Consider the following 57671-nt stretch of genomic DNA (forward strand, 5'->3'; position numbering starts at 1 on the left):
CTGGAACTCGGAGTTGCGGGCGAGCTTGGCGGTGCCGAGCGCCGAGTCGCCCTCGACGATGAACAGCTCGCTGCGGTCGTCGGCGGTACGGCAGTCGACGAGTTTGGCGGGCAGCGCCGAGTTCTCCAGGGCGTTCTTGCGCCGCTGGTTGTCACGCTGGGTGCGGGCGGCGATGCGGGTCTTGGCCGCGCCGACGATCTTCTCCAGCACGGCCCGCAGCGGCTGCTTCTGCCCGCGCGACGGGTTCTCGAAGATCGCGCGCAGCTCGTGCATGACGACCTGGGAGACGATGCGGGTGGCCGCGGACGTGCCGAGGACCTCCTTGGTCTGGCCCTCGAACTGCGGCTCGGGCAGCCGGACCGTCACCACCGCGGTGAGGCCCTCCAGGACGTCCTCCTTGATGACGTCCTCGTCGCCGTTCTTCAGCAGCTTCGTCGCGCGGAGCTGCTCGTTGATCACCTTGAGCACGGCGCGGTCGAAGCCGCGCACGTGGGTGCCGCCCTTCGGGGTGGCGATCACGTTGACGAACGACTTGGTGATCGTGTCGTAGCCGGTGCCCCAGCGCAGCGCGATGTCGACCTCGAGGTCGCGTTCGACGTCGGTGGGCGTCAGATGGCCCTGATCGTCCAGGACGGGGACGGTCTCGGTGAAGTGGCCCCGGCCCCGCAGCCGCAGCACGTCGATGAGCGGGACGTCCTTGGCGAGGTAGGTGCAGAACTCGCCGATGCCGCCGTCGAAGCGGAACGTCTCGTCGACGATCTCCTCGCCGCGCTCGTCGCGGACGTCGATGGTGAGGCCGGGGATGAGGAACGCGGTCTGCCGCATCCGGTCGAGGACGAGGGCCTGGTCGACCGTGGCGTCCTTCAGGAAGATCTGCAGGTCGGGCCAGAAGCGGACACGGGTACCGGTGGCCTTCCCGGCGACCTTGCGGATCTGCCGCAGACCCGACCTCTTGCGGAACCGCGCGTTGGGGCGCCCCTCGTCGGCGAACTCGCCGGGCAGCCCGCGCCGGAAGCTGATCGCATGGGTGTACCCGTCGCGGTCGACCTCGACGTCCAGCCGCGCGGACAGCGCGTTGACCACGGACGCCCCCACGCCGTGGAGACCGCCGGACGCGGTGTAGGAGACGCCGCCGAACTTGCCGCCCGCGTGCAGCCGCGTCATGACCAGTTCGACCCCGGGAAGGCCGGTCTTGGGCTCCAGGTCGACGGGGATGCCGCGGCCGTTGTCACCCACCTCGAAGGACCCGTCGGCATGGAGCGTCACGCTGATGTGGGTGCAGTGGCCGGCCAGGGCCTCGTCGACGCAGTTGTCGACGATCTCCCACAGGCAGTGGGCGAGCCCCCGGCTGTCGGTCGACCCGACGTACATCCCGGGTCGTTTCCGGACGGCCTCCAGCCCCTCCAGCACCGACAGGTGCCGGGCGGAGTAGCCGTGCGGGTCTTCGGTTGTCGCTTCGGCGGTCACGGCGGTCAACGTGCGTGCGCTCCTCGGGGGTAGGACGGTCGGCAGAAGGGTACTCCCGGCCGCCGACAATGCGCCGAAAGGCTCGCCGCCGCCGACGTTCCGCTTGTCCGCGGGCGGCGCGGTCCGGCACGCCAGGCTACCGGGACCCCCGACTTCCCGACTTTAACGCCCACCTTCAGGTGGGTGTGCAAGTCTGCTTCGCCCCCTAATGTCCCCGGCATGGTGCAAACGATCGAGGTTTCGGGTCTCCGTAAACGCTATGGGGACGTCCAGGCCGTGGACGGGGTGACGTTCGGCGTCGAGGAGGGCGAGTTCTTCGGCATCCTCGGCCCGAACGGCGCGGGCAAGACGACGACCCTGGAGATCATCGAAGGGCTGCGCAAGGCCGACGAGGGCGAGGTCTCGGTACTCGGGCTGTCCCCGTGGCCGCGCAACCCCGGGCTGTTGCCGAGGATCGGCGTCCAGTTGCAGGCTTCGTCGTTCTTCGAGCGGCTGACCACGCGTGAGCAGTTGCGGACGTTCGGCTCCCTCTACGGCGTCCCGGTCAAGAAGGCCGACGCGATGATGGAGCTGGTGGGGCTGGAAGGCAAGGCGGACGTCCGGGTGGAGAAGCTGTCGGGCGGCCAGGCGCAGCGCCTGTCCATCGCATGCGCGCTCGTCCACGACCCCGAACTCCTGTTCCTGGACGAGCCCACCGCCGCACTGGACCCCCAGGGCCGCCGCAACCTGTGGGACGTGCTGCGGCAGATCAACACGCAGGGCCGCACGGTCGTCCTGACCACGCACCACATGGACGAGGCGGAAATCCTCTGCGACCGCGTCGCCATTATGGACGCGGGCAAGATCCTGCGGCTCGGTCCACCGGCCGTCCTGGTGCGCGGCCTGGACGTCCCCGCCCGGATCAGCGTCGCGAGCGGCGTCCTGGCCGTGGCGGACGCACGGCTGCTGCCGGGTGCCGACGAGGCCGCCGACGACGGCATCTCGCTGACCATCACCACCCGTGACCCATCGGCCGTGGTCGCGGCCATGGCGGCGAAGGACGCGCTGACCGGCGTCCAGATCCATGGCGCCACCCTTGAGGACGTCTTTCTGGAGCTCACCGGACGGGAGTACAGGGCATGAGCACGTTCGGAAGCTTCAAGAGCCTGTCACGGGCCATGTTCCTCGGGTTCGGGCGAGACCGGGCCGCCCTGTTCTTCACCGTCCTGTTCCCCCTGATGTTCCTGGTGCTCTTCGGCGGGATCTTCGGTCATCAGACGACGTCCAAGGTGAACGTGCTGGAGGTGGGCCGGGCCGCGATCCTGGATCAGGCCGTCGCGGGCGGAGGCGGGGAGCTCGGCAAGGTCATGAAGGTCACCAGGACGCCGAACCGTGCCGGTGCCCTGCGCAAGCTGGAGAAGGGCGACGCGGACGCGGTCGTCGAGCAGAGCGGCAACGAGCTGGTGGTCCACTACTCGGCCGCCGACCAGGTGAAGTCGGGGACGGTGCGGGGGCTGATGAACTCGATCGTCCAGTCGGCCAACCAGTCGGCCACCGGCAAGCCGCCCGCCTACTCGATGACGACCCGGCAGGTGGAGGACGGCTCCCTCAAGGCCATCCAGTTCTTCACCCCCAGTCTGCTGGGTTGGGCGCTGGCCTCGGCGGGGGTCTTCGGGGCCTCGCAGACGCTGGTGACGTGGCGGACCAAGGGCATCCTGCGCCGGCTCCAGCTCTCCCCTGCCCCGCTCCCCACCGTGTTCGCCGCGCGCGTCGCGGTCAGCCTCGCCATCGCGCTCGTGCAGTTCGCGTTGTTCGTGCTGGTGGCGCAGCTACCGATGTTCGGGCTGCGGCTCAGCGGCGCCTGGTGGATGGCGATCCCGATGGTGATCGCGGGGGTGCTGGCCTTCCTGTCGATCGGGATGCTGATCGGTGCCTGGGCCAAGACCCAGGAGACCGCGCAGGCCATGACCCAGCTCGTCGTCCTGCCCATGGCGTTCCTGGGCGGCTCCTTCTTCCCCCTGGACGCGGCACCGGGCTGGTTGAGGACGGTGTCCTACATCTTCCCGTTGCGATATCTGAACGAAGGAATGCTCAACGTGATGGGACGCGGGCTCGGGCCGATGTCCGCCCTGCCCCAAATCGGCGTCCTGATGGGCGTTGCGGTGGTCGGCGCGATGATCGCCATGCGCCTGTTCCGATGGGACGCCGTCTAATGTGACCTCGGTCACCAATTGGGCCATTCTGCTGTGGGCGTACGAGGAACCAGGTTGGGAACGTCAACGTCGGGTTAGATGTTGTCCTAAGTACCGACCCCGAGCATGAGGAAGGTGCCGTGACTGGAGCCCTTGCCCCAACCAAGCCGCTGACCGTCGCCGACCGATGCGACCGCTGCGGCGCTCAGGCCTACGTCCGTGCAGTCCTTGTAGGCGGCGGCGACCTTCTGTTCTGTGCCCACCACGGGCGCAAGTACACGGAGGCCCTCCGCGCCAACGGGGCCGACATTCAAGACGAGACCGACCGGCTCACCGAAACCCCGGCCGTCGCCCCTGACGACGAGCGGTAGATCTCCACATAGAAACCCCAGGACGGCGGTCATCGGAGACGATGGCCGTCGTTCGCATTCCGTCCGCTTCCGCCCACCGCCGAGGCAATGAGACGTCACTTCGCAGCGTGATTAGGTGATCACAAAAAGCGATCACGGAGCCCGTATTCGTGATGCGGATCACGAAGCGCACGAGGTTCTCACCTTGCAGTGACATTCTTCACTCGGTAGTGGTCGCATCTTCCGTCACCGTTTTCGGGGGGATCGTGCACATCCTGCTGCCGCCGTCGGAGAAGAAGACCGCCGGCGGGGACGGTCCGCCCCTCGACCTGGCGTCGCTGAGCTTCCCCACGCTGAACCCGGTGCGCAAGCGCGTCCTCTCGGCCCTGGTCAAGGCATCCCGGCGGGCCGACGCGCAAGACGTCCTGGGCCTGCCGCCCGGCCAGGCGGACGACGCCCTGACCCGCAACAAGGCGCTACGGAAGGCGGCCACGCTTCCCGTCGCGAGGCTCTACACCGGCGTCCTCTACGACAATCTCAATCTCCCCGAGCTGGACCAGGACGCCGCGGCCGAGCAGGTCATCGTCTTCTCGGGCCTGTGGGGCGCGCTGAGGCTCACCGACCGCGTCCCGCCCTATCGGCTGGCCATGGGGGTGTCGTTGCCGCCCGTGGGCCGCCTGGGGACGCTCTGGCGCCCGGCGATGCGCGAGGCTCTCCGGCTGGACGGCGGCCTGATCGTCGACATGCGGTCGGGGCCGTACGCGTCCGCATGGAGGGCGCCCCAGCCGGCCGTCGCGGTCCGCGTGTTCCGGGAACGGCTCGCCGGCGGCGTCCCCGAGCGGACGGTCGTCAGCCACATGGCCAAGGCCACCCGCGGCCGGATCGCCCACGACCTCCTCAAAACCGGCGCCGCGCCGCGCACCCCGGAGGAACTCCAGAAGACCGTCGCCGACCTGGGGCACACGGCCGAGCTGAACGGCTCCAACCTCGACATCATCCTGCACGGCTGATGAGCCCGGCGCCGTCCGGGGGAACCGAAGCCGGGGCAACGCCGGCACAAAGCAGGACCCCGGGCAAAGGCCCGGGGTCCTGTTTCTCGTAGGTCAGTCCAGGTAGTCGCGCAGAACCTGGGAGCGGGACGGGTGGCGCAGCTTCGACATGGTCTTGGACTCGATCTGCCGGATGCGCTCCCGGGTCACCCCGTACACCTTGCCGATCTCGTCCAGGGTCTTCGGCTGGCCGTCGGTGAGGCCGAACCGCATGGACACCACGCCGGCCTCGCGCTCGCTGAGCGTGTCCAGGACGGAGTGGAGCTGCTCCTGCAGCAGCGTGAAGCTGACCGCGTCGGCCGGGACGATGGCCTCGGAGTCCTCGATGAGGTCACCGAACTCGCTGTCGCCGTCCTCACCGAGCGGGGTGTGCAGCGAGATGGGCTCGCGGCCGTACTTCTGGACCTCGACGACCTTCTCCGGGGTCATGTCGAGTTCCTTGGCCAGCTCCTCCGGGGTGGGCTCGCGGCCCAGGTCCTGGAGCATCTGCCGCTGCACGCGGGCCAGCTTGTTGATGACCTCGACCATGTGCACCGGGATGCGGATGGTGCGGGCCTGGTCGGCCATCGCGCGGGTGATCGCCTGCCGGATCCACCAGGTGGCGTACGTGGAGAACTTGTAGCCCTTGGTGTAGTCGAACTTCTCGACGGCGCGGATCAGGCCGAGGTTGCCCTCCTGGATCAGGTCCAGGAACAGCATCCCGCGCCCGGTGTAGCGCTTGGCGAGCGAGACCACCAGGCGGAGGTTGGCCTCCAGGAGGTGGTTCTTGGCGCGGCGGCCGTCCTCGGCGATCCACTCGAAGTCCTCGAGGTCCTCCTCGGACATCGCGGCACCGGCCGCGGCGAGCCGCTCCTCGGCGAAGAGCCCGGCCTCGATGCGCTTGGCGAGCTCCACCTCCTGCTCGGCGTTGAGCAGCGGGACCTTGCCGATCTGCTTGAGGTAGTCCTTGACGGGGTCGGCGGTGGCGCCGGCCGCCGCGATCTGCTGCGCGGGCGCGTCCTCGTCGTCGTCGCCGAGGGTGAAGCCCTCCTCCTCGGCCGGAGCACCGTCGGCGGCCTGCTTGCCGCTGGGGGCGGCCTTGGCGGTGGGCGCGGCCGGCGCGTCCTCCTCGTCGGTGTCGGGCTCCTCGACCTCCGCCGTGTCGTCCTCGACGAGCTCGACGTCGAGCTCGGCCAGGTCGTCGTCGAGATCGACGTCCACCTCGTCGTCGACGTCCGGCTCGGCGGCCTTCTTGGCCGGCGCGGCCTTCACGGCCTGCGCCGCGGGCTTCTTGGCGGGCGCGGGCTTCTTCGCCTTGGCGCCCTTGGCAGGTGCGGCCTTCTTGGACGCGGTCTTCCTGGGCGCGGGCTTGGCGGCCGGGCGCTGCTCGGCGGCCTCCTCCGGCGCGTCGTCGCCGACGACGGCGGTCACCGTGTCGGGCTGCTCCTTGGCCGCGGCGGCGGTCTTGGGCCTGCGCGCCGGCGGCGTCGCGCGCTTGCGCGGACGCTTGGGCGCCGCGGAGTCGGCAGCGCTCACCATGACGGTCACACCCTCCTTGCTGAGGCTCCGCAGAATGCTGGAGGCCTTCGACACGGGGATGTCGGCCTCCTCGAACGTACGGCGTACGTCGTCGGCTTCGAGGTAACCCTGGGACCGTCCACGCTCGATCAGTTGCGCGATGACATGATCGTGCAGATCCGACGCTTTCGAGGTCGAGCTAGCAGGCGACACAAATACCTCTCGAACGAACGTGTGGCTGGTTGACCCAAGTGCCCTGACGGGCCCGGCCTCACACTGGGTGGGACCACACACGGAGTGGACCCCCGGTGCGGGACCGCAGCGTACCCGCTCTGCCTGGGTCAAGCATTCTGGCACTGCTGCGCATTCCGCCCTGAAGTCCTACCCGGTAACTCTCCACCTTAGAGGGCGCGGGACGGTCCTTCGAACCGGCTACTCGGTCTTCGCCCGGTTCCAGGCGGGTGTCACGCGGGCTCTGGCGGGACGTGCAGGGCGAGCACGGTCACATCGTCCACCTGCTCATATCCGGCAAGCATCCGATCGACCAGGAAGTCGACGAGTCTTTCGGGATCTCCTACCACTTCAGGTGGGGCGTCCTCGGCCACGGCGACGAGCTCGTCCAGCCCTGCGTCCACCCCACGCCTACGGTTCTCCACAAGTCCATCGGAATAGAAGACCACAGTGTTGCCGATTTCGATGGAAAAACTTGTCTGCTGCCGCTGGCTCGGCCAGCCGAGCGGCGTGCCCGGCTCCCGCGTGCTCACGCGCGCGGGCGTGTCGGGCGAGATCAGCAGGGGTGGCGGGTGGCCCGCGTTGCTGAACTCCCCCTGCCCGGTCTCGGGGTCGATGACCGCGTACGCGACCGTGGTGAACTGCTCCTCGTCCTCGGTGGCGCTGAACAGCCGGTCGAGTCCGGCCAGGACGGCGGCGGGCCGCGGGTCGTTCAGCGCGAGCGCGCGCAGGGCGTTGCGGACGCGGCCCATTCCGGCCGCGGCGAGGACGCCCTTGCCCATGACGTCGCCCACGGCCACCGCGAGCCGGCGGTCCGGGAGGTGGAACACGTCGTACCAGTCACCGCCGACCTGGACGTGACGCGTCGCGGGGTTGTAGCGGGCGGCCAGCACCATGCTGGGAAGCTGCGGAAGGTCGCTCGGCAGGAGGCTTCTCTGGAGTTCCTCGGCGGTCCGGTGCTCGCGTTCGAACAGCAGGGCCCGCTCCACGGCGAGGGCGCACTGGCCGGCGAGTGCCTCCAGGAAGACCCGTTCCTCCTCAGTGATCTCCCTGGGCCGGGTGAAGGAGAAACGGAGTGCGCCTATCGGGGCGCCGGCGGCGAGTAGCGGCAGCCCCACCCAGGCGCGTTCCTCGGTGTGCTGGGCGAACAGGTCACGCTCGCCATGGCCGAGTTGCAGGCGCAGGCTGTCGGGATGCTCGGCCAGGAACGGCCGGCTCTCGCGCACCGCCACCGACATCACGGTCTGGTCACTGACCTTGATGTCGTCGCGGGAGGCGGGACTGGCCTCGCCCTCGGCACCCGGCTGGGACGGCGCCACGATGCTCAGCCGCAGCTTGTCGTCGTCCAGCAGCGCCACGGCGGAGTAGTCGGCGCCTATGGCGGACCGTCCGACCTCGGTGATGACCAGGACCACCTGGGAGACGGTCAGGGCCTCGGCGAGCATCGAGGTGGCCTGCTGGAGGCGCGCGGTGCGCAGCGCCGCCGCGGACAGCTGCTCGGTCAGCCGGCCGCGCATCTCCTCGGCCTCGCGCTGCCCGGTGACGTCGGTGTTGGCGCCGACCCACTCGATCACCGCGTCGCCCTGCCAGATGGGCACGGCCCGGACGTCGAAATGCCGGTAGGTGCCGCTCTTGGTGCGGATGCGGTAGTTGGTCTCGAAGACCCGGTTCTCCGCGACGCACTCGTCCCAGGCGGCCTCGATGCGAGGACGGTCCTCGGGGTGGACGGCCGCCAGCCAGCCGCCGACCGCGTAGTCGTCGGGCGTCTGCCCGGTGATCGTGCGCCACTCGGGCGCGTCGTCGATCACGCCGCCGTCCGGGGCGGCGACCCACACCACCTGGGCGCTGGCCTCCACAAGCGAGCGGTAGCGCTGCTCCTTGCGGCGGATGACCTCCTCGGCCCGGCGCCGCTCGGTCACCTCCAGCGCGGTCAGGACGACGCCCAGGAGCTCGCCGTCGGCGCCCCTGGCGGGCAGCCACGTGCACGCCAGGATGCGCTCCTCGACGGCCGTGGCGACACCGGGCACGTCCCCGGTGTCGTCGCCGGGCGCCGCGGGCTCGCCGGCCGGGACGACCAGGTCGAGGTCGCTGACCGGGCGGTCCTCGGCGATCACCTTCCGCAGCGCCGTCTCGAACGCCGCCGCCGGCGCCTCGGGCAGCACCTCGGAGGGCCTGCGCTGCTGCAGATCGCGCACGGGCACCCCGAGCAGCGCGGCGAGCGCGTCGTTGACCCTGCGGCAGCACAGATCGCGATCGAAGAACGCCAGCCCGCCGGGCGCTTCCTTCAGCAAGGTCGCGTACAGCGCGGCGTCGGACGCATCCATGGGCTGCCCCTCCACCCCTGAGACGCGGGGATGCGGGACGGACATCTCGGTGCTCATGGGCAACACCTCCGCCCCAGAGGGTCCCGTACCGCGCGGCAAGTTTTCATCACTATGAGTGAATGGGAGCAGGCTAGCGCTCCCGCCTCCATCACAACACCGGTCGGAGTCAGGTATTCATCATCCCGATGGTTCGCCGCGTACGGAACCCCTGATGAACATCCTTGTCCCTTCGGCCCCGGACGAACGCGTCGGATTTGAGCACCATCGCGGGAGGACGCGGGACCGGGCCCGCCCGGACGGTGAGGAGACGATGTTACGACGCTCCGGCGTCACGGCGCGTCAACCCTCCAGGTCCGGGTGTGTCTCCGGCCGCACCGCCCCAGGCTCGTGCGCTCCAGGTCTTAGGGCGGCTCCAGGATCTGTCAGGAGTCTTACGTGCGTCGCGGAGCCCTGGAATGGTTCAAAGCCACGATGCTCAAATGAAGAGGTGAGCGAAGAGGAACGGGCGGAGGGCAGTCCCGTCGGACGGCGGGTCGTGCTGGGGATGCTCGGCCTCGGTGTCGCGGGGGTCGCCGTGGGAGCGTCCGTCCAGGACAAGGTGAGCAGGACCCTGGCGCCGGTGGGGCCGATCGGAGACGTCCTCCCGGCGGCCGGCGGGTTCCGGTACTACTCCGTGACCGACAGCGTGAAGCGGCACAGCGTCGCAACCCACCGGGTGACCGTCAGCGGCCTCGTCGACAGGCCCCGGGCGTTCCGGATGGCCGACCTCGCGCGGCTTCCCCAGACGGTCCTCGATCGTGACTTCCAGTGCGTGACGGGCTGGCGGGTGCCGGCCGTGCGTTGGGTCGGCGTCGCCCTGCCCGACCTGCTGGACGCGGTCGGTGTATCGCCGCAGGCCCGAGCCGTGCGGTTCACCTCGTTCGACGGCGTCTACACAGAGTCGCTGACGCTGGAGCAGGCGCGCCGCAGGGACGTCCTGGTCGCGACCCAGATGGACGGTAAGCCGGTCACTCATGACCACGGTGGGCCTACACGGCTCTATGTGGCGCCCATGTACGGCTACAAGTCGCTCAAGTGGCTCAGCGGTATCGAGCTGACCGACAAGGGGGAACCCGGTTACTGGGAGAACCTCGGATATGACGTGGACGCCTGGGTCGGGCGGTCGAACGGGCGTGACGATGTCCCCACATGAGACGCGCCCGGATAAGACACACCGAGGTGACGGGCCTGAGTGGCTGGTGCGGTTCACGCGGGCGGAGCGGGCGGTCCACCATGTGACCGCTCTGCTGATGCTGACCTGCCTGCTGACTGCGGCGCTGCTCTATCTGCCGATGCTGTCGACCCTGGTGGGACGCCGGGAGATGGTCAAAACCGCCCACGTGTGGTGCGGGTTCGCTCTGCCCGTGCCGATTGCGCTGGGTCTGGTGTCCCGTGCGTTCAGGGCCGACCTCCGGCGGCTGAACAGATTCGCTCCGCACGACTGGGAGTGGCTCAAGCGCAGCGACCGCAGGGCCGTGCAAGGTGGACGCGGGGTCCTGCCCGTGGGCAAGTTCAACGCCGGGCAGAAGCTCAATGCGGCGTTCACGACCGGCGCGATCCTCGTCATGCTCGGCACCGGCGAGATCATGACGTTCCCGGACCCGTGGGGCGACCGGTGGCGGACGGGCGCCACGTTCGTCCACGACTGGCTCTTCCTCGTCATCGTCGTGGTGACGGCGGGGCACCTGTGGGAGGCGCTGCGCGACCGTGACGCGCTCACCGGGATGCTCACCGGGCGTGTCGACCGGGAGTGGGCGGCGCGGCATCACGCGGGATGGGCCGGCACCGAACGGACTTCTGAAACCGGTTCGGAATTTGCCGGTTCAGAATTTGTCAAAGGACGCCCCGGCACGTCTTGGCTCTCCCCGCGAAAACGCTGAAATGGGACATCGAGGCAGGGTCCACACGGAAGCTCCCATCCGGGTCGAGCCGTGCCGCCGTCCGGGCGGGCGTCCGGCGGAGGGGCGGCCGGCCGAGCGGCCCGCCGGGCCGGGCGCGGATCTTCGGCCGTCCTGCACATCGCCCGCGCGGGATCTGAGAGGGTGGGAGGGTGAGTCCGCGCAGCCGCACCCCCTCCTCCGGAGACCCGGCCCGGGACGGACACACACCCCCGGACGAGGTCTCGGCGATCTTCGACGGGATGCTGCGGCACGCCCGCGAACTGCTCGCCGTGCGCAGCCCCTTGGACGCCGAGCTCATCGTCAGCGAGATCCTCGGGTCCTGGTGGGGGCACCGGATACCCGGCGGCGACGTCGAGGAGATCATCGGCGAGGCCCTGGTGGACCACGCCGCGGCGGCGCGGACACCGGCCGCGCTGGCCCTGCTCACGGGGATGGCCTACCTGGGCACCCCGCGGCAGGCGGCCAAGGCCGAACGCGCGGCCTTGGAGCTGATGGCCGACGGCGTCGCCAGGCCGGGCTGGGCCGACCGTGTGGGGATGGTCGAGCCCGAGGGGTGCTTCGTCTCCAGGGACGTCTACGGCGACCAGGACTCCATCGTCTGTACCTACACCTATGGAGGCACCGAACGGCACGCCCTGGTCATCCTGGTCGACCGCACCAAGGCGGGGGCCGTCCAGCCGTCCGGTGACCCGTTCGCCCCGGCCGCACGGGCGGGAGGGCCGCCGGCGAGCGGGCTGGTCAGGGACGCGTGGGTCTCCTCCAAGGTCGACACCCTTCTCGACCAGTGCCGGCGGGAAGGCCGCGAGAATCCGCTGACGCGGTTCGAAGAACTCGACCCGCGCGACGCCAAGGCGATGTTGCGGAGCGCCCTCGACCTCACCGACGACATCGACGACCCCCCGGTGAGCGAGAATTTCGGCTCGTACCACGCGTTCGTCCGCGCGCGCGTGGACATCCTTCCGCCCGGTGGGCGGATGCCCCAGCCGCCGGTGTACGGACGGGACAGGCGTGCGACGATCGCGGCCCGGTTCCTCGCCTCGGACGAGGCGGAGGGACTGTCCGATCTTTCGGCCGCGAGCCGGTGCGTGGACCGGATCATCGACTACGGCTGCACCCACGACTTCGGACGGCCGCTGCGGGTCTCGCCGGTCAAGTGCGAGATGTTCCTCCTCGACTGGCTCCCGAGAAAGATTCTGCTGTCCCCGACGGAACAAGAAGCGGTCCCCCACGTGCTGGCCGCCTGGGTCCGGTGGGCGGGCAGGCGCACCGGCCTTCCGGAGGAGGGCATCAGGGCCACCCTGGATGCCCTCTGGGACGCTACGGCGAAGTTCGCCGACGCCTACCGCGATCCGTCCGCATTCGGCCTCGACCGTGCCGTGGTCGACCGGCTGCTACCCGACGGCGACCTGGAGGCACTCCCCCGGCGCGCGTTCGCCCTGCCCTTCCTGTCGGGCACCCACCGGCAGTCAGGGCGGCACGGGTTCATCAACCTGTCGAAACTGGATCCGGCCGACCCCGACGACCGCCGCGTCCTCCTGGAGTTCGAGCACCCCGGCGCCGGCGAAGCGCACCTCGACGCGCACGAACGCCTCACGGAGATGCTGTGGGACGGCCGCCCGCCCCAGCTGTGGGAAACCGCCCAATCACTCCTGGACGTGGGCTACGAACGTCACGAGGTCCTGCACAAACTCATCGACGTCCTGGATCGCTCTGGGGACGATCCGGAGGCACTCCGCACGGCCCTGCGTATGCTTCGTCACGAACCCCCGCCCGAGTGAACTCCCGGTTTGCGCGCGGCGTCCCCTGCGACAATCATCGGGACCCGGGCATCGTCTCGCGGGGTCTCGGGGAGCCGGGGGCCGGCCCCCTGCCGTAGGGAGTGATCTTGTTGGAGTGGTCCGAGTTCGCCCGGCGGCTGGGACGTGAGCTGGCGGGGCTCGAACGCGACACGATCCTCATCGTGCGCGAGCGTGATGAGAGCCGTCACTACGTCCAGGCCATGCGCGAGCCCGACCGGCTCTACGCCGAGGCCGTCAGCAACAACTTCCTGGACGGGCCGCTGCTCCTCACGGCGGCGGACGAGGAGGTCATGAGCGACGCGGGCTGGCGTCCGCCCGCCGACCCCGCACCGCGCAACTGGTGGACGGAGCTGCCCGCGGCGGGCCTGCCCGGCGGGATGCTGAACGTGACCGACGGCGACTACGCGCGGCTTGCCGGGGTGATGGTGACCGCCCTGCGGGACGTCCAGGGCGTCAGGCGCCCGTCCGACCTCGTCTACGAGTCGTTCCACCGGCACGGGACCGGCCTCATCGAACTGCTCGACTTCGGTATCGACGTCGCCGACCCGTCACGCGTGACCATGCGGCGGGCCACGTCCGGTGGTGCCCCCGCCGGCGCGGACGCCGACACCCTCGAATCCCGTCTGGCCGAGGCCAAGGCGAACGGCGACAACACCACCTACTTCAGGCTGCTGGCGGGCGCCGACCTGGTGCTCCCGGCGACCGCCTCCGCCGTGGAGGATCCCGACCGCGCCGAATACCCCACCATCGCGATCGGCGGCGACACCTACGTCACGGTGTTCACCTCGCCCGGTGCCCTGGCGCGCACCGGCGACCGGCACCCCGGCCTGTACCGGCGCACCTCGTTCGCCCGGCTGGCGACCGGCTGGCCCGATCCGGCATGGCGGCTGGCGATCAACTGGGGACTGCCCAGCGAGGTTCTGCTCGACTCGTCCGTCCTCGGGCGCCTGGACGACGTGCCGGACGTGCCACCCCCCACCGGGCCGGACATCTCCAATCCGTCCGCCGGGCCGGACGTCTCCAACCCCTACGGCACGGTCGACCCCCACGCGCTCTCAGGGCCGAACCCCGTCGCCGGCGGCTCGGCCGACGTGAACGTCCCGTACGACGCCTCGCACACGGCGATCGACCCGTACACGGCGGCCGATCTCCAGGCGGCGATCGAAACGGGCACCGCCGGCCCGGAGACGCGCGAACCGGCCCCGGCCGCCGGCCCGCCGCTGAGCGCGCCGACGAGCAGGCCGGCGAACCAGACGAACCAGGCGCCGGATCAGGGCCCTGATCAGGGCCCGCCCCGGGCGCCCGCTCCGGAGAGGCAGGCGCCGGGCGTCCCGATACGGCCGCCCCACGGCACTCGTCTCTGGCGCTCGGCCGAGGACGGTGACGAGACGCCCCTCGCGGTCTACGACGCGATCGGCGGGGTCTGGGCTCAGGTAAGGGCGGACGCCGTTCCGGCCCCCTGGACCGAGTGACGCACCATTCAGCTACCGTCGAGTACAAAATTCCCGCCCGCGGACGTGAAAGTGGATCCCGAGTGGACTGGAACGACTTCGCCAAACGGCTGACGTTGGAGCTTTCACGACTGCCGGTCAGGTCGTTCCTCATCGTGCAGGGGCCGAGCGGGCTGCCCTACGTCCAGGCGATGCGGTCCGAGGGCGTGCTGGACGCGGAGGCCGTCGGCAGCGCGTTCCTGCCCCGGCCGCTGGCCCCGCGCCAGGAGCGGCGGCTGCGGGCGCTCGGCTGGGAGCCGCCGGACGAGGAGGAGCGCAAGAACTGGTGGGACCGGTTCACCTGGCGCGACCGCGGCGGCCGTGTCTCGGCCGAGTACCTGGAGGCGTGTGCGCTGCTCGCCGGGCAGATGATCGGCGCGTTCCGCGACGTGTACCGCATCGAGTCCCCGCTGGGGCTGGTCTACCAGGCGAGCAAGGCGGGGCCGGACGGCGGGCCGCTGGCGCTGCCCGGCCTCGGCATCCCGCTGGCCGTCCCGGAGGAGAACCGTCCCGCCGCCTCCTCCGCACGTCCCGCCCGGCCCTCCGGTTCCGCTCTGGAGGCGGCCCTCACCGACGCCCGGGAACGCGGCGACCAGCACGGTTATCTGGAGCTTCTCGCGCGCGCGGTCCTGTACCTGCCCGCGCCGGGCGATCCAGGGGCCGGGCAGCAGTTCGCCACGGCCCAGTTCGGCGACGGCACGTTCGTCCTGGCGTTCACCTCTCCCGAGGCGATGGACCGCTCTCTGCAGGGCCAGGCCGTCCACCATCGCGAGGCGTCGCTGGCGGAGCTGTCCCGCCGCTGGCCGCACCCGGACTGGCAGCTCGCCGTCAACCCGGGCCTGGCGAGCGCCTGCTATCTGGACGCGGGCGCGCTCCTCGAACCCGAGGAGCCGCGGAAGGCCGCCCCCACGCCGCCGGTCCCGACGGACGTCCACGTGGCGGGCGCGTCGACCCGGACCCGGGCCCGGGCCCGCGGGGTCGAACCGCCGCGCGGCGGCCCCGCCGCCCGGCGGCGGGCCGCTGAGCCGCCGCAGGGCCCCGGCTCGGCGCAGACCCGGCCGCAGCTGACCTCTCCCGCTCCAGCGCCGCCACAGGCGCCTTCAGGCCCGCGCGACGGCTCCGGTGCGCCGCGTCCGCCCGCGCCGCGTCCGCCCGTCCCCGAGGCACGGCCGCCGGCACGCGCCCCGCAGCCTCCGGCTCCGGCGCAGGCACCGCCTCCACAGGCACCGGCGCCGCGGCCTCCGGCACCGGCCGAGCGTCCGCCGGTTCCCCCCGCGCGTCCGCCGGCTCCCGCGCGGCGCCCCCCCGAGACCCCGGCGGCCCGCAAAACGCCGAGCGACCCGCATGGTCTCCCGGTAGCGCCGCTCTACGGCCAGGGCAAGCGGAGCGACACCGCCACCCGCGGCGAGCCCGTGGCCAGGCCCCACGAGGTCCCCGAGGGGCTTTCCGAGGTCGTGGTCATGCAGAAGGTGGTGCGGCCGGAGCATGTGCAGCACTACCTGGAGGGCGGCTATGACCTGGTCGCCGGTTACGTGCACCGGTTGCAGGACGTGCGGGAGATCCGGTCCCCCGCCGCGATGATCCGGGCATTGGGCCTGGTGTACGAGGGATCCCCGTTCTCGCACGCGGACGAGCAGATCTTCATGATCCGGTGGCCCGCGGTGAAGCCGGCGCTGTTCCGCCGCCCGCTGGGCGGGATCGACGAGTGGAGCATGGGGATCATCCCCGGCGGATGGGTGATCGAGCGTGCGCCGTTCCCGGGTTCGGGATACGCGCCGGGCGAGGGTCCCGCGATCCCCGAGTTCAAGATCGAGAGCCAGCGGCTTCCGCACGGTGCCGAGCTGCACCGGCTGGACGCGCGCGGTGCGCGGACGGTCGTCGCGGTTTACGATGCGGACCTGCGCAGATGGCTGGTGAAGCTGCCTGGAGGACGAGGGTGAGCATCCGGCACGGCTTCTATGCGGGCTGGCGGGGCGCCGAGTACGAGGCGAGCCCCGACGGCGACCGGGTGCGGCTCTACACCGCGCGGCGCACGGACGGGTTCCAGCAGATCTCGCCCGACCGGTACGTCCAGGTGGTGCCCCTGTCCGAGGTGGAGCGGCTGCGGTACGTGACCACGCACTGCACCTGGCGCGGCGAACCGTTCGTGGTGCTCGGCGAGCACGAGGGCTGGCTGCGCGTGGAGTACGGCGGCGGCAGGGCGCCGGTCGCCGAACGGCTCGGGCTGGAGCTGTTCGACCGCGGCGTGTACCAGGCGTGGGCCTCCCGGCACGAGGTCGAGGACCTGCACGAGGAAACCGTCTGAGACGGAGAACGGTGGGAGGGGCCTGGGCATGGCGGTCATCGACATCAACGCCGACCTCGGCGAGGGATTCGGCGTCTGGGAGCTGGGCGACGACCTGGCGCTGCTGAACGTGATCACGAGCGCGAACGTGGCGTGCGGGTTCCACGCGGGCGATCCGCTGATCATGCGGCGGGTGTGCGCGGCGGCCGTCGAGCGCGGCGTGACGATCGGCGCGCAGGTGTCGTACCGGGATCTGTCCGGTTTCGGACGCCGCGAGATGGACGTGGCCGCGTCCGAGTTGACCGCCGAGATCCTGTACCAGCTCGCGGCCCTGGACGGGATAGCGCGTACGGAGGGCGGCCGTGTGGCTTACGTCAAGCCGCACGGCGCGCTCTACAACCGGGTCAGCCGTGACCCCGTCCAGGCCCGTGCGGTGGCCGAAGCGGTACGGGCGTACGACCCGTCACTTCCGCTGCTGACCCTCCCCGGCTCTGTGATGCACGACGTCGCCGAGGACCTCACCGTGGTCGCGGAGTGTTTCGCCGACCGTGCCTACACCCCGTCCGGGGAACTGGTGTCCCGCCGTGAACCGGGGGCCGTGGTCCATGACGAGGAGACGGTCGTCCAGCGGGCGATCAGGATGGCCATGGAGAACACGGTCGTCGCGCGAGACGGCAGTGAGATCGTGCTCAAGGCCCGTTCCATCTGCGTGCACGGTGACACACCCGGCGCGGTGGCGCTCGCCAAGTCCGTCCGGTCGGCGCTCTCGGAGGCGGGCATCGTCCTGGAGCCGTTCGCGTGAAGGTGCTGAGGGCCGTCCCGGACGCGGCGCAACCGCGTCCCGGGCAGCAGGTCCGCTTCCGCCTCTAAACCGGTCCGCCGTCAGGCCAGGCGGTGGGCGAGCTCGGCGAACGCGTCGCGCACGTCGTCGGCGGTGAGGAGCGTGAGGTCGTCGGGGGTGGCGCGGTCGCCGAGCCCGGCCACCCTCAGCGCCCGGCACGCGCACGCCTTCTCGTACATGGAGCGGGCGAAGCGCCCGTTGCCGAACTCGTCGATCCGGCCCGTCCCGCAGACCCGCTGGAAGACGAGGGCGAGGTCGTCCAGGGCGCCGTCCTCCCAGCGGTCACCGCCCTGCTCGGCGATCAGCTGGGCGATGCGGAGCAGCTCGTCCGGCCCGTAGGAGGGGAAGTCCACGCACACGTCGAACCGTGAGGCGAGCCCCGGGTTGGACGCCAGGAAGCGGCCCATGTCGGCGTCATAGCCGGCGAGGACGACGACGAGCCGGTCACGGTCGTCCTCGGCGCGTTTGAGCAGGGTCTGCACCGCCTCCGCGCCGAACGCGTCACCGCCGGAGTAGCCCGGGTTGCTCAGCGCGTACGCCTCGTCCACGAACAGGACGCCGCCGAGCGCCGAATCGATCACCTTGTTGGTCTTGAGGGCCGTCGCCCCGAGGTGCTCACCCACGAGGTCGGCGCGCTGGGCCTCGACCACCTCGGGCCTGGCGAGGAGCCCGGCGGCGGCGAAGATACGGCCGAGCACGCGTGCGACGGTGGTCTTTCCGGTTCCGGGAGGCCCGGTGAAGACGAAATGGCGTGTCGGCGGGCGGGTCACCAGCCCCTGTTCCTGGCGCATCCGGGCCACCTGCAACTGCGCGGCGATCTCGCGGACCTGCCGCTTCACCGGTTCGAGCCCGATCATCGCGTCGAGCGAGCCGAGCGCCTCGTCCAGCGTCGGTGTCTCGGCGTAGCCGCGGTACCGCTCGGTGACCTCGGCGAACGCGGTCTCGACGTCGTCCGCGCGGAGGGTGACCAGGTCGTCGGCGCTGGGCGTGCCCGGCCCTCCGGACGCCGCCACCGCGTCGACGACCCGCACGTCCCGCGCGCGCGCCGCCGCCTCAGCCAGGGACCGGACGAACCGCCCGTTGCCCAGTTCGTCGACGATCCCGCGCCGTTCGACCTCCTCGAACCGCGCGGCGAGGTGTCGCCGGGCCTCCGGGTCGAGCCGGTCCTCGCGGAGCCCGGTGTGGTACTCGGCGATCTGGAGCAGCTCGGACGGGCGGTAGGAGGGGAAGTGCACGCGCGTGCCGAACCGTGAGGCCAGCCCGGGGTTGGAGTCGAGGAACTCGGCCATCTGCGCGTCGTACCCGGCGAGGATGATGACCAGGTTGTCGCGGTCGTCCTCGGCGCGCTTCAGCAACGCCTGGACGGCCTCGTCACCGAAGCGGTCGGGCTGCCCCTCAGCGGAGTTGGCCAGGCTGTATGCCTCGTCAATGAACAAGACCCCGCCCAGGGCGGAGTCGATGAGCCGGTTGGTCTTGATGGCCGTGGCACCGAGGAACTCACCCACGAGATCAGCACGGTGAGCCTCGACCACGGCCGGCTCTGGCAGCAGCCCGAACGCGTAGAAGATTTTGGCCAGCACGCGCGCGACGGTGGTCTTGCCCGTTCCCGGTGGGCCGACGAAGACGAAGTGCCGCATGGGCTTCTCGGTGGGGACACCGGCGGCGGCGCGCATGTGCGCGGCCTCGATGGACGCGGCGATGGAGCGGACCTGCCGTTTGACCGGCTCCAGCCCGATCATGTTCTCCAGCTCGGTGAGCGCTTCCGCGACGGAGATGTCCGGCGAGGCGTCGGCCCGGCGGTCGGGGGGAGGCGTGCGCTCCGGCACGGGGGCGGCCTGCGCCGCGGCGCGCTGCTCGTGGGCCGCTTGCGCGGCGCCCGCGGCACCGGCCTCCTCGCCCGCGCCCCGCCGGTCGGACCGGCCCGGCCGGTCCCTCCTGTCGGGGTCGGCCGGGTTCTTACGCGGTCCCGTCATGGCATCCCCCTTCGGGCTCGCCTGCTCCTGCACCCAGCCGGTCTCGTACGCCTCGGCGGGCACCGTCCGGCGTGCCCGGTCCCACCGGTACCCGAGGACGGCCAGGGCCGCGGCCCAGCCGGGCGCCGCGTTCGCCGCCGGCAGCGGCTGGGCGAGCACCGCCGTCGCCACCCCCGCGGCGGCCAGCGCGAGCAGGGTCGTGCGCCACGGCGCGTACCCGCGCAGGCGGTAGGCGGCGAGCGCCACGGGCAGGGCGAGCACCGCCAAGAGCGGCGTGGGGCTCAGGTAAAGCGGACCGCCGGCGTCCGGATAGAGCCCGCCGAGGGGCACCGACAGGGCGAGCCAGGACGCGATGACCGCGACGACCACCATGCCCGTGGGTGAGCGCAGGGTCAGATGGACCACGATCACAAGGATCACCGTGCCCGCCGCCACACCGAGGATCGGCCCGTCCAGGACGACCGTGCCCGCCAGGACCAGCGCGATCAGCAGTGATCCCCCCAGGAACCGCAGTCCCGGCGCGATCTGGAAGTAGCGCACCCGCAGGCGCTCGAAAAGATCCCGTGCCGCGGCGTCCTTCGCCGGGCGGGAGCGGGACCTGCCGAACAAAGCCATCAAGAGCGAGTAAAGCGCAGGACCGCCCGGAACGGGACTCCCCGCGCCCGGTTCGTTGGCGTCCGCCCCGCCCGCCTGCTGCGGAACGGGTGCGCCGCGGTCCCGAGACCAGGACATTCGTCCTGTCCGGAAGTGGAGATCCGAATCTACAGCCGGCACCGGCCGAATCCGTACCGTCGCCGTCATGGAAGTCAAAGCGACGCAAACGGCCACCGCGGTGGATATCACCGGTGTGACCAGGAGTTACGGGACGGTGCGGGCCGTGGACCGGCTCGACCTCCGGCTCGGCCGGGGGACGTCCGTGGCGCTGCTCGGTCCTAACGGCGCCGGCAAGTCCACGACGCTCTCGATGATGCTCGGCCTGATCCCGCCCGACTCGGGCACCGTGACGGTCCTCGGCGCGTCCCCGGAGCGGGCCGTGCGGGACGGGCGCGTCGGCGCGATGCCGCAGAGCGGAGGGCTGATCGGCGGGGTGACCGTCCGCCGGCTGCTCGGCTTCGTCCGGGCCTCCTACGCGGCGAGGGCGCGCGGCCGTACCGTGCCCCCGCTGGACGAGCTGATGCGGACGGCGCATGTCACGGACCTGGCCGGACGGCGCGCCGACCGGCTGTCGGGCGGGCAGGCGCAGCGCGTCAGGTTCGCCATCGCCATGGCGGGCGCACCCGATCTCCTCGTCTTGGACGAGCCCACCGCCGGACTGGACATCGAGGCAAGGCGCGAACTGTGGGCCGGTGTGCGCTCCTACGCCGCGCAAGGGCGGACGGTGCTCTTCTCCACTCACTACTTGGAGGAGGCCGACGACTACGCCGACCGGATCGTCGTCATAGATCGCGGCCGCGTCATCGCCGACGGCACCAGCGAGGACATCAAGCGCCGTATCCCCGAGCGGACGGTCGGGTTCGACCTGGACGGTCCTATCGCGGCGGTGGACGGCCTGCCGGGCGTGATCGGCAGCGAGGTACGGGGCACCCGCGTGCACCTGCACACCACGGACTCCGACGCGACCGTACTCGCGCTGGCCCGGGCGGGTCTGGTCCGCAACCTGGAGGTGACGGGCGCCGGGCTGGAGGAGGCGTTCCTGGCCCTGACCGGATCCCGGGGAGGCACGCGATGATCGTCGACTATGTGCGGCTGGAGATGGTCCGGCTGCTGCGCGACCCCGGCTACCTCGTGCTGAGCCTGGTGTCGCCGCTGACGATGTACCTGGTGTTCACCAGCCTCGACCTGACCGGGCGACCCGGCCCGCAGGGTGCGGCGTACTCGATGGTGGGCATGGCGGGTTTCGGCGCGGTCGGTGCCGTGATGGGCAACGGCGTGTCCATCGCCGAGGACAAGCGGCTCGGCTGGATACGCCAGCTGCGTCTTCTGCCCCTCCGCCCGTTCGAGGCGGTCGCGGGAAGGACGCTGTGCGCGATGGCCGTCACTGTCCCGCCGATCGTCTCGGTCTGCCTGGCCGGAGCCCTGGTGAACGGGGTGTCGCTCAGCGTCGGCCAGTGGGCGTCGGTGCTCGTGCTGCTCTGGGTGGGCATCGCGCCCATGGCCGTGCTCGGCATCGGTCTCGGTTACCTGCTCACCGGGCAGCAGGCCCAGATGGCCGGTCTGGTCTGCTACATGGGTCTGTCCCTGCTGGGCGGCCTGTGGGCGCCGATCACGCGGTTCCCCGGCTGGCTGGAGCGCGTAGCGACCGCCACCCCGCTCAACCGGTACGGGGAGCTGTCCTGGCGGGTCATCGGTGGCGACGCTCCGGCGCCGGCCGGCTGCCTGATCCTCGTGGGCTGGGCCGCCCTGTTCGCGGTGTTCGCCGCCTACGCCTACCGGCGCTCGGCCCGCACGGTGTGAGATGTCCGTCCATCTACCGTGGTCTCGTGATTGAGGAGAACGACAGGTGATCCCCTGGAAGGGCACTCCGCAGCGGCGTATACCCGACCTGGACCTGGAGCAGGTGGACCGCAGCGGTCCCGGCGGCCACGCGTTCGTGTTCTGGCTCGTCGTCCTCCTCTGGCCGGGGTGGGATCTGGTGAGGGGCCGGACCCACCCGCTGTGGCTCGCGGTCGTGGCGCTGGTGGCCTTCGCGTTCCTGCATTTCGCCGTGGTCCGCACCGCTTTCGACGGGCGCTTCCCGATGCGGGTGCCGATCACGCTGCTGGCCGCCCAGACTGCGGTCGCGTCCGCCGCGGCACTGGCCTTCCACGGCCGCTGGTTCACCATGTTCCCGCTGCTGGGACTCGCCGCCGGGGTCGTCGTGGGGCACCTGCCCCGCAACGCGAAGGGCCCGGAGCTGCCGCTGCTCGTCGGCATCGGCGGCATCTCGTCCGTGAGCCTCCTCATCGGCTGGGCGGCCGGCGAGGACGGCGCAGCGCTGGCCGCCAACTGGTACGGGACCGTGACGGCGGGTGTGGTCACCGCCGTGATCCTGCGGCTGTTCACCGTCATCGGCCTGCTCCGGGAAGCCCGGGAGGAACTCGCCGACGCCGCCGTGGCGCGCGAGCGGCTCCGCTTCTCCCGCGACCTGCACGACCTCCTCGGCCACACGCTGTCGCTCATGGTGGTCAAGGCGCAGGCCGTCCGCCGCGTCGTCGAACGCGACCCGGCCGTGGCCGCCGGGCAGGCCGCCGACATCGAGACCGTGGGACGGCGGGCCCTGGCCGAGGTGCGGCAGGCGGTCAGCGGCTACCGCGGCCGTGGCCTGGCCGACGAACTGGACGACGCGCGGGTGGCGCTGTCGGACGCAGGCGTGAATCTCACCGTCCGGCGCAGCGGGCACGCGCTGCCGCCGGAGCCGGACGCGCTGCTCGGCTGGGCGGTACGGGAGGGCGTCACCAACGTGATCCGGCACAGCGGCGCCGCGCACTGCGAGATCACGGTCCGGACCGACGAGGACGGGGCCGTCCTCCAGGTGAAGGACGACGGCCCGGGAAAGGGCGGAATCGGCGGATCCGGCGGTCACGGTCTGCGCGGCCTCTCCGAGCGGATGGAAGCGGTGGCCGGCACCGTCGAGGCCGGTCTCGTGCCGGGCGGCGGCTTCCTGCTCACCGTCACCGTGCCCGGCGCGGCGTCCGGCGGGACCGGTGGACAATGAGGCATGTGATCAAGGTTCTGCTCGCCGAGGACCAGGGCATGATGCGCGGCGCGCTCGCCCTGCTGCTCGGCCTGGAGGAGGACGTCGAGGTCGTCGCCGAGGTCGGAGACGGGGCGCGGGTGCTGCCCGAGGCGCTGCGGACCGTCCCGGACGTCGCCGTCCTCGACATCGAGATGCCCGGCCGCAGCGGTCTCGACGCGGCCGCCGACCTGCGCCGTGAGCTGCCCGGCTGCAAGGTGCTGATCATCACCACGTTCGGGCGCCCTGGATATCTGCGCCGCGCCATGGAGGCGGGGGCGAGCGGGTTCCTGGTCAAGGACGGCCCCATCGAGGACCTCGTCTCGGCGCTGCGGCGCGTCCTGGCCGGGGAACGGGTCGTGGACCCGGCGCTGGCGACGGCGGCGCTGGCGGTGGGCCCGAACCCGCTGACCGGCCGGGAACGGGACGTGCTGACCGCCGCGGCCGACGGGTCGACGATCGCCGACATCGCCGGGCGCCTGCACCTGTCGGAGAGCACCGTCCGCAACTACCTGTCCGCCGCGATCGGCAAGACGGGGGCGCGCAACCGCATCGAGGCGGTGGGCACCGCGCGGCACAACGGCTGGCTCTGAACCGGCATGTCCGCCGCCATCGTACGATCGACGGCGCGGGCCGCTTCCTCCAGGAGACCCCGGAGGACGGCTCGGCCACGCGATCGCGGCGTTCATGCGTTCTTAGGAGCCTCTTTGACCGACCCCACCGACGCCCTGCCCGGTCTTGATCCCGCCCCTGCGGGTTCCAAAGGGGTCTCGCGTGCCGCGGGCTACGAGATCGAGGACGAGCTGCGGGCCGCACGTCCGGTCCGGATCGCCGGAGTGGACGAGGTCGGACGCGGCGCCTGGGCCGGCCCGGTCGTGGTGTGCGCCGCGGTCACCGACCTGAGCCCGCCGCCCGTCCTGCCGGGGCGCGGGAAGAGGACCATCGCGCTGACCGACTCCAAGCTCCTCACCGAGGCGCACCGCGAGTCGTTCGCCGAGCTGCTGCCCGGCTGGCTCGCCGGGCACGCCATCGGCGCGGCGGGTCCCGAGGAGATCGACGAGGTCGGCATGACCGAGGCCCTGCGGCGCGCCGCCGTCCGGGCCCTGGAATCTCTGCCCGCCAGGCCCGACATGGTCATCCTCGACGGCAAGCACGACTTCCTGGGCGGGCCTTGGCGGGTCCGGTGCGAGGTCAAGGCCGACCAGAGGTCGGTCACGGTCGCGGCCGCCTCCGTCCTGGCGAAGGTTCACCGTGACGGGCTCATGGCAAAGCTGGACGGCGAGTTTCCCGGATACGGGTTCGCCGACAGCGCCGGATACCCGTCCCCCGTCCACCAGAAGGCGCTGGAGGAGCACGGGCCCACACCGCACCACCGGATGTCCTGGTCGTACCTGGACGACCTTCCACGCTGGCGGCATCTGAAGAAACACCGCGACCCCCTCGCGGGCGAAGGGCAGCTCAGTCTCCTTTGACGCCATCCCCGTGCCGTTCATGAGTCATCTCCGTCCGGCCGGGTAGGCGCTGTTCACGGGAGGTACATGCCATGGATGCCGTCGTGAAGAACCTGCTGCGCGAGTCCGGTCAGACGTTCGCCGAGGAGGCCGGCATAACGCTGAAGGACCAGCCGGGCCCGCTGTTCAAGCTCCTCGTCCTGGTGAACCTGCTGAGCGCGCGCATCTCGTCCGACATCGCGGTCGCCGCCGCCCACGAGCTGTTCGAGGCCGGGGGCGGCACGGCCCGCGGGATGGGCAGGATGTCGTGGCAGGACCGGGTGGACGCCCTCGGACGCGCCCACTACGTCCGCTATGACGAGAGCACCGCGTCCCGCCTGGGCGACACCGCCGACCTGGCCCAGGACAAGTACAACGGCGACCTGCGGCGCCTCGCCATCGAGGCCGGACGCGACACCGGGAAGGCCCGTGAACTGCTGCAGGAGTTCCCCGGCATCGGCCCCACCGGCGCGGACATCTTCTGCCGCGAGGCCCAGGCCATCTGGCCGTGGCTCCGCCCCTACATCGACGACCAGGTGAAGAGGGGCGCCGAACGGCTCGGCCTGCCCGCCGACCCCGGCGAGCTCGCCGGGAAGGTGCCGGACAAGGACCTGGCCCGGTTCAGCGCCGCCCTGGTCCGCGTCGCCCACGACAAGAAGCTCGCGGACCATCTGAAAGCCGCATGACCTCGTCCACCCGCGCGGATGGACGAGGTCACCGCATCGCCCGCGGGACGGTTGGTGCCGGTCAGTCCTTGCCGCGCGAGGCGACCCACTCCAGATTCCAGCCGTACGCCTGGTCGACGCTCATCTTCCCCCAGCGCGGACGGCCGGGCGGCGGCAGGATGAACCGTCCCTCGCGGCGGACGACCAGCTCACCGTTCACGTTCTCGATGAGCGCCAGGACCGCGTCACGGGACGCGTCCATGCAGTCGTCCATCCGCATGTCGATCGGCGGCGCGCCCACCGGGAACAGTGTGGCGATCGCGTCCAGGCCGCGGAAGTCGTCGGCGCCGTCGTAGATCTCGGCGAACACCAGGATCCGCTTGAAGTCACGGGTGTGGTCCAGATTGATGTGAAGGTTCTCACCCGTCTCGATGGCGCCGGTCCGGTCGTCCTTGTCGAGCTTGATGAACGGTGCGCGGTCCAATGCGCCCATGTCGCCGAGCGCGTGGATGATGCCCTTGCGGCCGTCCTGCAGCTCCCAGAGGCAGCACAGGTCCAGGTCGAGGTCGACGCCGCGGCGCCGCTTGCCGAGCCGCCCCTTGGCTACGCCCTCACGCGCGGTCCAATTGAGGTTGACGCGCATGTGCCCGCCCGTCGCGCCGTGCTTGGTGAGCGACACCGAGGGCGCGTTCTTCGTCAGGGAGATCTTGCCGCCGCTCTGCTGCGGCTGGGCCGCGCCAGGCGGAGGCGCGTACTGCCCAGGCGGGGGCGGGGGCGCGTACTGCCCGGGCGGAGGCGGAGCGTATTGGCCCCCTGGCGGAGGCGGGGGCGCGTACTGCCCCGGGGCAGGAGGCGGCGGGGGTGGAGCGTACTGGCCGGGGGGTGGAGGCGGAGCGTACTGGCCGGGCGGAGGCGGCGGCGTGTACTGGCCGCCGGGCGGAGGCGGCGGAGGCGCGTACTGCTGCTGTCCCGGCGGGACAGGCGCCTGCGGGGGCGGGGGCGGCGCCTGCGGCTGCGGGGGCGGGGGCGCGGCCTGACCGGGGTCGTCGACCGAGATGCCGAAGTCGGTGGCCAGCCCGGCGAGCCCCGAGTCGTAGCCCTGGCCGACCGCGCGGAACTTCCACGCGCCCTGCCGCCGGTAAAGCTCACCGAGCACGAACGCCGTCTCCGTGGTCGCGCCCTGGCTGTCGAACCGGGCGACCTCCGTGCCGCCCGCCGCGTCCACGACCCGCACGTACAGCCCCTGGAACCGGCCGAACGTCCCGCCGTCCGCGGACGCCGCGATCACGATCCGGTCGATGGCCGGCTCGACCCGGTCCAGGTCCACCGACAGGACGTCCAGGACCGTCGGCCCCTGCCGCTTGCCCTCGTACCGGACCGCGCCGGACTTGTGCGCCGGCTGGTTGTAGAAGACGAAGTCGTCGTCCGAGCGCACCCGGCCGGTCTCCGCCAGCAGGAGCGCCGACGCGTCCGCGTCGGGCACACCGGGACCGGCCTGCCAGCCCAGCTCGATCCGCACCGAGGGAACCGGCACCGGGGTGTTGGCGCCCTTCTGCATCGACATGAACGCTCCTCATCATCGGCCGACGTGACCAACCTACGGCGTGCCGCCCGGCCCCGCGACCTGCCATGAGAGGAGGACGCGCGGCGGCACCCCGGGGTTCCGTCCGCCCACGCGGGGCGTCAGGGGACGCGGGCGGTCCATTCGCGGGTGCTGAACTTGTCCGTGACGTACTTGTGCGCCAGGCGCAGCTCGTCATCGGTGACCCGGTCGCCGGTCAGCCCGTACCGGGTCCGGAAGTGCCCGATCATGCGGTCGATGATCTCCTCGCGGGCGAGCCCGGTCTGCCGCCGCAGCGGGTCGACGCGCTTCACCGCGCTGGCGATGCCCCTGTCGGAGATCTTCTCCCGGCCGATCCGCAGCACCCGCAGCATCTTGTCCGCGTCGATGTCGTAGGCCATCGTCACGTGGTGCAGCACCGTGCCCGCCGCGAGCCGCTTCTGCGCCGCACCGGCGATCTTGCCGTTGTCGGACGTGATGTCGTTCAGCGGCTGATACCACGCCCTGATCCCGAGTTCGCCGAGCGCGCCCAGCACCCAGTCGTCCAGAAACGCGTAGCTCTCCGCGAACGACATGCCCGCCACCAGCGTGTCCGGCGCGTACAGCGAGTAGGTGATGGTGTTGCCGGGCTCGATGAACATCGCGCCGCCGCCGCTGATGCGCCGGACCACCTCGACCCCGTGCCGCTCGGCGGCCTCGGCGTCCACCTCGTTGCGCAGTGACTGGAAGCTGCCGATGACCACGGCCGGGGACGCCCACTCCCACACCCGCAGCGTCGGCGGGCGGCGGCCCGCCCCGACCTCCTCGGCCAGCACCTGGTCGATCGCCATGTGCAGGGCGGGTTCCCGCGGCGGCTCGTGGATCAGCCGCCAGTCGTGGTCGCGCCAGTCCGACGCCCGCGTGACGGCCCGCCGCACCGCGATGCCCACGGCCTCGGCGGTGATCCCGAGCATCACCGTGCCGCGCGGCAGTCCCGCCTGGACGCGGGCACCGATCGCCCTCGCGTCGAGCCCGACGGGCAGCCCGTCCAGGACGCCGTTGATCGCATCGAGCGCCTCATCGGGTTCGAGGAAGAAGTCACCGCTGATCCTGGGGGCACGCAGCAGACCGTCCACGACATCGACGTCGGCGACGACGAGCTTGCCACCGGGAACCTTGTACTCACCGTGCATCACGTACACCTGAACCCTGGCGCCGTACACCCCATTCCATGAGCTTCGACCGCGCGGACGAGGAGGTCCGCCGGCCTACGGGAAGCGAGCCTCATGCCGGACGGGAAAGTTGACCGAGTTGGCGATGAAGCACAGCTCGCCGGCCCGTTCGTGCAGCCCGGCCGCCCGCTCGGCCTGCCCGGGGTCGGCCAGCGTGACCCGGGGCCGCAGGACGACCTCCTCGAACCGCCCGCCACCGTCCGATGTCTCGGCCATCGTCCCGCACGGACGGTCCTCATACTCCGTGACCACGATCTTCTCGACGGCGCACAGATGCAGAAACCACAGCATGTGGCACTGCGCAAGGGACGCGACGAGCAGTTCCTCCGGGTTCCACCGGGAGGGATCACCCCGGAACGCGGGGTCGGAACTTCCCACGATGGCGGGCTTGCCCGATGCCTGAACCTCGTGAGCCCGCTCATAGGCGCGGTAGGAACTCGTCCCAGACCCGGTGTTCCCCGTCCACGTCACCGTCACTTCGTACTGATGGCTCTTCATCTCGGGCTCACTTTCGTCTCTCGCACCCGATCATTCTCCGCCACGGCAACGCGCTCCCCGACATCTCGGTGAGCCGCTCCCCCGGCGTCCCTCCCCCGCCACCGCCCCACCTGCGACGTTCGCGATACCGGCCCGCAGGCCGTCATACTCTCCGTCGAACCGGGCCCCATCCCCATTGCTGAAGGAGTCGACGGCATGCGCTCACGACCGCTGTACGACGGCGTGGCAGTCCTCACGCGGCTCGGCGTGGGCGTCATCTTCATGGCGCACGGCTGGCAGAAGATCGAGGCCGGCATCACCGCGACCGGCCGCTCGTTCGGCGCCCTGGGCGTGCCGTTCCCCACCGCCGCCGCCGTCTACTCCACGTTCATCGAACTGCTCGGCGGGGCCGCGCTCATCGCCGGGCTGGCCCTGCCCGTCACCGGCATCCTGCTGTTCGTCGACATGGCCGGCGCGTTCGTCTTCGTCCACGCCGACCAGGGCCTGTTCCTCGTGGACGGCGGCAGGGTCCGCGACGGCTACGAACTCGCCCTCGTCCTCGGCATGGCCGGCCTGCTGTTCGCCGCGGGCGGCGGTGGCAGCCTGACCCTCGACCAGTGGGTCATCGGCAAACGCCTGCGCCGTCCGGACGACGACGAGGACGAGGAGGACGCCGCGAGCTTCGTGGAGTCACTCCGCCAGGCCGAACCGAAACCCGCGCAGAAATCCCGCCGCCCGGCGAAGACCCCCGCCGCCGCGCCCGAGCCCGCCAAGCCCCCGAAAGAGCCCGCCAAGGACTCCGGGGACGACCTGGTGGGGGCCGGCCGCCACAGGTCCTCCCGCCGCCGCCGCGCCGCGGCGACCCAGCCGGTCAAGCAGCCGTCCGCCGACGACGAGCCCCGCACCCCCTGACCCGAAGAGGGCGGGAAGCCACCCGCTCCCCGCCCTCTCACCGGATCGTACTGGGGCAGCGCACTTATTCGAGGGTGCGGTATTCCTACGGATCAGGCGCCTTCAGTCCAGTACCTCTGCAGCCTGGCGACGGCTTCCTCCTTGGTCATCATCGCGACCTCGGCCTCATCGAGACCGACCCTGGAGATCAGCAAGTGGACGAGGTCGGCGGGCAATGCCTCCGATGGCGGCGTGGGCGTTCCGCGATCCGGCACGACCTTGTCCTGGACACACCCCCAGAACGTTGCCTCGTCCACCTGAAGCTGATCGCGGAGGATATGGCCCCAGATACCGGGGCCATAGGTGCTCCGATCGACCGGGTGGGAGATGCGAGTCCTCAGGATCCGGCCGTCGGCAAGATCCAACTCATAGATGACGTGGTGAGTCCCGGTTCGCCCGCGGGCATTCCGCACCGGGCGCCACCCTTCCGTCCGGCAGAAGCGGTCGTGGTCATCACGCGTGGGCTGGGGCCAGGTCACCGAGCCTTCCCCACCAGCCAGTCACGCAACTGCTCATCATCGCTGAGGCTGATCAGCTGGACGAGCCCCCAGTTCTCGCGGTGGTTCGAAGCATCGAGCAGATGGTCCTGCCAGTCTTCGGCGTACTCACGCAGCGCATCGATCATCTCCGTGACGGCCTCGTCGAAGGTCCCTCCGTCCGCAGCGATGGGCAACCCGGGGATGAAGATCGACCAGCCGTCGGCTTCCGAAACCACTTGCGCACGTGATGGACTGACCATTGCGAGGTAGTGGCGCAATCGCTCGACGTCCACCATGGCGGTTGTGGACGACTCACGACGCACCGTGGCCACCCGTCCTGTTTCAGCTGCGTCAAGGAGCGCCTTGAGATGCGCACGGGCCTCCGTATAGCTGTCGAAGTGAACAGCGGTCATGGCAGTACCTCCGTCGCATCGTGCCTCCAGAGTGACGCCCGCAGGTAAGTACGTCAAGTACGTCACGTACTTATGATGCCACATGCACTGAAGAGATCGCGTTGCACTGGATGCAACATGATCCCCTCGGCGCGGTGGAGCGATGCCCCGTCCCTCCATCGCTCCACCGCTCTGAACTGGCCTTTCATGCCGTATCGAGGCCCGGTTTCAGCTGCAGCCGCTGGTGGAGCCGCAGCCCTCGCAGACGTAGCAGCTGCCCGCCGGGCGCATCTTGGTGCCGCAGGTGAGGCAGAGCGGCGCGTCGGCGGTACGGCCCTGGCGGCTCTCGATCGCCTCCACGGACGAGTGCGCCTCGGCGGACGGGGCCGGGGCGGGCGCGGCCGGCCGGGTGATCGCGGCGGACTGGGCGAGCGACTCGTGGTCGACCTCGTCCTCGGCGTGCAGGGCGGCGGGGTCCTCGCCGTTGGCCTGCATCGCACGTTCCTCAGCGGTGAAGATGCCGAGGCCCGCGCGCTCCTCGTAGGGGAGGTGGTCCAGCGCCAGGCGGCGGAAGATGTAGTCCATCACCGAGGTCGCCATGCGGATGTCGGGGTCGTCGGTCATACCGGCGGGCTCGAACCGCATGTTGGTGAACTTCTCCACCCACGTCTCCAGCGGGACGCCGTACTGCAGGCTGATGGAGATCGCCATGGAGAACGCGTCCATCACGCCGGCGAGCGTGGAGCCCTGCTTGCCGAGCTTGAGGAAGACCTCGCCGACCCCGTCGTCCGGGTAGGACGAGGCCGTCATGTAGCCCTCGGCACCGGCGACGGAGAAGCGGGTGACGGTCGCGGGACGCTGCTTCGGCAGCCGCCGCCGGACCGGGCGTGGGGCCGTGACCTCCGCCGGCGCCTCCTTCTCCTTCTCCTTCTTGCCGGCCACCGACAGCGGCTGGCCGACCTTGCAGTTGTCGCGGTAGATCGCCAGGGCCTTCAGGCCGAGACGCCAGCCCTCGAAGTACACCTTCTCGATGTCCTCGATGGTGGCCTTTTCTGGCATGTTGACCGTTTTACTGATGGCGCCCGAGAGGAACGGCTGGACCGCCGCCATCATCCGGACGTGTCCCATCGGGCTGATCGCCCGCTCGCCCATCGCGCAGTCGAACACCTCGTAGTGCTCGGGACGCAGGCCCGGCGCGTCCACCACGTGGCCGTGCTCGGAGATGTACTCGACGATGGCCTCGATCTGCTCCTGCTGGTAGCCGAGCTTCTCCAGGGCCCGCGGCACCGTGTGGTTGACGATCTGCATGGACCCGCCGCCGACGAGCTTCTTGAACTTCATCAGCGCCAGGTCGGGTTCGATGCCGGTGGTGTCGCAGTCCATCATCAGCCCGATTGTCCCGGTAGGTGCCAGAAGGCTCGCTTGGGCGTTTCGGTAGCCGTGCTTCTCGCCGGCCTTCAGGCACTCCGTCCACTGCTTGGCGGCGGCGACGTGGACGGCCTTGTCCATCACGTCCAGCGTGCGGATGCCGTCGTTGGCGGCGGCGTGCTTGCGCATGACGCGCTTGTGCGCCTCGGCGTTGCGGGCGTAGCCCGCGTACGGGCCGACCACGCCGGCGATCTCGGCGGACCGGCGGTAGGCCACGCCCGTCATCAGCGACGTGATCGCCGCGGCGAGGGAGCGCCCGCCCGCGGAGTCGTAGGCGTGCCCGGTCGCCATGAGCAGCGCGCCCAGGTTGGCGTAGCCGATGCCGAGCTGGCGGTAGTCCCGCGTCGTCTGCGCGATCTTCTCGGTCGGGAAGTCGGCGAACGTGATGGAGATGTCCATCGCCGTGATGATCAGCTCGGTGAGCTTCACGAACTTCGCGACGTCGAACATGCCCGCGTCCGTGAGGAATTTCAGCAGGTTGATGCTCGCGAGATTGCAGGACGAATTGTCCAGACTCATGTACTCGCTGCAAGGGTTGCTTGCGGTGATCCGTCCGGTTTCGGGGTTGGTGTGCCAGTCGTTGATCGTGTCGTCGTACTGGATGCCGGGGTCGGCGCACTCCCAGGCGGCCTTCGCCATCAGCCGGAACAGGTCCTTGGCCTTGACGGTCTCGATGACCTCGCCGGTCAGCCGGGCGCGCAGCCCGAACTCGCCGTCCGACTCGACGGCCCGCATGAACTCGTCCGACACCCGGACGGAGTTGTTGGCGTTCTGGTACTGGACGCTGTTGATGTCCTTGCCGCCGAGGTCCATGTCGAACCCGGCGTCCCGCAGCGCGCGGATCTTGTCCTCCTCGCGCGCCTTGGTCTGGATGAACTCCTCGACGTCGGGGTGGTCGACGTCCAGCACGACCATCTTCGCGGCGCGGCGGGTCGCGCCGCCCGACTTGATCGTCCCGGCGGAGGCGTCGGCGCCGCGCATGAAGGAGACGGGCCCGCTGGCCGTGCCGCCGGAGGAGAGCAGTTCCTTGCTGGAGCGGATGCGGGAGAGGTTCAGGCCGGCACCGGAGCCGCCCTTGAAGATGACGCCCTCTTCCTTGTACCAGTCGAGAATGGACTCCATCGTGTCGTCCACCGACAGGATGAAACACGCGCTCACCTGCTGGGGGGACTTGGTGCCCACGTTGAACCAGACGGGCGAGTTGAAGCTGAAGAGCTGGTGGGCGAGGGCGTACTTCAGTTCGTGGTCGAAGATCTCGGCGTCCTCCTCGGAGGCGAAGTAGCCCTCCCGGATGCCGGTCTCGGTGTAGACCTTCACCACGCGGTCGACGAGCTGCTTCAGGCTCCATTCCCGCTGCGGGGTGCCGACCGCGCCGCGGAAGTACTTGGACGTGACGATGTTGACGGCGTTCAGCGACCAGAAGTCGGGGAACTCGACGCCCCGCTGCTCGAAGTTCACCGAGCCGTCGCGCCAGTTGGTCATGACGACGTCACGACGTTCCCAGCGCATCTCGTCGTACGGGTGCACGCCGGGCGTGGTGAAAATGCGCTCGACCTTCAGCCCTTTGCGGCCCCCCTTGCCGCGCCGCGTCGGCGAGCCGCTCACCGTCTCCGTCATGGCCTTCCCCCTTCTCGGGCCCTCCCGCCGGGCCCAGCTCAGGAACAACCGCGCCGCCGCACGGGCCATGCCCGCGCGGAAGCGCCTTTACATGTGCTGGCGTGTGTTTCTGGAACCGTCCCTACCGGGACGGGCCGGGCTCCCCCGAGGAACCGGCCTTCCGCAGTGCTTCGATCTCCTTGGCGAAGTCGTCCAGCGACTCGAAGCTCCGGTAGACCGAGGCGAATCGCAGATAGGCGACCTCATCGAGTTCGCCGAGCGGCCCCAGGATCGCGAGGCCGATCTCGTGCGAGGGGATTTCCGCGGATCCGGACGACCTGATCGCCTCTTCGACCCGCTGTCCCAGCTTCGCGAGCGCATCTTCGTCCACCGGTCGGCCCTGGCAGGCCCTGCGCACACCGGCGATGATCTTTTCTCGGGAGAACGGCTCGGTGACGCCGCTGCGCTTGGCCACCATGACGAGCACATTCTCCTGCGTCGTGAATCGCTTGCCGCATTCGGCGCACGAGCGGCGGCGCCGAATCGCGGCGCCGTCGTCGGTCGAACGGCTGTCGATCACTTTGGTGTCAGGGTTGCGGCAGAACGGGCAGTGCACGCTTGATTCCTCCCCTGACGAAAACGAGTTACACCGATGTGAGTGCCATATATAGGGAACTACATCGATGTGACTACTAGATGTTGTGGTCAACCGTACGGCTCGGCACAAGGGTTCGCAACCTGATCAGGCGCCTCACGGGTCACCCCCGACACGTCCGCGCAGGTCATCTCACCGGTCCCGATTTTCCGTCCCGGCGTGTCGCGGCACGGCGTCCGCCGCGATCGCGGAACACCCGGCCGGATTCGGTGCGCGGGTCAGCCGGCGGGAAGGCGGATCTCCTGGCCGGGGTGGACGGTGGGGTCGCCGCCCAGGCCGTTGAGGTCCATGATCCGCTGGACGGCGCGCCGGGGGTCGCCGCCGGGGTCGGCGGCGGAGGCGATGTCCCAGAGGGTCTCGCCGGGTTCGACGACCACGGTTCTCGCGGGACGGGACGGGCCGTGGCGGCTCTCGCGCGAACCGGCGAAGGCACCGGGCCCGACGGTGGCCCAGAGGGCGGCGAGGGTGACGGCGGCGGCGAAGGCGACCACGACGGCGCGGCCGCGCCGGGTCAGCCGGATCGGGACGTGGTCACTGTGCGGGGAACCGGGCATCTCCGCTCCTCGACGTCGAATGAATTTTCGATCGAACGCCTGTACGATGTTCTATCAAGGGAAGGCCAGAAAAAGCGAGTGCATCTTCGAACAATTGTTTGATCATTTGGCCGGGACGCGATAGCGTTCCATGACGAGGAGTGACCGATCGAGGCGCCCGGGAGGCGACGAGCGATGAGCAAGGTCCGGCAGCTGCCCGACGGGCCGATGGACGAGACGGGCCTGACCCAGCGGCAGCGCATGGTGCTGGAGGTGATCCGCGACTCGGTGCAGCGCCGGGGGTATCCGCCGTCGATGCGCGAGATCGGCGAGGCCGTGGGGCTGACCAGTACCTCCAGCGTGTCCCACCAGCTCAGGTCGCTTCAGCGCAAGGGCTTCCTGCGGCGCGATCCCAACCGGCCGCGCGCGGTCGAGGTCCGGGTGCCGGGCGCGACGCCGGTGCGCACGGACGAGGAGCCCTACGACACCGCCACGGGCCGGCCGGCCGCGGCACGGCCCGCGCCCGCGTACGTGCCGCTCGTCGGCCGGATCGCCGCCGGTGGGCCGATCCTCGCCGAGGAGGCCGTCGAGGACGTGTTCACGCTGCCGAAGCAGCTCGTCGGCGAGGGCACCCACTTCCTGCTGAAGGTCACCGGCGACTCGATGATCGACGCCGCGATCGCGGACGGCGACTGGGTGGTCGTGCGGCAGCAGCCGGTGGCCGAGCAGGGCGACATCGTGGCCGCCATGATCGACGGCGAGGCCACGGTGAAGACGTTCAAGCGCCGCGACGACGGCCACATCTGGCTGATGCCGCAGAACCCGGCCTACGAGCCGATCGCCGGCGACGAGGCCTCGGTCCTCGGCCGGGTCGTGGCGGTCCTCCGCAAGATGTGACACGCCCGCCGAAACGGCCGCCGGACGGTTCCGGCGGCCGTTTCGGCGTGCCCGGTCAGCGCTTGGGAACGATGTTGACGATCTTGGGTGCACGGACGATGATCTTGAGAATCTCGGCGCCGCCCAGGGCGTCCCGAATCTTGGCCGAGGCCAGGGCCTTGCGCTCCAGCTCTTCGTCGGCGATGCCGGGCGCGACCTCCAGCCGGTCGCGGACCTTGCCGGCGATCTGGACGACACAGGTGACCGACTCCTCCACCAGCAGCGCCGGGTCGGCGGACGGCCAGCCCGCGCGGATCACCGGTGCGGTGCGTCCCAGCAGTTCCCACGCCTCGTCGGCGGTGTAGGGCGCGAACAGCGACAGCAGGACCGCGATCGTTTCGGCGGCCTCCCGGACGGCCGGGTCGGCCGGGCCGGGGCCGGAGTCGATGGCCTTGCGGGTCGCGGTGACCAGTTCCATGATCCGCGCGATCGCCACATTGAACCGCTCCGTCTCGACCAGCGTGGTGACCTCGTCGATGGTGCGGGCGGTGGCGCGGCGCAGCGCCGTGTCACCGGATGCGGAGTCGGCGCCCGGCGCCGAGGAGACCTCGGTCGCGATGCGGTGCACGCGGGACAGGAACTTCGCCATGCCGTGCGGCGACACGTCCGCCCAGTCGATGTCGTCCTCGGGCGGGCCGGAGAACAGGATCGCCAGCCTGACGACGTCCACCCCGAACTCGGCGATCTGCTCGCCCAGGTCGACGCCGTTGCCCAGCGACTTCGACATCGCCTTGCCCTGGTTGATCACCTGGCCCTGGTTCAGCAGCCGGCGGAACGGCTCGGTGAACTCGACCATGCCCATGTCGTACAGGACCTTGGTGAAGAACCGGCTGTACAGCAGGTGCAGGATGGCGTGCTCGACACCGCCGGTGTACTGGTCGACCGGCATCCACCGGCGGACCTGCTCGACGTCGAACGGGCCGCCCTCGTAGCCGGGCGAGCAGTACCGGAAGTAGTACCAGGACGAGTCGACGAACGTGTCCATGGTGTCGGTGTCGCGGGTGGCGGCGCCGCCGCACTTGGGGCACTCGACGTTCACCCAGTCGGCCGCGGCGGCCAGCGGCGAGGTGCCCTTGGGCGCCAGGTCGGCGCCGCGCAGCCCCTCGGGCAGCGTCACCGGCAGCTGCTCGTCGGGGACGGGGACCTCCCCGCACGCCTCGCAGTGGACGACCGGGATCGGGCAGCCCCAGAACCGCTGCCGGGACACCAGCCAGTCGCGCAGCCGGAAGTTCACCGACGCGCGGCCGGTGCCGCGCCCCTCCAGGATCTCGATGATGCGGGCGATGCCGTCGGCCTTGGTCAGCCCGTCGATCGGCCCGGAGTTGACGATCGCGCCGTCGCCGGGGGTGGCGACGCCGGTCTCGGCCGGGTCGGCCAGCCCGGTCTCGACGACGACGCGGACGGGCAGGCCGAACTTCAGCGCGAAGTCCAGGTCGCGCTGGTCGTGCGCCGGGACCGCCATGATCGCGCCGTGCCCGTACTCGGCCAGCACGTAGTCGGAGGCCCAGACGGGCAGCCGCTCGCCGTTGACCGGGTTGACCGCGTAGCGGCCCAGGAACACGCCGGTCTTCTCCCGCTCGGTCGACAGGCGCTCGATCTCGCTTTCGCGGGAGACCTCCTCGCGGTACGCCTCGAACGCGGTCCGCTGGTCGGGGTGGCAGATCTCCTCGGCCAGCGGGGCGTCGGCGGCGACGACCATGAACGTCGCGCCGTACAGGGTGTCGGGGCGGGTGGTGTAGACGGTGACGGGCTCGTCGCGTCCTTCGATGACGAAGTCGACGTCGGCGCCGGTGGAGCGGCCGATCCAGTTGCGCTGCATCAGCAGGACGCGCTCGGGCCACCTGCCCTCCAGCTGCTCCATGTCGTCCAGCAGCCGGTCCGCATAGTCGGTGATCTTGAAGTACCACTGGGTCAGCACGCGCTTTTCGACCAGCGCGCCGCAGCGTTCGCAGTGCCCGCCGACGACCTGCTCGTTGGCCAGGACGGTCTGGTCCTTCGGGCACCAGTTGACGTGGCCGCCCTTGCGGTAGGCCAGGCCCCGCTCGTAGAAGCGCAGGAACAGCCACTGCGTCCACTTGTAGTACTCGGGGTCGGAGGTGTGCAGGCGGCGCGACCAGTCGAACGACGGCGCGTACCGCTGGAACGAGGACGCCTGCGTCTCGATGTTGGCGTAGGTCCATTCGGCGGGGTGCGAGTCGCGCTTGATGGCGGCGTTCTCGGCGGGCAGGCCGAAGGAGTCCCAGCCGATGGGGTGCAGGACGTTGTAGCCGCGCTGGAACCAGTAGCGCGCCGGGACGTCCCCGATGGCGAACGCCTCCGCGTGCCCCATGTGCAGGTCACCGCTGGGGTAGGGGAACATGTCCAGCGCGTAGCGCCGCTCGGCGGTGGTGTCCTTCTCGTCGGCCGCGAACGGGTCGAGCTCCGCCCAGCGGGCCTGCCACTTGTCCTGAACCGCCCGTGGATCGTATTGCTCGTCGCTGCTCACGCTTACAGACTCCGGTTCCTAGCTGCAGGGTCGTAGGCCGTCCGCCGACATGAAACGGCCCCTCGCACAGGAGGGGCCACCACGCTGACGTCAGTGCGTCAACGTGGTCCTTCGAGGAGCAGCCTGGCTGACATACATCAAGAGTAGCGCAACCGCAAGCCCGGTCGCGGGGATTCAGCGGCCGGAGTCCTGGCGCGCCAGGGACACGACGCCGGTCACCTGGACGCGGGTGAGTTCGAGGTCGGCGCCGACGGCGGAGAGCGTCTCCTCCTCCGACACGGTGAGCGGACCGTCGATGAGGGCGATCTCGGCCGCCGCGCGCAGGATGCTCTCGCGCGCCTCGGGGGCGAGGGCGGAGGCGGCGCGGCCCATCTCGGCGCGGACCTCGTCGAAGGGACGGCTGAGGTCGGCGGTCAGCCCGGCATCGTCGTAGCCGCCGTCGCCCGCCTGCCGGACGACGGCGACGGCGCGGGACCGGGCGGCGGCGTTGGTGTAGTCGCCGGAGCGCAGCACCTGGGCGATGGCCATGCGCAGCAGCATCGCGGGCATGTGGGCGAGCTGCGCGGTGGTCGGCACGTTCAGGACACCGGTTTCCCAGCGCCCGTGGCAGGTGTCGCACTCGATGAACTCCCCGCCCGTCTTGTTCAGCGGAATGACGGGGACGAAGAACAGGGTGAAGAAGTTGCGCCCCTGCCGGCGCCGGTAGTCGCGGTCGCCGCCGCAGCTCGGGCAGTGGAAGACTCCCCTGGTCAGAGTGAAGAACACCACCCGCCAACCGAAGATGATCAAGATCGCGCACCCCTTTTTCCGTGAGGCGGCACATCGTAGCGGTCCCCGCCGACGGAAATCCGCCCGGACGTGCGTAAACTCGGCGGTAACTAACCGGCCGGTCACCTTTCCGCGCGAGGAGTGCCATGCTCAACCTGTCCGTGCTGCTGGAGGACGCCGCCAGGGAGACGCCCGAACGTGACGCCGTCGTGTTCGGCGATCTCCGGCTCTCCTACGCGTTCATCGACTCGGTCGCGAACCAGGTCGCGAACCTGCTGCGGTCGCGCGGCATCGGGCCGGGCGACAAGGTGGCGCTGTCCAGCCCGAACCTCCCGTACTTCCCGATGGTGTACTTCGGCGCGCTCAAGGCGGGCGCGGTCATCGTCCCGCTGAACGTCCTGCTCAAGCCGCGGGAGATCGCCTATCACCTGGGCAACTCCGAGGCGAAGGCGTTCTTCTGCTTCGAGGGCACGCCCGAGCTGCCGCTCGGCGAGATGGGGCACGCCGGGTTCGAGCGGGCGGACGGCTGCGAGCACTTCTTCCTGCTGCCCGCCAACCCCGCGGCGACCGAGTCGCCGATCGAGGGCGCGGAGCTGTTCTGGGCCGCGCTCGCCGGCCATCCGGGCACATTCGACACCGCGCGGACCGGGCCGGACGACACCGCCGTCATCATCTACACCAGCGGGACGACCGGGCAGCCGAAGGGCGCCGAGCTCACGCACAGCAACCTGCTGTCGAACACCATGGTGGACGACACGCTCTTCTACCGGACGCTGCACGACACGTCGCTGGTGACGCTGCCGCTGTTCCACATCTTCGGGCAGACGTGCGTGATGAACGTCGGTTTCTACCGCCGGGCGACGCTCGTCATGCAGCCGCGGTTCGACGCCGGGCAGGCCGTCGAGCTGATGGTCAAGGAGAAGGTGAACATCTTCGCGGGCGTCCCCACGATGTACTGGGGGCTGCTGACCGACGACACGTCCGCCGAGGACATCGCGGCCATCCAGGAGAACCTGCGCGTCGCGGTGTCGGGCGGCTCGGCGCTGCCGATGGAGGTCCTCAAGGGGATCAAGCAGAAGTTCGGCGTGGACATCCTGGAGGGCTACGGCCTGTCGGAGACCTCGCCGGTCGCGTCGTTCAACCGTCCGGACCGTCCGACCAGGCCCGGGTCGATCGGCCTGCCGATCTGGGGCGTCGAGATGAAGCTGATCGACGACGGCTGGAAGGAGATCGAGGGCGAGGGGCCCGGGGAGATCGCCATCCGCGGGCACAACATCATGAAGGGCTACTACAGGCGGCCCGAGGCGACCGAGACCGCGATCAAGGACGGCTGGTTCCGCACCGGTGATGTGGCCCGCCGCGACGAGGACGGCTACTACTACATCATCGACCGTTCCAAGGACATGATCATCCGGGGCGGCTACAACGTGTACCCGCGGGAGCTCGAAGAGGTTCTGATGACCCACCCGGAGGTGTCGCTGGCCGCGGTCGTGGGCGTCCCGCACCCCTCGCACGGCGAGGAGATCAAGGCGTACGTGATCCGGACGCCGGGCGCCACCGTCACCGAGGACGAGCTGATCGCGTGGGGCAAGGAGCAGTTCGCCAACTACAAGTACCCGCGGATCGTGGAGTTCCGGGACGAGCTGCCGATGACCGCCACCGGCAAGATCCTCAAGCGCGAGCTGCGCTGACCCGCCGCCGGACCGGTGGCCTCGGCCGACGCCGAGGCCACCGGCGAGGCCGGCCGGGAGGTCAGAACGTGTAGGGCAGGCGCTTGATCCCGTTGATGAAGCTGGACTCCAGCCGGTCGGGGTCGCCGGCGGCGCGGATGCCGGGAGTGCGGTGCAGCAGTTCGCGGAACATCACGGTGATCTCGCGCCTCGCCAGGTGCGCGCCGAGGCAGAAGTGCGGCCCGGGGCCGCCGAACCCGACGTGGGGGTTCGGGTCGCGCAGGATGTCGAACTTCTCCGGGTGGGTGAAGACGGACTCGTCGCGGTTGCCCGACCAGTAGTACAGGAGGAGCTTGTCGCCCTCCTTGATCTCGTGGTCGTTCAGCGTGGTGTCGCGCGTCGCGGTGCGGCGCATCCAGATGACCGGCGAGACGTACCGGACGATCTCCTCGACCGCGCCGGGCATGCGGTTCTCGAAGTCCCCGGTGAGCAGGGCCCGCTGGTCGGGGTGGCGGGTGAACAGGTCGAGGCCGTGCGCGATGGCGTTGCGGGTGGTCTCGTTGCCGGCGACGACCAGCAGGATGAAGAACGAGCCGAGTTCCTGGTCGCTGAGCGACTCGCCGTCGATGTTGGCGTTCACCAGCGCGGACGTCAGGTCGTCGGTGGGGTTCTCACGGCGCCGCCGGCCGAGGTCCTCGACCAGGCCCTTGAGGGTCTCGCCCGCACCGAGCAGCGCCATCGCGTGTTCCTCGGCGCTGCCGGAGGGGACGAATTCGGCGTCGTTGCCCGCGAGGATGACGTTGGTGGCGTCCAGGACGGTCTGGTAGTGCTCCTCGGCGATGCCCATCATGTCGCAGATGATCTTCAGCGGGAGCCGCGCGGCGACGTCCGCGACGAAGTCGCCGGTGCCGCCGCCCGCCGCCATGTTCTCGACGATCTGCGCGGCGACGGCCTCGACCCGGTCCTCGAACCGCTGGATCATCCGCGGTGAGAACGCCCGGGACACGATGCGCCGGATCTTGGCGTGCCGGGGGTCGTCCATGCTGATCATCGAGCCGAAGTACTCGTGCATGTCGCCGGGCATGTCCGGGATGCTGATGGCGCCCTTGCCGGAGCAGAAGTCCTGCGGGCGGCGGGACGCCTCGACGATGTCGGCGTGCCTGGTCAGCGCGTAGTAGCCGGGGCCCTGCGGCACGATGACGATGTCGGGTTCCTCGAAGCGGATCAGCTCCGGGTGCCGGCGCAGGGCCTTGAACGCCTCGTGCCGGTACTCGTGCGGCCGCCGCCAGAACTCCCAGTCCGTCAGGTTGATGTCCTCGACCTTGAGCACGCGCCCACCACCTCGTCACATTCCGAACCTAATTCGGTTTACAGGCAGCCTCTCAAAGTAAAGTCGCCGGCGCACACCGATCGAAGGGGTGACCCACCTCACATTAACGGCGCCGGGCCCGGGACGACGCCCCCCGCGACGCCCCCAGGCCCGGCCGTCCGGTCAGAGCCGGCCCCACGCCTCCGTGAGCACCGACCGGAGGATCTGCTCGATCTCGTCGAAGTGGCCCTGGTCGCACACGAGCGGCGGCGCCAGCTGGACGACGGGGTCGCCGCGGTCGTCCGCGCGGCAGTACAGGCCCGCCTCGTAGAGCGCCTTGTCGAGGAAGCCGCGCAGCAGCCGCTCGCACTCGTCGTCGTTGAACGTCTCCCGCGTGTCCTTGTCCTTCACCAGCTCGATGCCGTAGAAGAAGCCGTCACCGCGGACGTCCCCCACGATCGGCAGGTCGAGCAGCCGCTCCAGCGTGCCCCGGAACGCGTCCCGGTTGCGCATGACGTGGCCGTTGAGGTCCTCGCGGTCGAACAGGTCGAGGTTGGCCAGCGCCACGGCCGCCGCCACCGGATGCCCGCCGAAGGTGTAGCCGTGCGCGAACATCCGCGTCCCTTCCTTGAAGGGCTCGAACAGGCGGTCGGTGACGAGCATGCCGCCGAGCGGTGCGTAGCCGGACGTCACGCCCTTGGCGAAGGTGATGATGTCGGGCGTGTAGCCGAACCGCTGCGCGCCGAACGTCGTGCCCAGGCGGCCGAACGCGCAGATGACCTCGTCCGACACCAGCAGGACGTCGTGCCGGTCGCAGATCTCCCGGACGCGCTCGAAGTAGCCGGGCGGGGGCGGGAAGCATCCGCCGGCGTTCTGCACCGGCTCCAGGAACACGGCGGCGACGGTGTCGGGGCCCTCGAACTCGATGACCTCCTCGATCCGGTCGGCGGCCCAGCGCCCGAACGCCTCGGGGTCGTCGCGGTGCTCGGCGGCCCGGTAGAGGTTGGTGTTCGGCACCCGGAACGCGCTCGGCACGAGCGGCTCGAAGGGGGCCTTCAGGCCGGGCAGCCCGGTCAGCGACAGGGCGCCGTGCGGGGTGCCGTGGTAGGCGACCGCACGGCTGATCACCTTGTGCTTCGTGGGCTTTCCGGTGAGCTTGAAGTACTGCTTGGCGAGCTTCCACGCGCTCTCGACGGCGTCGCCGCCGCCGGTGGTGAAGAAGACCCGGTTCAGGTCGCCGGGCGCGAGGGCGGCGAGCCGCTCGGCCAGCTCGACCGCCTTCGGGTGCGCGTACGACCAGATCGGGAAGTAGGCCAGCTCGGCGGCCTGCTTGGCGGCGGCCTGCGCCAGTTCCTCGCGCCCGTGCCCCGCCTGAACGGTGAAGAGCCCGGACAGCCCGTCCAGGTAGCGGCGGCCGGCCGCGTCGTACACGTACGGGCCGTCCCCCCGGACGATCATGGGGATCTCGGCGCCGCCCTGAGACCCCGAGTGGCGCGCGAAGTGCATCCACAGATGGTCGCGCGCCGCCCTCTGCATCGCGTCGTGCTGCTGGCTGGTCACGTCCGGCTCCATCATCACGTTCCCTTAGTGCGATTGATCCAGTTGTCAAGATGCTAGATGAGCACGGAATCCGCTGTAAATAGCTACTGATACTCCGATATCCGAAGCTTAGCGGACCCGGTCGGCGGATCTTGCCGGCCGCCGGGTAGCGTGCGCCGCGAACCGAGGAGGCGGACATGGGCGACATCACGACCGGATCGGTCACGGCGAACGGGCTCGGCTTCGGATATCTCACGGCGGGCCCCGAGGACGGTCCCCTCGCGCTGCTCCTGCACGGCTTCCCCGACTCGGCCCGCACCTGGCGGCACCTCATGCCCGAACTGGCCGCCGCCGGATACCGCGCCGTGGCCCCCTTCACGCGCGGCTACGCGCCCACGTCCGTCCCCGCGGACGGCGCCTACCAGACCGGCGCCCTCGCCGCCGACGCCGTCGCACTGCACGAGGCCCTCGGCGGCGGCCCCGACGCCGTCGTCATCGGCCACGACTGGGGCGCCTTCACCACCTACGGCGCCGCGAACGTCGCGCCCGGCCGCTGGCGCAGGGCCGTCGCGATGTCCGTCCCGCCGATGTCGGTGATGACGACCGCGTTCTTCGACTACGAGCAGCTCAAGCGCTCGTTCTACATCTTCCTCTTCCAGACGCCGCTCGCCGGGATGGCGCTGGACCGCGCGTTCGTCGAGGGCCTCTGGCGCGACTGGTCCCCCGCCGGGGCCGACCACGCGGCGGACGTCGACCACGCCATGGAGTGCCTGGCCACGCCCGCCAACATCGAAGCGGCGATCGGGTACTACCGCGCCATGCTCGACCCGTCCAAGCACGTCGAGCGGTACGCGGCCGAGCAGGAGGCCGCCTCCGCCGCCGGGGAGGTGCCCGTCCTCTATCTGCACGGCGCCGAGGACGGCTGCCTCGGCACCGACGTGATCCACCTCGACGCCGTCCAGGCCGCCCTGCCGCCCGGTTCCGCCGCGCACCTGGTCCCGCGGGCCGGCCACTTCCTCCACCTCGACCGCCCGGAGGACGTGAACGCGCGCATCCTCGACTGGCTGTCCTGAGCCGGTCCCGGGCCGCGCAGGTCCCGCGCGGCCCGGGACGGCGCCCGCTCGCGAACCGGCCCCGGACGTGGACGGGCCGGCCGGAACAACGTCCGGCCGGCCCGTCTTCGTCGCGGGAGCGGTTCCGCCGTCACGCTTCCCAGTCGGGGCGCAGCGGCATGTGGCTCACGCCGCCGTCGTCCAGCTTGACCCCCAGCGTCTGGTGCAGCTGGATCCAGTTCTGGTTGAAGCCCAGCACGCAGCCCGCCATGTAGACGCGCCACACGCGGGCGGTGCCCTCACCCACCTCGGCGACGGCCTCGTCCCAGTGCTCGTCGAGGTTCCTGCACCAGGCGGTGAGGGTGCGTGCGTAGTGCTCGCGCAGGTTCTCCTGGTGCCGGATCTCGAAACCCGCGTCGTTCATCTGCATCTGGACGTAGCCGGGACCCTCCAGTTCGCCGTCCGGGAACACGTACCGGTTGATGAACCCGTTCTCCTTGCGGGACGGGGCCGTGTTGTCCGGGCGTGTGATGGTGTGGTTCAGCATCCGCCCGCCCTTGCGCAGCTTCCCGTGCAGGAACGAGAAGTAGGACGGCAGGTTCGCCTTGCCGATGTGCTCGGTGAGGCCGATGGAGCTGATCGCGTCGAAGCCGGTCTCCGTCACGTCCCGGTAGTCCATGTGCCGGACCTCCGCGAGGTCGGACAGGCCCCGGTCCGCGATCGCCTTCTGCGCCCACTCGGCCTGCTGCTTGGACAGCGTGACGCCGAGCGCCTTGACCCCGTACTCCTTCGCGGCGTGCATCACCATGCCGCCCCAGCCGCAGCCCACGTCCAGCAGCCGCATCCCCGGCTTCAGCGCGATCTTCTTCGCCACCAGGTCGTGCTTGTGGAACTGCGCCTCCTCCAGTGTCGCCCCCTCGTGCGGATAGCACGCGCACGTGTACGCCATGGAGGGGCCGAGCACCCACTCGTAGAAGGTGTTGGACACGTCGTAGTGGTGCGAGATGGCCTTCGCGTCCCGCCGCTTGGAGTGCCGCAGCCACGACGGGATGCGGCTGAACGGCGCCTCCTGCGGCGGCGGGTCCAGCCGGCGCGAGATCGCGCCGCGCAGCAGCGGGTCCCCGAGCACCGCCGCGGCGACCCGCGCCTTGTCCCGCGGTGTCACCTCGCCGAGCATCTGCTGCATCGTCGTCAGCGCGGTGATCATGTCCCCGTCGACGTCGACCATGCCGGTGACGTAGGCGCGGGCAAGCCCCAGCGCGCCCGGCGAGTGCAGCAGGTACGACACCGCGTACGGCGAGCGGACGTCGAACCGGATGTCGGCACCGGGCACCCCCGCCCGCGATCCGTCGTACGCCGTGAACTCCACTGGCGTCTCAGCCCCGGCAAGCCGCTCGAAGACCCTGGCCAGCGTCATGTTTCCCTCCTGTCTCTCCGCCCGGGCCCGCCCTGCCGGCCGGCTGCCCTCCGGGCTCCCCCGATACGGCGGACGCCTGTCAGCGTCCGCGCACGCACTTGTCGTAGAGGTCCAGCAACCGCTCGCCGGGGTCGTACCTCTCCTTGAGCCGCCGGTAGGTCTCCCCGTCGTAGTAACGCCAGAACTCGTCCCGGCCGTAAAAAGCCGTCGAGTAGAGGGACTTGTGCCCGTCAAGGGCCGCGACCTTACGTTCGATGAGCCGGTTGTGATGCTCGGGGATCTGGCCGGGCGGGATGCGGACCGTCCCCCAGAAGCCCGCGTTCACATACGTGCGGCCCACTTCCAGCGGGTACAGCGGCCACCGCTCCTTCGCACGCAGCGGGCACAGCCAGACGGGGCTCATGCCGACCTTGCCGTGGAAGAACTCCAGGAACTCGGGCAGCCGTTCGATCGGGACCTCGATGTCCTGGATGACGTCCTCGCGCGGACGCAGCCCACGCCACCGCTCCACGCGCGCGACGATGTGGTAGCGGCGGTCGTAGGCGACGAGCTTGCGGTACACGTCGGAACGCTTGTACCTGTCGGGCCACAGCCGCCGGACGGTCGGGTTCTGCACGCCGAACGCGCCCGAGCACCAGAACCAGTCGGTGTCCCAGCGCCAGATGTAGTCGCGGATCGTCAGGAAGTCGACCGACCGCTCCTGGATCGACCGGTAGTAGATGCCCTGGCCGGTGTAGTCGGAGGTGTACGGCGCCGAGTCGGCGAAGAACCCGAGCGTGATGTACTGCTCGTCGGCGCTGAAGACCGTCCCGTCCATGAAGTCGACGGACTCGCCTTCGAACGTTCCCGACTCGGTGATCTCGCCCATCGCCTTGGCCAGTTCCGCCGCGTCGGCGAACCGCAGATGCCGCAGCCGGACGTACGGGCTGACGCGGCGCAGTTCGATCTTCAGCCGCAGCGTGTAGCCGAGCGTCCCGTAGGAGTTCGGGAACCCGTAGAACAGGTCGGCGTGCTCGTTGTCGCGCGTCGCCGTGACGACCTCGCCGTCACCGGTGAGGACCTCCATCTCCAGGACGCCCTCGTGCGGCAGCCCGTCCCGGAACGACGTCGACTCGATGCCGAGGCCCGTCACCGCCCCGCCCAGCGTGATCGTCTTCAACTGCGGCACGACCGTCGGCATCAGCCCGTGCGGCAGCGTCGCATCGACCAGGTCCTCGTAGGTCGTCATCCCCTGGACCTGCGCCGTCATCGCATCGGCGTCCACGCTCAGCACCTTGTCGAACCCGGACACGTCCAGGCCGGGCGCCGCCGAGGGGTCACGCCACCGGAACAGATTCGAGGTCCGCTTCGCCAGGCGCACCGGCGTACCCGCCGGGATCGCCGCGTAGGACCTCCTGAGCGCGTCCACCGCCCGCTGATGATCGCCCTTGACCGCAAGCTCCGTCATCTACCCCTCCCGGGCACAGTTAATCGATCATCCTATGGACGGGTCCACACAACCCGGACGTTGCAGGAGTCACAGGCGGGAAAGGGAATAAAGCCACAGGTCTATACATCGGTGTCGTTTCGTCTCCTGAAGGCGACAGAACCGCTACAGGGCGGCCACGTCAACCTTTCCCCCAGGCCGCACACCGACAAACCCGTGTCACCTCACCAGACGCAGGATCCACGGATAGCGGAACGTCTGCCCGGCCAGCGCGAAGACCGCCGCGACCACGGACAGCACCCACGCCACCGCGTAGGCGATCCCGCCGACCCCGAACGTGACGATCGTGAGTAGCAGCAGCGTGACCTGGTAGTTCACGGCCTCCGCCGCCTGCTGCCGGACGTACGCCGACCGCTTGCCGCTCACCAGCATCAGCACCAGCGGCCCCACGAACAGCGTCGGAACCGCCACCGCATGGGCCGCCGCCGCCAGCATCCGGTCCTCCCCCGACACGTTCCCGGCGACCGGCTGCCGGGGCGTCAGGTCACCGGTGACCGCCCCCAACTCGTTGCGCGTCCTGGCCGTGATCGCCAGTTGCACGCGCACGTCGAACTCGTCTTCGTCGAGGCGCCCCTCCGCGTAGGCCTCCTGAAGCCGCTGGACGACCGCTTCCCGCTCGGCGTCCGAGACCCGCAGATCCCCCACCGCATAGCTGCTTTCCATAACTCCATGCTGAACACGGCCCCACCCACCGGCCATCAGGGAAGACCCTGAGCCTCCCCTGAGTTCAGCTGGAGATACTCCTTCCCAGGTGTCAGTCTCCCGCCGAACAGCTCCGACACGGTCACGAACACATAGCCCTCGGCCGCCAGCCGGTCAATGATCCTTGGGACTGCCTTCACCGTCGTCGGATGGATGTCATGCATCAGCACGACATAACCGGGCTTCACCGACTTCAGGACCCGCTTTTTCACGTATTCGCTGTCGCGGTGTTCCCAGTCCAGCGGATCGACGGTCCACAACACCTGCGCCAGCCCGATCTTCCGCGTGATCCCCGTCAGCCTTTTCGACATCGACCCGTACGGCGGCCGGAAAAGCACCGGCGTGACCCCGGACACCCGCCGGATGGCGTCCTGGGTCCGCGTCAACTCCGACCTGGCCTTCTCCTTGGACGCCCTTCCGAGGTCGGCGTGCGTATAGCTGTGATCTCCGATCTCGTGCCCGGCCTCATGCTCCCGGCGGACGAGTTCTGGATACCTCACAACGTTCTCCCCCACCACGAAGAACGTCGCCTTCACCTTCCGCGCCGCGAGGACGTCCAGTAACTTCCCCGTGCTCTCCGCCGGGCCGTCGTCGAATGTCAACGCGACGCACTTGACCCGCGAACAATCCGGCGGCGGCGGCACCGGCCTGGGCTTCACCTCGGGAACCGTGCGCCGCACGGTGACCGGTCTCGCCTGGCCGGGAACCGGCGTGAGCGTGCTCAGCCCCCCGAACACCGCTGCCGCGAGCACGCCGGCAGCCCCTCGCCGGACAAGGTACGGCCCGTCCATCAACACCCCCGCTGCTGTTCACCCAAGTCCGCCAGTCTAGGGCGCGGGGCCTTTTCCGCCGGGGATGCCCATCGCTGTGTCGGGTAACCACCGCACCCGGAAAGTCGTTATTGTCGTACACCGCATCCGCACCAGACAACGGGGTAGGCGAATGAGGTTCCGGGACAGATTCGGGATTCGCAAGAACCGCGGATCCACGGTGACGAAACTCGACCGTGAGGCGACCGACGCCGACATAGAGGCGCTGATCGCCTTCGCCCGCGCACGCCGCGGCGTGGAATTCTTCGTCGAGCCGGAGACCTTCGCCACCGACACCACCGCCGTCGCCGTCGCCCACGACGGCGAATGGACCCGCCGCCGCGTGGGCTCCCCCAAAGTCATCGGTAAGGTCGCTCGTGATCTGGGCCTCCCCGTCTACGACGTCCAGATAGTCGGCTACCCGCCGCGAATGCGCGCGTGGAACGCCCGGAACCCCAGCCGCCGGATAGACCCTGGCTCCCCCGGCCAAGCGGTGGCTCCCTGATCCGGCCGCGCCCGCCCCGGCAGCCGCCCGCTGTCAGCCGGCTTTCCTTTCGTCGTCGTAGGCGGCGGCCAGTTGGTCGGAGGTCATGTGGAGGCGGAGCCGGGAGGCGGGGATACCGCTGTTGATCACTTCACGGAGGATGACGGCCATCGAGTAGGCGGGGTCGGCGTCCAGGGCGCGCTGGAGGGCGACGTTGGCCAGGCCGCCGTCGCCGGCCGTGTAGGCGGCGAAGGCCAGGAGTGAGGCGGGAGCGGGGGCGTAGGGTTCCTCGACGCGGCGCAGGATGTCGCGCCAGAGGGCGATGTCGGCGGCCGGGGCGCCCTCGTCGATGCGGATCCACGCTTCGTCGCGGAGGCGCAGGTCGGTGAGGACGAAGCCGAGCATGGCGGCCTCGTCGTCGGTCGGGGAGACGCCCGCGCGAGCCCGGGTGAGCAGGGCCCGCAGGAAGCCGAGGTGGTCGTCGCGGCGGGCCAGGTGGCGTTTTTCGGCGCGGGCGGTGGCCTGGCGCATGGAGGCGCGGGCGGGGCCGTCGACCGGCTGGACGGAGCGGACGAGTTCGGCGCGGTCGGCGAGGGCGACGTGACCGGCGTAGGTCGCCTGGGCGGCGAGGACGCTTGCGGAGATGTCGTACGGGGTCCCTTCGCGCGGGCAGCAGTCGTCGTGGCAGGTGAGCGACCACCAGCGGCCGCCGGCGACGCGGATCGCCTCCGCGGCGGGGACGCCGGCGGCGGCGAGGGCCGCGCGCATGGCCCCGGCGGATCGCCCGACCTCGTCCTCGGAGCCGTAACCGAGCAGCAGCGAGCGGGCGAAGCCGTTGCCGGCCAGGAGGGCGGCGACCCGGCCTGCGGCGCCCGTGGCCGGTAAGTCGAGCCGGATCGCGCATGTGCCGTGGTCGCGGCCCTCGAAGCCGATCACGACGAGGCTGCGGGACGGGTGGAAGCCGAGGAGGTACGGGACGGCGGCGATGGCGTCCAGGGCGGAGCGGATCACGAGAGGTGCCATGCCGTCGACACTCGCAGGGCCGGGAGGCGGCCGACGAGTTTCCCGTGGTTGTGGATAACCCGGATCGGACGCTCCAGGTTTGATGTGGTCCATCCTGGAATGGGGTGATCGGCGGGGGCCGGTCTCGCCGGGTGGGACGCGGGTGTCCGTCGCGGGCGGTAGCGTTGGGCGACGTGCCCGCCCCTGATCTGCTGACCGGCAGCGACACCCAGATTCCGGACACGGCGACCTTGCTCGCCGCGGCCGTCGCGTCCATCGGGGGTGCCGAGCGCCCCGGCCAGGTCCAGATGGCGCGGGCGGTGGAGAAGGCGATCGGGTCCGGGGAGCATCTCGCCGCGCAGGCCGGCACCGGAACGGGCAAGTCGCTGGCCTATCTGGTTCCGGCGATCCGGCATGCGGTGGACCAGCAGACGACGGTGGTCGTGTCGACCGCGACGATCGCGCTGCAGCGGCAGCTCGTCGAGCGTGACCTGCCCCGGCTGGCGGAGGCGCTCGGGCCGATGCTCGGGACGGAGCTGAAGTTCGCGATACTCAAGGGCCGCCGCAACTACCTGTGCCTGCACCGGGTACAGACGGGCGTGCCCGAGGAGGAGGACGGTCCGTCCCTGTTCGACCCGCAGCAGTTGTCCGCGCTCGGGCGGCAGGTCAAGCGGCTGAACGAGTGGGCGGAGGAGACCCGGACCGGGGACCGTGACGAGCTGGTGCCCGGGGTGGGCGAGCAGGCGTGGCGGCAGGTGGCGGTCACGGCGAAGGAATGCCTGGGGGCGCAGCGGTGCCCGCAGGGAACGGAGTGCTTCGCCGAGCTGGCACGGGCGGAGGCCGGTGAGGCTCACATCGTGGTCACCAACCATGCGCTGCTGGCCATTGACGCTCTGGAGGAATTCCAGGTCCTGCCTGAGCACGATGTCGTCATCGTGGACGAGGCTCATGAGCTCGTCGACCGGGTCACGTCGGTCGCCACCGGGGATCTGAGCGCGGCCGGGGTGGAGACCGCCGCACGGCGTTGCGGGCGCCTGATCGAGGATGCCGTCGCGGACCGGTTGAAGGAGGCCGCCGAAGGGCTCGGCATCCTCCTTGAGGAGCTGCCCCAGGGCCGTATGGACGTCCTCTCATCAGCTCTGGGCAACACCCTCGCCACCGTCCGGGACGCCACGCACGCCTGCATCACTGCGCTCGGCCCGGACAAGAAGGACTCCGACCCAGGTGACATGGCCGCGCGCAAGGCCGCACGGTCGTCGCTGGAGGACCTGCACGACACGGCCGTACGGATGCTGGAGGCGTTCCAGCCCGAGATGGCCCAACGCTTTGACGTGGTGTGGCTGGAGAAGCCCTTCGTCCAGGAGGGGCGCCCCAAACGGCCGCCGGCGCTGCACGTGGCACCCATCGGGGTCGGCGGCCTGTTGCGGACGACCCTGTTCGAGCAGCGCACCGCGATCCTGACGTCGGCGACGCTCACGCTGGGCGGGTCGTTCGAGCCGCTGGCCCGCCAGTGGGGCCTGCCATCGCTGGAGGAGGGCGCCCCGCGGGACGCCAGGACGGCCGCCGAGGGGCTCGCGCGGACCGCGACGCAGAAGGGCGAGGAGACCGAGGTCGTGTGGTCCGGGCTGGACGCCGGCTCCCCGTTCGACCATCCGAAGGCCGGCATCCTGTACGTCGCCCGGCATCTGCCCCAGCCGGGACGGGACGGTCTCGCCGACGCCTACCTCACCGAGATCACCGAGCTGATCGAGGCGGCGGGCGGGCGCACCCTCGGCCTGTTCTCCTCGATGCGGGCCGCGCGGCAGGCCGCCGACGAGCTGAAGGACCACCTGTCGCATCCGCTGCTGTGCCAGGGTGAGGACTCGACGTCCCTGCTGGTCAGGCAGTTCACCGAGGACGAGCGGACCTGCCTGTTCGGCACCCTGTCGCTCTGGCAGGGCGTGGACGTCCCCGGCCCGTCGCTGCAGCTCGTCATCATGGACCGCATCCCGTTCCCGCGTCCGGACGACCCGGTGTCCTCGGCCCGGTCGCGGGCGGTCGCGGCACGCGGCGGCAACGGCTTCATGTCGGTCGCCGCGACGCATGCCGCGCTGCTGCTCGCCCAGGGCGCCGGGCGCCTGCTGCGTTCGATGGACGACCGCGGCGTCGTCGCCGTCCTGGACCCGCGGCTCGCCACGGCACGGTACGGCGGCTTCCTGAAGAACTCGCTGCCGCCGTTCTGGGCCACGACCGACCCGGACGTGGTCCGCGGCGCATTGCGCCGCCTCGACACCGCCGCCGCGGAACCGTCCTGACGGGCCGCTCGCGGCCGGCGGCTCAGCGGCGGTAGGCGGCCAGGAATTCGCCTATGCGGCCGACCGCGTCCTCCAGGTCGTCGGCGTACTGGAGGGTGACGATGCGGAAGTGGTCGGTGGACGGCCAGTTGAAGCCCGTTCCCTGGACGACGAGGAGCTTCTGGTGTTCGAGGAGGCCGAGGGCGAAGGCCATGTCGTCCTCGATCGGATACATCTCGGGGTCGAGGCGCGGGAAGACGTAGAGGGCGCCCTGCGGCTTGACGCAGCTGACGCCGGGCAGGTCGTTCAGCAGCTTCCAGGCGCGGTCGCGCTGTTCGCCGAGGCGGCCGGTCGGCAGGACGAGGTCGTCGATGCTCTGGTGGCCGCCGAGCGCGGCCTGGATGGCGTGCTGGCCGGGGACGTTCGGGCACAGCCGCATGTTGGCGAGGATGTCGAGCCCCTCGATGTAGGACTCGGCGTGCTCCTTCGGCCCGGACAGCACGACCCAGCCCGAGCGGAACCCGGCGACCCGGTAGTTCTTCGACAGCCCGCCGAAGGTGAGGCAGAGCAGGTCGGGCGCCAGCGACGCGATCGGGACGTGCTCGGCGCCGTCGTACAGGATCCGGTCGTAGATCTCGTCCGCGAAGACGATCAGCCCCCGGCGGCGGGCGACCTCGACGACGCGGGACAGCACCTCGCGTGAGTAGACGGCGCCGGTCGGGTTGTTCGGATTGATGATGACGATGGCGCGGGTCCGGTCGCCGATCTTGGCTTCGATGTCGTCCAGGCTCGGCTGCCAGCCGTCGTCCTCGTCGCACAGGTAGTGGACGGGCGTGCCGCCGCAGAGCGAGACGGACGCCGTCCACAGCGGGTAGTCGGGCGTGGGGATGAGGACCTCGTCGCCGTCGTTGAGCAGCGCCTGCAGGGTCATGACGATGAGCTCGGACACGCCGTTGCCGAGGTAGACGTCCTCGACGTCGATGCCGGTGACACCGCCCGCCTCGAACTGCTGCACGATGGCGCGGCGGGCGGGCAGGATGCCCTTGGAGTCGCTGTAGCCGTGCGCCTCCGGCAGGTTGCGGATCATGTCCTGGAGGAGCTCGGGCGGGGCCTCGAACCCGAACGGGGCCGGGTTGCCGATGTGCAGCTTGAGGATGTTGTGCCCCTCGGCCTCCAGCTGCTTGGCGCGCTTCAGCACCGGCCCGCGGATGTCATAACAGACGTTGGTGAGCTTGCCCGACTGGTTGACCTGCATGGGGTCACCATATCCGGGAGGTGCGGGCCCGCCGCCCCGTTTCCCCGGCGCGGCGGGACAACGGCGCGGCGGGGAACGGGGCGGCGGTGTCACGGCGCGGAGATCGCGGACAGGATCGCCAGCCGCGCCGCGCGCCGGGCGGGACGGATCGCGGCGAGCGCCCCCGCCACCGCGCCGACCGCCGCGATGACCGCGAGCTGGACGGCGGACGGCGCGAACGGGTTGCCCAGGGCGGTGCCGAGCCCCCAGCCCAGGAACACGCCGAGGCCGAGCCCGCCGCCGGTGCCGAACAGTGCCACGATGACCGATTCCCAGCGGACCATCGACCGGATCTGCGGGCGGGTCGCGCCGACCGCGCGGAGCAGCCCGAGTTCGCGGGTCCGTTCGTGGACGGCGAGGGACAGCGTGTTGGCGATGCCGAGCAGCGCGACGACGATGGCCAGGATGAGCATCCCGTAGACGACGGTGATGAAGCCGGCCATCTCCTCGGTCTGCGCGGCGACGAAATCGTCCCGCGACTGGACCTCGGGTGCGCCGTAGGGTTTGGCCAGCGCCGTCAGGGCCTGCCGGGTGGACGCGGCCGACGCGCCGGGGTTCAGTTCGACGAAGGCACGCGTGTCCAAGGGCTGCCTGGTGTGCGCGTTCCATACGGTGCGCGGAACGAGGTAGTCACCGGTCAGGTCGGTATTCTCGTAGACGGCCCCCACGGTGAGCTTCTGTGAGGTGCCGTCCGCGAACGTCACGCCGACCGGGGTGCCCACCTGCCAGTGGTTGTCATCCGCGGCCTTCTTCGATACGGCGAACGTGCTCGCGTCGCTGAGGCCGCCCTGCGTGACGCCCAGGTCGAGGACACGCCGCAGGCTGGACGGGTCGGCCACGCTGACGGTGGAGGGGGAGCCGTCCACCCGCATGCTGCCCGTGCCGAGCCCCGCGACCTCGCGCACCTGGGGCAGTTTCGCCGCCTCCCGGACGAGGGACGTGCTGAACCCGCCGGTCTCGTTGTTGCCCGCGTTCACCACGATCGGGCCCTTGAACGACCCGGCGACGCCGTCCTCCAGGGACGCGCGCAGCGACCCGATGAACACCGTCATCAGCGTGACGACGCCGACGCCGATCATCAGCGCGGTCGCGGCGCCGGCGGTGCGCGCCGGGCTGCGGGAGGCGTTGTCCCGCGCGAGCGTCCCCGGCACCCCGCGCAGCCGCGCCGCGGGCCCGCCGAGCAGCAGCGCGACCGGCCCGGCGGCGACCGGCCCGAGCGCCACCATCGCGGCGGCGGTCACGACCGCGCCCGCGGCCGCCATCGCCGTCTGCCCGGTGACCGCGCCGAACACGACGGTCCCGATCGCGACCGCCGCGAAGACGCCGCCGACGACGACGCGGGTGTCGGACGGGCCGGACGCCTCCGCCGCGACCTCGCGCAGCGCGGCCAGCGGCGGCACCCGCGACGCCTTCAGCGCGGGACCGAGCGCCGCGATCAGGGTGACCAGCAGCCCGACCGGCACCGCGATCATGATCGAGGTGGGGGCGACGGTGAGGCCCTCCATCGCGATGCCGATCCGGAACCGGGTGAACAACTGCCGGAGCAGGGCCGCGAAGCCGAGCCCGCCGGCGAGGCCCGCGAGGGTGGCGGCACCGCCGACGACCAGGGCTTCGAAGCCGACGATCGTGACGACCTGGCGGCGTCCGGCGCCGAGGGCGCGCAGCAGCGCCGACTCGCGGGTCCGCTGCGCCATCGTGATCGCGAACGTGTTTTGACATCCTCCCACTCCTTAGTGGAGGGGGATTCCAACCCAAGTGGGTTGAGGTTCACGGACGCTCGACCGCTTCCTGGGCGGTGTCGTCCCTCCGGCACGGGCTCGACGCCCGGGACGGCTGTGGCCGCCCTGTCCTGCCGCGACATTGATCGCTGCATTCTCATCCGCATTGCAGGTAAAACCGCAGGACACGCAGCGGAACTCGGCTTGGCTCTTGCGCGAGTTCTTCTCGATCCATCCGCAGGTGCTGCAACGCAGGGAGGTGTACCGGGCTGGGACGTCTTCGACCCTGCCGGGGGCCTTCTGCCCGGTGCGCTGCCGCAGCAGACCCCAGCCCTGTGCAAGGATCGTCCGGTTCAGCCCGGCTTTCCGCCGCACATTCCGCCCTGGCCGCTCAACGGTCCCCCGGGCCGAACCGGTCATGGTGGCGATGCTCAACTTCTCAAAACGCACCAGGTCATAGGTCCGGGCAAGCATCGTTGACGTCTTCTCGCACCAATCCTTGCGCCGGTTGACCTCACGCGCCTTCAACTTAGCGGCCTTGGCGTACTCGACCACCTTGGCGGAACTGCCCCTCTTGGCTCGTTCCGCCCGCCGCTGGTGCTTGCGGAGCCGGGCTTGTTCCCTGGTGGTGAGCTGCGGGCAGTTCAGCTTGCGTCCGTCCGACAGCGCGGCGGTAATCGCAACACCTCGATCGACGCCGACGACCGCACCGGTTCCCGGAGCTGGCACCGGTTCAGGGATAACCGCGAAGGCGATGTGCCACTGGCCGTTCTTGAACGTGACGCGGAAGGTCTTGGCATCGGGCAGTTGACAGCGGGTGAGCCGGAACCGTACCCAGCCGCAGCCGGGAACCTTGGCCTGAGCCCAGCGGCGGTTGAGCTTGCGCACAACTACCCTGCGGTTCATCACCTGCTTGCCCTTGGCGTTCAGCACCGGGCTGCCGTCCGGCCGGCGAGCTGGCACGCGGTCGGTGCCGATAACGCGGAAGCCCTCGTGCACATGCTTCTTGCGCCAGGTCGGCGCACCGAACCCGGAGGCGAACATCGCAGCCTTGGCCTTGGCGAAGTCCTTCAACGCCTGCTGCTGTACGTCGACGTTCCCCTCCCGCAGCCACTCACTTTCCGCGCGGGCCTCAGTGAGCTGGCGACACTGCTCAGCAAAACCAGGAGCAGACCTGCGGCCGGGCTTCCAGTAGGCGTGCTGCTCGACAGCCAGGTTCCACACGTAGCGAGCGTGCGCGCAGTGCAGCACCATCTGCTGCTCCTGCTCGCGTGTCGGGTACATGCGGAACCGCGACATGGCCTCAATCTAACTTCATAATGGCCTCATGGTCAATTTCACACTCCGCATTCCGGAAGACCTCTACACCCAGCTCAAGGAGCTCGCCGCGTCTCAGGATCGTTCCGTCAACTCCCAGCTGCTGCATCTGGTGCGGCGCGCCGTCGAGGACAGCCAACACAGTTCCGCCCGGAAGGCGTAACCGCTTCCCTCGCCCTCTCCCCGGCTGGGAACTCCACGGTGACGTCGTCGAGCGCGCGCACCGCCATGTCACCGGACCCGTACACCTTGCCGAGGCGGACCGTGCGGGCGCCGCCCGCCGCCGTCCCCTCGCTGATCGTTCGCTTTGCTTCTGCCGCATTTCCCATAGCGGGATCGTGGCGGCACGACGCGGGAGCCGTCGTCCGGCCAGGAGAGTCACCCGCACTGCTCCCCGCGCAGCACTCCGGTCTCCCCTCCTACGTCCGCCGCGGTATGCGGAGAGGCCAATAAGACTCGATGTCCAATTGTGATGCGGGCAACATACATGCAGGCTTGATTGCTTGTATCTGCGCTCGTACGGTCGGAGACATGGCAGTAAGCAGCCACCGACGGCACCGCTACGGCGCCCCGAGCCGCCGTACGCAGCAGGAACGCCGGTCGCGCACGCGGGCCAGGCTCCTGGAGGCGACCATGGAGTGCCTGGTGGACCTCGGCTGGTCCGGGACGTCCACCACGGAGGTCGCCCGCCGCGCCGGCGTCTCGCGCGGGGCGCAGCAGCACCACTACCCGACGAAGATGGTGCTGGTCGCCGCCGCGCTGGAGCATCTGCTGGAGGCGCAGCGGCTGGCGTACGAGACGGCGTTCGCCGTCCTGCCGCCCGAGCGGCGCAACGTGTCGGGCG

At 70.4% G+C, this 57671-nt stretch carries 48 protein-coding genes and 1 pseudogene (2 of these 49 running past the window's edge); 25 read left to right on the forward strand and 24 right to left on the reverse strand.

Annotated elements, in window-relative coordinates; all coding sequences use genetic code 11:
* Positions 1 to 1476, reverse strand: the 5' portion of a protein-coding gene (locus ACQP1N_RS23700) for a DNA gyrase/topoisomerase IV subunit B (RefSeq protein WP_433226697.1). Its footprint begins 615 nt before the window's first position; the window shows 1476 of its 2091 coding nt (coding positions 1-1476); it begins with the start codon at positions 1474 to 1476; the stop codon falls past the left edge of the window.
* Positions 1477 to 1686: 210 nt separating this feature from the next.
* On the opposite strand from ACQP1N_RS23700, the gene ACQP1N_RS23705 reads away from it, so the two are divergent.
* The 4 genes from ACQP1N_RS23705 to ACQP1N_RS23720 all read left to right on the forward strand — a co-directional run bounded on the left by ACQP1N_RS23705 (position 1687) and on the right by ACQP1N_RS23720 (position 4998).
* On the forward strand, positions 1687 to 2589 hold the full coding sequence (locus ACQP1N_RS23705) for an ABC transporter ATP-binding protein (protein WP_067798573.1): 903 nt from the start codon (positions 1687 to 1689) through the stop codon (positions 2587 to 2589).
* Positions 2586 to 3659, forward strand: a complete 1074-nt coding sequence (locus ACQP1N_RS23710; RefSeq protein ID WP_433226699.1) for an ABC transporter permease — start codon at positions 2586 to 2588, stop codon at positions 3657 to 3659. Before ACQP1N_RS23705 ends, ACQP1N_RS23710 begins: the two co-directional genes overlap by 4 nt.
* Before the next feature lie 119 nt (positions 3660 to 3778).
* Positions 3779 to 4009, forward strand: a complete 231-nt coding sequence (locus ACQP1N_RS23715; protein WP_067798567.1) for a DUF7455 domain-containing protein — start codon at positions 3779 to 3781, stop codon at positions 4007 to 4009.
* A gap of 245 nt (positions 4010 to 4254) precedes the next feature.
* Positions 4255 to 4998, forward strand: a complete 744-nt coding sequence (locus ACQP1N_RS23720; protein ID WP_067798645.1) for a YaaA family protein — start codon at positions 4255 to 4257, stop codon at positions 4996 to 4998.
* 93 nt (positions 4999 to 5091) lie between these two features.
* Here the strand turns inward: ACQP1N_RS23720 and ACQP1N_RS23725 are convergent, their stop codons facing one another.
* A complete protein-coding gene (locus ACQP1N_RS23725; RefSeq protein ID WP_084262941.1) occupies positions 5092 to 6747 on the reverse strand; it encodes an RNA polymerase sigma factor in 1656 nt (551 codons plus the stop codon).
* Positions 6748 to 6998: 251 nt separating this feature from the next.
* Positions 6999 to 9146, reverse strand: coding sequence for a SpoIIE family protein phosphatase (locus ACQP1N_RS23730; protein ID WP_067798561.1), 2148 nt, complete (start codon positions 9144 to 9146; stop codon positions 6999 to 7001).
* Between the two features lie 430 nt (positions 9147 to 9576).
* Here ACQP1N_RS23730 and ACQP1N_RS23735 point away from each other — a divergent pair, with 430 nt between their 5' ends.
* The 7 genes from ACQP1N_RS23735 (at position 9577) to ACQP1N_RS23765 (ending at position 17404) form a co-directional block, all read left to right on the forward strand.
* Entirely contained in the window at positions 9577 to 10281 is a 705-nt protein-coding gene (locus ACQP1N_RS23735; RefSeq protein WP_433226702.1) for a molybdopterin-dependent oxidoreductase, read from the forward strand.
* A gap of 46 nt (positions 10282 to 10327) precedes the next feature.
* A complete protein-coding gene (locus ACQP1N_RS23740; protein WP_433226704.1) occupies positions 10328 to 11008 on the forward strand; it encodes a cytochrome b/b6 domain-containing protein in 681 nt (226 codons plus the stop codon).
* Between the two features lie 260 nt (positions 11009 to 11268).
* The gene (locus ACQP1N_RS23745; protein WP_067798642.1) at positions 11269 to 12807 is read left to right on the forward strand and encodes a hypothetical protein; all 1539 of its coding nucleotides are present in this window, start codon (positions 11269 to 11271) and stop codon (positions 12805 to 12807) included.
* Positions 12808 to 12914: 107 nt separating this feature from the next.
* Complete coding sequence (locus tag ACQP1N_RS23750; protein ID WP_433226706.1) at positions 12915 to 14300, forward strand: TY-Chap domain-containing protein; 1386 nt, start codon at positions 12915 to 12917, stop codon at positions 14298 to 14300.
* Between the two features lie 62 nt (positions 14301 to 14362).
* On the forward strand, positions 14363 to 16258 hold the full coding sequence (locus ACQP1N_RS23755; protein ID WP_433226708.1) for an SseB family protein: 1896 nt from the start codon (positions 14363 to 14365) through the stop codon (positions 16256 to 16258).
* Entirely contained in the window at positions 16255 to 16623 is a 369-nt protein-coding gene (locus ACQP1N_RS23760; protein WP_306303163.1) for a hypothetical protein, read from the forward strand. The genes ACQP1N_RS23755 and ACQP1N_RS23760 overlap by 4 nt, the downstream gene beginning before the upstream one ends.
* A 28-nt stretch (positions 16624 to 16651) precedes the next feature.
* Positions 16652 to 17404 (forward strand): LamB/YcsF family protein, encoded by a 753-nt coding sequence (locus tag ACQP1N_RS23765; protein WP_433226711.1) that lies wholly within the window; start codon positions 16652 to 16654, stop codon positions 17402 to 17404.
* Positions 17405 to 17484: 80 nt separating this feature from the next.
* On the opposite strand, the gene ACQP1N_RS23770 is transcribed toward ACQP1N_RS23765, so the two are convergent.
* On the reverse strand, positions 17485 to 20031 hold the full coding sequence (locus ACQP1N_RS23770) for an AAA family ATPase (protein ID WP_067797426.1): 2547 nt from the start codon (positions 20029 to 20031) through the stop codon (positions 17485 to 17487).
* Positions 20032 to 20215: 184 nt separating this feature from the next.
* Between ACQP1N_RS23770 and ACQP1N_RS23775 the strand changes: the two genes are divergently transcribed.
* The 6 genes from ACQP1N_RS23775 (at position 20216) to ACQP1N_RS23800 (ending at position 25304) form a co-directional block, all read left to right on the forward strand.
* Positions 20216 to 21145: an ABC transporter ATP-binding protein gene (locus ACQP1N_RS23775; protein WP_433226713.1), complete on the forward strand. Its 930-nt coding sequence runs from the start codon at positions 20216 to 20218 to the stop codon at positions 21143 to 21145.
* A complete protein-coding gene (locus tag ACQP1N_RS23780; RefSeq protein WP_433226715.1) occupies positions 21142 to 21870 on the forward strand; it encodes an ABC transporter permease in 729 nt (242 codons plus the stop codon). Before ACQP1N_RS23775 ends, ACQP1N_RS23780 begins: the two co-directional genes overlap by 4 nt.
* A gap of 46 nt (positions 21871 to 21916) precedes the next feature.
* Positions 21917 to 23110 (forward strand): histidine kinase, encoded by a 1194-nt coding sequence (locus tag ACQP1N_RS23785; protein ID WP_433226717.1) that lies wholly within the window; start codon positions 21917 to 21919, stop codon positions 23108 to 23110.
* Between the two features lie 5 nt (positions 23111 to 23115).
* The gene (locus ACQP1N_RS23790; RefSeq protein ID WP_433226719.1) at positions 23116 to 23721 is read left to right on the forward strand and encodes a response regulator; all 606 of its coding nucleotides are present in this window, start codon (positions 23116 to 23118) and stop codon (positions 23719 to 23721) included.
* Between the two features lie 135 nt (positions 23722 to 23856).
* A complete protein-coding gene (locus tag ACQP1N_RS23795; RefSeq protein WP_067797429.1) occupies positions 23857 to 24600 on the forward strand; it encodes a ribonuclease HII in 744 nt (247 codons plus the stop codon).
* A gap of 71 nt (positions 24601 to 24671) precedes the next feature.
* Positions 24672 to 25304 (forward strand): endonuclease, encoded by a 633-nt coding sequence (locus ACQP1N_RS23800; protein ID WP_067797286.1) that lies wholly within the window; start codon positions 24672 to 24674, stop codon positions 25302 to 25304.
* A gap of 1027 nt (positions 25305 to 26331) precedes the next feature.
* Here ACQP1N_RS23800 and ACQP1N_RS23805 read toward each other — a convergent pair.
* The 3 genes and pseudogenes from ACQP1N_RS23805 to ACQP1N_RS23815 all read right to left on the reverse strand — a co-directional run.
* Positions 26332 to 26847: pseudogene (locus ACQP1N_RS23805) on the reverse strand (TerD family protein); the annotation flags it as partial.
* 119 nt (positions 26848 to 26966) lie between these two features.
* Complete coding sequence (locus tag ACQP1N_RS23810) at positions 26967 to 28016, reverse strand: lipoate--protein ligase family protein (protein WP_067797432.1); 1050 nt, start codon at positions 28014 to 28016, stop codon at positions 26967 to 26969.
* Between the two features lie 75 nt (positions 28017 to 28091).
* Positions 28092 to 28553: an OsmC family protein gene (locus tag ACQP1N_RS23815; RefSeq protein WP_433226722.1), complete on the reverse strand. Its 462-nt coding sequence runs from the start codon at positions 28551 to 28553 to the stop codon at positions 28092 to 28094.
* A gap of 195 nt (positions 28554 to 28748) precedes the next feature.
* Between ACQP1N_RS23815 and ACQP1N_RS23820 the strand changes: the two genes are divergently transcribed.
* Positions 28749 to 29444, forward strand: coding sequence for a DoxX family protein (locus ACQP1N_RS23820; protein WP_084262844.1), 696 nt, complete (start codon positions 28749 to 28751; stop codon positions 29442 to 29444).
* 92 nt (positions 29445 to 29536) lie between these two features.
* Here the strand turns inward: ACQP1N_RS23820 and ACQP1N_RS23825 are convergent, their stop codons facing one another.
* The 5 genes from ACQP1N_RS23825 to ACQP1N_RS23845 all read right to left on the reverse strand — a co-directional run bounded on the left by ACQP1N_RS23825 (position 29537) and on the right by ACQP1N_RS23845 (position 34587).
* Entirely contained in the window at positions 29537 to 29962 is a 426-nt protein-coding gene (locus ACQP1N_RS23825; protein WP_433226724.1) for a cytotoxic translational repressor of toxin-antitoxin stability system, read from the reverse strand.
* A complete protein-coding gene (locus ACQP1N_RS23830; RefSeq protein ID WP_433226726.1) occupies positions 29959 to 30375 on the reverse strand; it encodes a prevent-host-death protein in 417 nt (138 codons plus the stop codon). Before ACQP1N_RS23830 ends, ACQP1N_RS23825 begins: the two co-directional genes overlap by 4 nt.
* A gap of 207 nt (positions 30376 to 30582) precedes the next feature.
* A complete protein-coding gene (locus ACQP1N_RS23835) occupies positions 30583 to 33399 on the reverse strand; it encodes a vitamin B12-dependent ribonucleotide reductase (protein ID WP_433226728.1) in 2817 nt (938 codons plus the stop codon).
* Between the two features lie 121 nt (positions 33400 to 33520).
* Positions 33521 to 33994, reverse strand: a complete 474-nt coding sequence (nrdR, locus tag ACQP1N_RS23840; RefSeq protein WP_067797318.1) for a transcriptional regulator NrdR — start codon at positions 33992 to 33994, stop codon at positions 33521 to 33523.
* A 257-nt stretch (positions 33995 to 34251) separates the two neighbouring features.
* A complete protein-coding gene (locus ACQP1N_RS23845) occupies positions 34252 to 34587 on the reverse strand; it encodes a LysM peptidoglycan-binding domain-containing protein (protein ID WP_067797323.1) in 336 nt (111 codons plus the stop codon).
* 174 nt (positions 34588 to 34761) lie between these two features.
* Between ACQP1N_RS23845 and lexA the strand changes: the two genes are divergently transcribed.
* On the forward strand, positions 34762 to 35463 hold the full coding sequence (gene lexA, locus ACQP1N_RS23850; RefSeq protein WP_067797327.1) for a transcriptional repressor LexA: 702 nt from the start codon (positions 34762 to 34764) through the stop codon (positions 35461 to 35463).
* Between the two features lie 55 nt (positions 35464 to 35518).
* Here lexA and leuS read toward each other — a convergent pair whose 3' ends face one another.
* Positions 35519 to 37987, reverse strand: a complete 2469-nt coding sequence (leuS, locus tag ACQP1N_RS23855; protein WP_433226732.1) for a leucine--tRNA ligase — start codon at positions 37985 to 37987, stop codon at positions 35519 to 35521.
* 174 nt (positions 37988 to 38161) lie between these two features.
* Positions 38162 to 38776 (reverse strand): hypothetical protein, encoded by a 615-nt coding sequence (locus tag ACQP1N_RS23860; RefSeq protein WP_067797333.1) that lies wholly within the window; start codon positions 38774 to 38776, stop codon positions 38162 to 38164.
* 125 nt (positions 38777 to 38901) lie between these two features.
* On the opposite strand from ACQP1N_RS23860, the gene ACQP1N_RS23865 reads away from it, so the two are divergent.
* The gene (locus ACQP1N_RS23865) at positions 38902 to 40446 is read left to right on the forward strand and encodes a long-chain-fatty-acid--CoA ligase (RefSeq protein ID WP_433226734.1); all 1545 of its coding nucleotides are present in this window, start codon (positions 38902 to 38904) and stop codon (positions 40444 to 40446) included.
* Positions 40447 to 40507: 61 nt separating this feature from the next.
* Here the strand turns inward: ACQP1N_RS23865 and ACQP1N_RS23870 are convergent, their stop codons facing one another.
* Both ACQP1N_RS23870 and ACQP1N_RS23875 read right to left on the reverse strand, forming a co-directional pair.
* Positions 40508 to 41755 (reverse strand): cytochrome P450, encoded by a 1248-nt coding sequence (locus tag ACQP1N_RS23870; protein ID WP_433226736.1) that lies wholly within the window; start codon positions 41753 to 41755, stop codon positions 40508 to 40510.
* Positions 41756 to 41917: 162 nt separating this feature from the next.
* Positions 41918 to 43306 (reverse strand): aspartate aminotransferase family protein, encoded by a 1389-nt coding sequence (locus tag ACQP1N_RS23875; RefSeq protein WP_207394164.1) that lies wholly within the window; start codon positions 43304 to 43306, stop codon positions 41918 to 41920.
* A gap of 164 nt (positions 43307 to 43470) precedes the next feature.
* Here ACQP1N_RS23875 and ACQP1N_RS23880 point away from each other — a divergent pair, with 164 nt between their 5' ends.
* The gene (locus tag ACQP1N_RS23880; RefSeq protein ID WP_067797348.1) at positions 43471 to 44346 is read left to right on the forward strand and encodes an alpha/beta fold hydrolase; all 876 of its coding nucleotides are present in this window, start codon (positions 43471 to 43473) and stop codon (positions 44344 to 44346) included.
* A gap of 130 nt (positions 44347 to 44476) precedes the next feature.
* On the opposite strand, the gene ACQP1N_RS23885 is transcribed toward ACQP1N_RS23880, so the two are convergent.
* From ACQP1N_RS23885 to ACQP1N_RS23900, 4 genes are all read right to left on the reverse strand, one after another.
* Entirely contained in the window at positions 44477 to 45742 is a 1266-nt protein-coding gene (locus ACQP1N_RS23885) for an SAM-dependent methyltransferase (protein WP_067797351.1), read from the reverse strand.
* A gap of 79 nt (positions 45743 to 45821) precedes the next feature.
* The gene (locus ACQP1N_RS23890; protein WP_067797354.1) at positions 45822 to 47189 is read right to left on the reverse strand and encodes an FAD-binding oxidoreductase; all 1368 of its coding nucleotides are present in this window, start codon (positions 47187 to 47189) and stop codon (positions 45822 to 45824) included.
* A 198-nt stretch (positions 47190 to 47387) separates the two neighbouring features.
* Positions 47388 to 47891 (reverse strand): DUF1707 and DUF4870 domain-containing protein, encoded by a 504-nt coding sequence (locus ACQP1N_RS23895; protein ID WP_433226739.1) that lies wholly within the window; start codon positions 47889 to 47891, stop codon positions 47388 to 47390.
* A 35-nt stretch (positions 47892 to 47926) separates the two neighbouring features.
* Complete coding sequence (locus tag ACQP1N_RS23900; RefSeq protein WP_084262846.1) at positions 47927 to 48721, reverse strand: polysaccharide deacetylase family protein; 795 nt, start codon at positions 48719 to 48721, stop codon at positions 47927 to 47929.
* A gap of 151 nt (positions 48722 to 48872) precedes the next feature.
* Between ACQP1N_RS23900 and ACQP1N_RS23905 the strand changes: the two genes are divergently transcribed.
* Entirely contained in the window at positions 48873 to 49244 is a 372-nt protein-coding gene (locus ACQP1N_RS23905) for a hypothetical protein (RefSeq protein WP_433226741.1), read from the forward strand.
* A gap of 33 nt (positions 49245 to 49277) precedes the next feature.
* On the opposite strand, the gene ACQP1N_RS23910 is transcribed toward ACQP1N_RS23905, so the two are convergent.
* Complete coding sequence (locus ACQP1N_RS23910) at positions 49278 to 50246, reverse strand: DUF4192 domain-containing protein (protein ID WP_067797366.1); 969 nt, start codon at positions 50244 to 50246, stop codon at positions 49278 to 49280.
* A gap of 173 nt (positions 50247 to 50419) precedes the next feature.
* Here ACQP1N_RS23910 and ACQP1N_RS23915 point away from each other — a divergent pair, with 173 nt between their 5' ends.
* Entirely contained in the window at positions 50420 to 52519 is a 2100-nt protein-coding gene (locus ACQP1N_RS23915) for an ATP-dependent DNA helicase (RefSeq protein ID WP_433226743.1), read from the forward strand.
* A 22-nt stretch (positions 52520 to 52541) separates the two neighbouring features.
* Here the strand turns inward: ACQP1N_RS23915 and ACQP1N_RS23920 are convergent, their stop codons facing one another.
* The 3 genes from ACQP1N_RS23920 to ACQP1N_RS23930 form a co-directional block, all read right to left on the reverse strand.
* Entirely contained in the window at positions 52542 to 53753 is a 1212-nt protein-coding gene (locus ACQP1N_RS23920) for a pyridoxal phosphate-dependent aminotransferase (RefSeq protein ID WP_067797369.1), read from the reverse strand.
* A gap of 89 nt (positions 53754 to 53842) precedes the next feature.
* Positions 53843 to 55486 (reverse strand): FtsX-like permease family protein, encoded by a 1644-nt coding sequence (locus ACQP1N_RS23925; RefSeq protein WP_433226745.1) that lies wholly within the window; start codon positions 55484 to 55486, stop codon positions 53843 to 53845.
* A gap of 36 nt (positions 55487 to 55522) precedes the next feature.
* Positions 55523 to 56809 (reverse strand): RNA-guided endonuclease InsQ/TnpB family protein, encoded by a 1287-nt coding sequence (locus ACQP1N_RS23930; RefSeq protein WP_433226747.1) that lies wholly within the window; start codon positions 56807 to 56809, stop codon positions 55523 to 55525.
* Positions 56810 to 56837: 28 nt separating this feature from the next.
* Between ACQP1N_RS23930 and ACQP1N_RS23935 the strand changes: the two genes are divergently transcribed.
* A complete protein-coding gene (locus ACQP1N_RS23935; protein WP_433226749.1) occupies positions 56838 to 56990 on the forward strand; it encodes an Arc family DNA-binding protein in 153 nt (50 codons plus the stop codon).
* 368 nt (positions 56991 to 57358) lie between these two features.
* Positions 57359 to 57671 carry the start of a TetR/AcrR family transcriptional regulator gene (locus tag ACQP1N_RS23940; RefSeq protein WP_242609053.1) on the forward strand. It continues 395 nt past the right edge of the window, so the window shows 313 of its 708 coding nt (coding positions 1-313); its start codon is at positions 57359 to 57361; the stop codon falls past the right edge of the window.

The organism is Actinomadura formosensis, assembly GCF_050948385.1.
Lineage (GTDB): Bacteria > Actinomycetota > Actinomycetes > Streptosporangiales > Streptosporangiaceae > Spirillospora > Spirillospora formosensis.

What these genes read in the sequence shown, in the direction of transcription:
- ACQP1N_RS23905 (WP_433226741.1), top strand. Translation starts at nt 48,873, where the DNA reads ATGAGGTTCCGGGACAGATTCGGGATTCGCAAGAACCGCGGATCCACG.
- ACQP1N_RS23770 (WP_067797426.1), bottom strand. Translation starts at nt 20,031, where the DNA reads ATGGCTTTGTTCGGCAGGTCCCGCTCCCGCCCGGCGAAGGACGCCGCG.
- ACQP1N_RS23745 (WP_067798642.1), top strand. Translation starts at nt 11,269, where the DNA reads ATGCTGCGGCACGCCCGCGAACTGCTCGCCGTGCGCAGCCCCTTGGAC.
- ACQP1N_RS23930 (WP_433226747.1), bottom strand. Translation starts at nt 56,809, where the DNA reads ATGTCGCGGTTCCGCATGTACCCGACACGCGAGCAGGAGCAGCAGATG.
- lexA (WP_067797327.1), top strand. Translation starts at nt 34,762, where the DNA reads ATGAGCAAGGTCCGGCAGCTGCCCGACGGGCCGATGGACGAGACGGGC.
- ACQP1N_RS23920 (WP_067797369.1), bottom strand. Translation starts at nt 53,753, where the DNA reads ATGCAGGTCAACCAGTCGGGCAAGCTCACCAACGTCTGTTATGACATC.
- ACQP1N_RS23880 (WP_067797348.1), top strand. Translation starts at nt 43,471, where the DNA reads ATGGGCGACATCACGACCGGATCGGTCACGGCGAACGGGCTCGGCTTC.
- ACQP1N_RS23800 (WP_067797286.1), top strand. Translation starts at nt 24,672, where the DNA reads ATGGATGCCGTCGTGAAGAACCTGCTGCGCGAGTCCGGTCAGACGTTC.
- ACQP1N_RS23900 (WP_084262846.1), bottom strand. Translation starts at nt 48,721, where the DNA reads ATGGACGGGCCGTACCTTGTCCGGCGAGGGGCTGCCGGCGTGCTCGCG.
- ACQP1N_RS23705 (WP_067798573.1), top strand. Translation starts at nt 1,687, where the DNA reads ATGGTGCAAACGATCGAGGTTTCGGGTCTCCGTAAACGCTATGGGGAC.
- ACQP1N_RS23765 (WP_433226711.1), top strand. Translation starts at nt 16,652, where the DNA reads ATGGCGGTCATCGACATCAACGCCGACCTCGGCGAGGGATTCGGCGTC.
- ACQP1N_RS23820 (WP_084262844.1), top strand. Translation starts at nt 28,749, where the DNA reads ATGCGCTCACGACCGCTGTACGACGGCGTGGCAGTCCTCACGCGGCTC.
- ACQP1N_RS23810 (WP_067797432.1), bottom strand. Translation starts at nt 28,016, where the DNA reads ATGCACGGTGAGTACAAGGTTCCCGGTGGCAAGCTCGTCGTCGCCGAC.
- ACQP1N_RS23830 (WP_433226726.1), bottom strand. Translation starts at nt 30,375, where the DNA reads ATGACCGCTGTTCACTTCGACAGCTATACGGAGGCCCGTGCGCATCTC.
- ACQP1N_RS23780 (WP_433226715.1), top strand. Translation starts at nt 21,142, where the DNA reads ATGATCGTCGACTATGTGCGGCTGGAGATGGTCCGGCTGCTGCGCGAC.
- ACQP1N_RS23890 (WP_067797354.1), bottom strand. Translation starts at nt 47,189, where the DNA reads ATGACGGAGCTTGCGGTCAAGGGCGATCATCAGCGGGCGGTGGACGCG.
- ACQP1N_RS23910 (WP_067797366.1), bottom strand. Translation starts at nt 50,246, where the DNA reads ATGGCACCTCTCGTGATCCGCTCCGCCCTGGACGCCATCGCCGCCGTC.
- ACQP1N_RS23935 (WP_433226749.1), top strand. Translation starts at nt 56,838, where the DNA reads ATGGTCAATTTCACACTCCGCATTCCGGAAGACCTCTACACCCAGCTC.
- ACQP1N_RS23845 (WP_067797323.1), bottom strand. Translation starts at nt 34,587, where the DNA reads ATGCCCGGTTCCCCGCACAGTGACCACGTCCCGATCCGGCTGACCCGG.
- ACQP1N_RS23895 (WP_433226739.1), bottom strand. Translation starts at nt 47,891, where the DNA reads ATGGAAAGCAGCTATGCGGTGGGGGATCTGCGGGTCTCGGACGCCGAG.
- ACQP1N_RS23815 (WP_433226722.1), bottom strand. Translation starts at nt 28,553, where the DNA reads ATGAAGAGCCATCAGTACGAAGTGACGGTGACGTGGACGGGGAACACC.
- ACQP1N_RS23875 (WP_207394164.1), bottom strand. Translation starts at nt 43,306, where the DNA reads ATGGAGCCGGACGTGACCAGCCAGCAGCACGACGCGATGCAGAGGGCG.
- ACQP1N_RS23925 (WP_433226745.1), bottom strand. Translation starts at nt 55,486, where the DNA reads ATGGCGCAGCGGACCCGCGAGTCGGCGCTGCTGCGCGCCCTCGGCGCC.
- ACQP1N_RS23730 (WP_067798561.1), bottom strand. Translation starts at nt 9,146, where the DNA reads ATGAGCACCGAGATGTCCGTCCCGCATCCCCGCGTCTCAGGGGTGGAG.
- ACQP1N_RS23885 (WP_067797351.1), bottom strand. Translation starts at nt 45,742, where the DNA reads ATGACGCTGGCCAGGGTCTTCGAGCGGCTTGCCGGGGCTGAGACGCCA.
- ACQP1N_RS23710 (WP_433226699.1), top strand. Translation starts at nt 2,586, where the DNA reads ATGAGCACGTTCGGAAGCTTCAAGAGCCTGTCACGGGCCATGTTCCTC.
- ACQP1N_RS23775 (WP_433226713.1), top strand. Translation starts at nt 20,216, where the DNA reads ATGGAAGTCAAAGCGACGCAAACGGCCACCGCGGTGGATATCACCGGT.
- ACQP1N_RS23865 (WP_433226734.1), top strand. Translation starts at nt 38,902, where the DNA reads ATGCTCAACCTGTCCGTGCTGCTGGAGGACGCCGCCAGGGAGACGCCC.
- ACQP1N_RS23835 (WP_433226728.1), bottom strand. Translation starts at nt 33,399, where the DNA reads ATGACGGAGACGGTGAGCGGCTCGCCGACGCGGCGCGGCAAGGGGGGC.